This window comes from Novosphingobium beihaiense (assembly GCF_022832375.1).
Classification (GTDB): domain Bacteria; phylum Pseudomonadota; class Alphaproteobacteria; order Sphingomonadales; family Sphingomonadaceae; genus Novosphingobium; species Novosphingobium beihaiensis.
Window position 1 is genome coordinate 1 of record NZ_JALHLG010000009.1, and the last position, 55,681, is coordinate 55,681.

Annotated in this window: 59 protein-coding genes (1 of these 59 cut by a window edge); 40 read left to right on the plus strand and 19 right to left on the minus strand. The window is 65.9% G+C overall.

Going from position 1 to position 55,681, the window contains the following annotated elements; genetic code table 11:
- From MTR66_RS08370 to MTR66_RS08400, 7 genes are all read right to left on the minus strand, one after another.
- Positions 1-1,955: flagellar biosynthesis protein FlhA (locus tag MTR66_RS08370; RefSeq protein ID WP_243919691.1), on the minus strand; the 1,955-nt coding region annotated here is incomplete at its 3' end.
- Entirely contained in the window at positions 1,952-2,872 is a 921-nt protein-coding gene (locus MTR66_RS08375; RefSeq protein ID WP_243919696.1) for a transglycosylase SLT domain-containing protein, read from the minus strand. The genes MTR66_RS08375 and MTR66_RS08370, both read right to left, overlap by 4 nt.
- Positions 2,873-2,938: 66 nt before the next feature.
- The gene (locus MTR66_RS08380) at positions 2,939-3,271 is read right to left on the minus strand and encodes a flagellar protein FlgN (RefSeq protein WP_243919697.1); all 333 of its coding nucleotides are present in this window, start codon (positions 3,269-3,271) and stop codon (positions 2,939-2,941) included.
- Positions 3,268-3,585, minus strand: coding sequence for a flagellar biosynthesis anti-sigma factor FlgM (flgM, locus tag MTR66_RS08385; RefSeq protein WP_243919703.1), 318 nt, complete (start codon positions 3,583-3,585; stop codon positions 3,268-3,270). The genes MTR66_RS08380 and flgM overlap by 4 nt, the downstream gene beginning before the upstream one ends.
- Positions 3,586-3,728: 143 nt before the next feature.
- Entirely contained in the window at positions 3,729-4,232 is a 504-nt protein-coding gene (locus MTR66_RS08390; RefSeq protein WP_243919705.1) for a flagella basal body P-ring formation protein FlgA, read from the minus strand.
- A 64-nt stretch (positions 4,233-4,296) separates the two neighbouring features.
- A complete protein-coding gene (locus MTR66_RS08395) occupies positions 4,297-4,665 on the minus strand; it encodes a hypothetical protein (RefSeq protein ID WP_243919707.1) in 369 nt (122 codons plus the stop codon).
- A gap of 134 nt (positions 4,666-4,799) precedes the next feature.
- Entirely contained in the window at positions 4,800-5,477 is a 678-nt protein-coding gene (locus MTR66_RS08400) for a MotA/TolQ/ExbB proton channel family protein (protein ID WP_243919708.1), read from the minus strand.
- A 209-nt stretch (positions 5,478-5,686) separates the two neighbouring features.
- On the opposite strand from MTR66_RS08400, the gene flgB reads away from it, so the two are divergent.
- From flgB to MTR66_RS08470, 14 genes are all read left to right on the plus strand, one after another.
- Entirely contained in the window at positions 5,687-6,031 is a 345-nt protein-coding gene (gene flgB, locus MTR66_RS08405) for a flagellar basal body rod protein FlgB (RefSeq protein WP_243919710.1), read from the plus strand.
- A gap of 2 nt (positions 6,032-6,033) precedes the next feature.
- Positions 6,034-6,441 (plus strand): flagellar basal body rod protein FlgC, encoded by a 408-nt coding sequence (flgC, locus tag MTR66_RS08410; RefSeq protein WP_243919712.1) that lies wholly within the window; start codon positions 6,034-6,036, stop codon positions 6,439-6,441.
- Positions 6,438-6,773, plus strand: a complete 336-nt coding sequence (locus MTR66_RS08415) for a flagellar hook assembly protein FlgD (RefSeq protein ID WP_243919714.1) — start codon at positions 6,438-6,440, stop codon at positions 6,771-6,773. Before flgC ends, MTR66_RS08415 begins: the two co-directional genes overlap by 4 nt.
- Before the next feature lie 24 nt (positions 6,774-6,797).
- Entirely contained in the window at positions 6,798-7,610 is an 813-nt protein-coding gene (locus MTR66_RS08420) for a flagellar hook-basal body complex protein (protein ID WP_243919716.1), read from the plus strand.
- Positions 7,611-7,634: 24 nt separating this feature from the next.
- Entirely contained in the window at positions 7,635-8,378 is a 744-nt protein-coding gene (locus MTR66_RS08425; RefSeq protein ID WP_243919720.1) for a flagellar basal body rod protein FlgF, read from the plus strand.
- Positions 8,379-8,391: 13 nt separating this feature from the next.
- Positions 8,392-9,180 (plus strand): flagellar basal-body rod protein FlgG, encoded by a 789-nt coding sequence (gene flgG, locus MTR66_RS08430; RefSeq protein WP_243919722.1) that lies wholly within the window; start codon positions 8,392-8,394, stop codon positions 9,178-9,180.
- Positions 9,181-9,185: 5 nt separating this feature from the next.
- Positions 9,186-9,869, plus strand: a complete 684-nt coding sequence (locus MTR66_RS08435) for a flagellar basal body L-ring protein FlgH (protein WP_243919723.1) — start codon at positions 9,186-9,188, stop codon at positions 9,867-9,869.
- 11 nt (positions 9,870-9,880) lie between these two features.
- Positions 9,881-10,990: a flagellar basal body P-ring protein FlgI gene (locus tag MTR66_RS08440; RefSeq protein WP_243919724.1), complete on the plus strand. Its 1,110-nt coding sequence runs from the start codon at positions 9,881-9,883 to the stop codon at positions 10,988-10,990.
- Positions 10,987-11,337: a rod-binding protein gene (locus MTR66_RS08445; RefSeq protein WP_243919725.1), complete on the plus strand. Its 351-nt coding sequence runs from the start codon at positions 10,987-10,989 to the stop codon at positions 11,335-11,337. The genes MTR66_RS08440 and MTR66_RS08445 overlap by 4 nt, the downstream gene beginning before the upstream one ends.
- Positions 11,338-11,340: 3 nt before the next feature.
- Complete coding sequence (flgK, locus tag MTR66_RS08450) at positions 11,341-12,678, plus strand: flagellar hook-associated protein FlgK (RefSeq protein ID WP_243919728.1); 1,338 nt, start codon at positions 11,341-11,343, stop codon at positions 12,676-12,678.
- Positions 12,679-12,685: 7 nt separating this feature from the next.
- Positions 12,686-13,609: a flagellin N-terminal helical domain-containing protein gene (locus tag MTR66_RS08455; RefSeq protein ID WP_243919730.1), complete on the plus strand. Its 924-nt coding sequence runs from the start codon at positions 12,686-12,688 to the stop codon at positions 13,607-13,609.
- Between the two features lie 58 nt (positions 13,610-13,667).
- Entirely contained in the window at positions 13,668-14,531 is an 864-nt protein-coding gene (gene motA, locus MTR66_RS08460) for a flagellar motor stator protein MotA (protein WP_243919732.1), read from the plus strand.
- 1 nt (position 14,532) lies between these two features.
- The gene (locus MTR66_RS08465; protein WP_243919734.1) at positions 14,533-15,372 is read left to right on the plus strand and encodes a flagellar motor protein MotB; all 840 of its coding nucleotides are present in this window, start codon (positions 14,533-14,535) and stop codon (positions 15,370-15,372) included.
- A 255-nt stretch (positions 15,373-15,627) separates the two neighbouring features.
- Complete coding sequence (locus tag MTR66_RS08470; protein WP_243919736.1) at positions 15,628-16,050, plus strand: nuclear transport factor 2 family protein; 423 nt, start codon at positions 15,628-15,630, stop codon at positions 16,048-16,050.
- A 287-nt stretch (positions 16,051-16,337) separates the two neighbouring features.
- Here the strand turns inward: MTR66_RS08470 and MTR66_RS08475 are convergent, their stop codons facing one another.
- Positions 16,338-17,162, minus strand: a complete 825-nt coding sequence (locus MTR66_RS08475; protein ID WP_243919738.1) for a flagellin N-terminal helical domain-containing protein — start codon at positions 17,160-17,162, stop codon at positions 16,338-16,340.
- A 269-nt stretch (positions 17,163-17,431) separates the two neighbouring features.
- Here MTR66_RS08475 and MTR66_RS08480 point away from each other — a divergent pair, with 269 nt between their 5' ends.
- From MTR66_RS08480 to MTR66_RS08570, 19 genes are all read left to right on the plus strand, one after another.
- Positions 17,432-18,721: a sigma-54 interaction domain-containing protein gene (locus MTR66_RS08480; RefSeq protein WP_243919746.1), complete on the plus strand. Its 1,290-nt coding sequence runs from the start codon at positions 17,432-17,434 to the stop codon at positions 18,719-18,721.
- A complete protein-coding gene (gene fliE, locus MTR66_RS08485) occupies positions 18,718-19,104 on the plus strand; it encodes a flagellar hook-basal body complex protein FliE (RefSeq protein ID WP_243919748.1) in 387 nt (128 codons plus the stop codon). Before MTR66_RS08480 ends, fliE begins: the two co-directional genes overlap by 4 nt.
- Before the next feature lie 6 nt (positions 19,105-19,110).
- On the plus strand, positions 19,111-20,910 hold the full coding sequence (fliF, locus tag MTR66_RS08490; RefSeq protein WP_243919750.1) for a flagellar basal-body MS-ring/collar protein FliF: 1,800 nt from the start codon (positions 19,111-19,113) through the stop codon (positions 20,908-20,910).
- Positions 20,910-21,917 (plus strand): flagellar motor switch protein FliG, encoded by a 1,008-nt coding sequence (gene fliG, locus MTR66_RS08495; RefSeq protein WP_243919751.1) that lies wholly within the window; start codon positions 20,910-20,912, stop codon positions 21,915-21,917. Before fliF ends, fliG begins: the two co-directional genes overlap by 1 nt.
- Positions 21,910-22,569: a FliH/SctL family protein gene (locus MTR66_RS08500; protein ID WP_243919752.1), complete on the plus strand. Its 660-nt coding sequence runs from the start codon at positions 21,910-21,912 to the stop codon at positions 22,567-22,569. Before fliG ends, MTR66_RS08500 begins: the two co-directional genes overlap by 8 nt.
- Positions 22,563-23,885: a FliI/YscN family ATPase gene (locus MTR66_RS08505; protein ID WP_243919753.1), complete on the plus strand. Its 1,323-nt coding sequence runs from the start codon at positions 22,563-22,565 to the stop codon at positions 23,883-23,885. The genes MTR66_RS08500 and MTR66_RS08505 overlap by 7 nt, the downstream gene beginning before the upstream one ends.
- Before the next feature lie 40 nt (positions 23,886-23,925).
- Positions 23,926-24,351, plus strand: coding sequence for a hypothetical protein (locus MTR66_RS08510; protein ID WP_243919754.1), 426 nt, complete (start codon positions 23,926-23,928; stop codon positions 24,349-24,351).
- A 35-nt stretch (positions 24,352-24,386) separates the two neighbouring features.
- A complete protein-coding gene (locus MTR66_RS08515) occupies positions 24,387-26,051 on the plus strand; it encodes a hypothetical protein (protein WP_243919756.1) in 1,665 nt (554 codons plus the stop codon).
- A 30-nt stretch (positions 26,052-26,081) separates the two neighbouring features.
- The gene (locus MTR66_RS08520) at positions 26,082-26,672 is read left to right on the plus strand and encodes a flagellar basal body-associated FliL family protein (protein ID WP_243919758.1); all 591 of its coding nucleotides are present in this window, start codon (positions 26,082-26,084) and stop codon (positions 26,670-26,672) included.
- Between the two features lie 20 nt (positions 26,673-26,692).
- Positions 26,693-27,589 carry a FliM/FliN family flagellar motor switch protein gene (locus MTR66_RS08525; protein WP_243919762.1) on the plus strand — a complete coding sequence of 299 codons (897 nt, stop codon included), beginning with the start codon at positions 26,693-26,695 and terminating at the stop codon, positions 27,587-27,589.
- A gap of 20 nt (positions 27,590-27,609) precedes the next feature.
- A complete protein-coding gene (gene fliN / locus MTR66_RS08530) occupies positions 27,610-27,924 on the plus strand; it encodes a flagellar motor switch protein FliN (RefSeq protein ID WP_243919763.1) in 315 nt (104 codons plus the stop codon).
- Between the two features lie 7 nt (positions 27,925-27,931).
- Positions 27,932-28,219: a flagellar biosynthetic protein FliO gene (locus tag MTR66_RS08535; protein ID WP_243919765.1), complete on the plus strand. Its 288-nt coding sequence runs from the start codon at positions 27,932-27,934 to the stop codon at positions 28,217-28,219.
- Positions 28,216-29,001 carry a flagellar type III secretion system pore protein FliP gene (fliP, locus tag MTR66_RS08540; protein ID WP_327194492.1) on the plus strand — a complete coding sequence of 262 codons (786 nt, stop codon included), beginning with the start codon at positions 28,216-28,218 and terminating at the stop codon, positions 28,999-29,001. Before MTR66_RS08535 ends, fliP begins: the two co-directional genes overlap by 4 nt.
- A 6-nt stretch (positions 29,002-29,007) precedes the next feature.
- On the plus strand, positions 29,008-29,298 hold the full coding sequence (locus MTR66_RS08545) for a flagellar biosynthetic protein FliQ (protein ID WP_243919767.1): 291 nt from the start codon (positions 29,008-29,010) through the stop codon (positions 29,296-29,298).
- Positions 29,295-30,077, plus strand: a complete 783-nt coding sequence (gene fliR, locus MTR66_RS08550; RefSeq protein ID WP_243919769.1) for a flagellar biosynthetic protein FliR — start codon at positions 29,295-29,297, stop codon at positions 30,075-30,077. Before MTR66_RS08545 ends, fliR begins: the two co-directional genes overlap by 4 nt.
- The gene (locus tag MTR66_RS08555; RefSeq protein ID WP_243919771.1) at positions 30,074-31,210 is read left to right on the plus strand and encodes an EscU/YscU/HrcU family type III secretion system export apparatus switch protein; all 1,137 of its coding nucleotides are present in this window, start codon (positions 30,074-30,076) and stop codon (positions 31,208-31,210) included. The genes fliR and MTR66_RS08555 overlap by 4 nt, the downstream gene beginning before the upstream one ends.
- A gap of 76 nt (positions 31,211-31,286) precedes the next feature.
- Positions 31,287-32,732, plus strand: a complete 1,446-nt coding sequence (gene fliD, locus MTR66_RS08560) for a flagellar filament capping protein FliD (RefSeq protein ID WP_243919781.1) — start codon at positions 31,287-31,289, stop codon at positions 32,730-32,732.
- Position 32,733: 1 nt separating this feature from the next.
- On the plus strand, positions 32,734-33,102 hold the full coding sequence (locus MTR66_RS08565; protein WP_243919783.1) for a flagellar export chaperone FliS: 369 nt from the start codon (positions 32,734-32,736) through the stop codon (positions 33,100-33,102).
- Between the two features lie 169 nt (positions 33,103-33,271).
- A complete protein-coding gene (locus MTR66_RS08570; RefSeq protein ID WP_243919785.1) occupies positions 33,272-33,880 on the plus strand; it encodes a response regulator transcription factor in 609 nt (202 codons plus the stop codon).
- A 343-nt stretch (positions 33,881-34,223) separates the two neighbouring features.
- On the opposite strand, the gene MTR66_RS08575 is transcribed toward MTR66_RS08570, so the two are convergent.
- Positions 34,224-35,375 (minus strand): pyridoxal phosphate-dependent aminotransferase, encoded by a 1,152-nt coding sequence (locus tag MTR66_RS08575; protein WP_243919788.1) that lies wholly within the window; start codon positions 35,373-35,375, stop codon positions 34,224-34,226.
- A 151-nt stretch (positions 35,376-35,526) separates the two neighbouring features.
- Between MTR66_RS08575 and MTR66_RS08580 the strand changes: the two genes are divergently transcribed.
- Entirely contained in the window at positions 35,527-36,591 is a 1,065-nt protein-coding gene (locus MTR66_RS08580; protein WP_243919790.1) for an aldo/keto reductase, read from the plus strand.
- 326 nt (positions 36,592-36,917) lie between these two features.
- Entirely contained in the window at positions 36,918-40,412 is a 3,495-nt protein-coding gene (locus tag MTR66_RS08585; RefSeq protein WP_243919792.1) for an autotransporter domain-containing protein, read from the plus strand.
- A gap of 106 nt (positions 40,413-40,518) precedes the next feature.
- On the opposite strand, the gene MTR66_RS08590 is transcribed toward MTR66_RS08585, so the two are convergent.
- Both MTR66_RS08590 and MTR66_RS08595 read right to left on the minus strand, forming a co-directional pair.
- A complete protein-coding gene (locus tag MTR66_RS08590) occupies positions 40,519-41,130 on the minus strand; it encodes a methyltransferase domain-containing protein (RefSeq protein ID WP_243919793.1) in 612 nt (203 codons plus the stop codon).
- Between the two features lie 3 nt (positions 41,131-41,133).
- A complete protein-coding gene (locus tag MTR66_RS08595; RefSeq protein ID WP_243919794.1) occupies positions 41,134-41,568 on the minus strand; it encodes a nuclear transport factor 2 family protein in 435 nt (144 codons plus the stop codon).
- 231 nt (positions 41,569-41,799) lie between these two features.
- Here MTR66_RS08595 and MTR66_RS08600 point away from each other — a divergent pair, with 231 nt between their 5' ends.
- Complete coding sequence (locus tag MTR66_RS08600; protein WP_243919795.1) at positions 41,800-42,945, plus strand: sulfotransferase family protein; 1,146 nt, start codon at positions 41,800-41,802, stop codon at positions 42,943-42,945.
- 30 nt (positions 42,946-42,975) lie between these two features.
- Here MTR66_RS08600 and MTR66_RS08605 read toward each other — a convergent pair whose 3' ends face one another.
- The 8 genes from MTR66_RS08605 to MTR66_RS08640 are packed head-to-tail and all read right to left on the minus strand — an operon-like array spanning position 42,976 to position 51,487.
- The gene (locus MTR66_RS08605) at positions 42,976-45,306 is read right to left on the minus strand and encodes a TonB-dependent receptor (RefSeq protein ID WP_243919796.1); all 2,331 of its coding nucleotides are present in this window, start codon (positions 45,304-45,306) and stop codon (positions 42,976-42,978) included.
- Positions 45,236-46,213 carry a FecR family protein gene (locus tag MTR66_RS08610; RefSeq protein ID WP_243919797.1) on the minus strand — a complete coding sequence of 326 codons (978 nt, stop codon included), beginning with the start codon at positions 46,211-46,213 and terminating at the stop codon, positions 45,236-45,238. Before MTR66_RS08610 ends, MTR66_RS08605 begins: the two co-directional genes overlap by 71 nt.
- Positions 46,210-46,842 carry an RNA polymerase sigma factor gene (locus MTR66_RS08615; RefSeq protein ID WP_243919798.1) on the minus strand — a complete coding sequence of 211 codons (633 nt, stop codon included), beginning with the start codon at positions 46,840-46,842 and terminating at the stop codon, positions 46,210-46,212. Before MTR66_RS08615 ends, MTR66_RS08610 begins: the two co-directional genes overlap by 4 nt.
- 21 nt (positions 46,843-46,863) lie before the next feature.
- Complete coding sequence (locus MTR66_RS08620) at positions 46,864-47,475, minus strand: class I SAM-dependent methyltransferase (RefSeq protein ID WP_243919800.1); 612 nt, start codon at positions 47,473-47,475, stop codon at positions 46,864-46,866.
- Positions 47,476-47,491: 16 nt separating this feature from the next.
- The gene (locus MTR66_RS08625; RefSeq protein WP_243919802.1) at positions 47,492-48,136 is read right to left on the minus strand and encodes a tetratricopeptide repeat protein; all 645 of its coding nucleotides are present in this window, start codon (positions 48,134-48,136) and stop codon (positions 47,492-47,494) included.
- A 30-nt stretch (positions 48,137-48,166) separates the two neighbouring features.
- Complete coding sequence (locus MTR66_RS08630; protein WP_243919804.1) at positions 48,167-48,922, minus strand: SDR family NAD(P)-dependent oxidoreductase; 756 nt, start codon at positions 48,920-48,922, stop codon at positions 48,167-48,169.
- Complete coding sequence (locus MTR66_RS08635) at positions 48,909-50,945, minus strand: AMP-binding protein (protein WP_243919806.1); 2,037 nt, start codon at positions 50,943-50,945, stop codon at positions 48,909-48,911. The genes MTR66_RS08630 and MTR66_RS08635 overlap by 14 nt, the downstream gene beginning before the upstream one ends.
- Positions 50,942-51,487 (minus strand): thermostable hemolysin, encoded by a 546-nt coding sequence (locus MTR66_RS08640; protein WP_243919808.1) that lies wholly within the window; start codon positions 51,485-51,487, stop codon positions 50,942-50,944. Before MTR66_RS08640 ends, MTR66_RS08635 begins: the two co-directional genes overlap by 4 nt.
- 164 nt (positions 51,488-51,651) lie before the next feature.
- Between MTR66_RS08640 and MTR66_RS08645 the strand changes: the two genes are divergently transcribed.
- The 4 genes from MTR66_RS08645 to MTR66_RS08660 form a co-directional block, all read left to right on the plus strand.
- Positions 51,652-51,849 carry a hypothetical protein gene (locus MTR66_RS08645; protein ID WP_243919810.1) on the plus strand — a complete coding sequence of 66 codons (198 nt, stop codon included), beginning with the start codon at positions 51,652-51,654 and terminating at the stop codon, positions 51,847-51,849.
- 133 nt (positions 51,850-51,982) lie between these two features.
- Complete coding sequence (locus MTR66_RS08650) at positions 51,983-53,524, plus strand: pyruvate kinase (protein WP_243919812.1); 1,542 nt, start codon at positions 51,983-51,985, stop codon at positions 53,522-53,524.
- Positions 53,525-53,950: 426 nt separating this feature from the next.
- Positions 53,951-54,325 carry a hypothetical protein gene (locus tag MTR66_RS08655; protein WP_243919814.1) on the plus strand — a complete coding sequence of 125 codons (375 nt, stop codon included), beginning with the start codon at positions 53,951-53,953 and terminating at the stop codon, positions 54,323-54,325.
- A protein-coding gene (locus MTR66_RS08660; protein ID WP_243919816.1) for a sodium:solute symporter family protein crosses the window boundary here: on the plus strand, positions 54,318-55,681 show its 5' portion. 61 nt of this gene lie beyond the right edge of the window; only the first 1,364 of its 1,425 coding nucleotides appear in the window; it begins with the start codon at positions 54,318-54,320; its stop codon lies beyond the right edge, outside the window. Before MTR66_RS08655 ends, MTR66_RS08660 begins: the two co-directional genes overlap by 8 nt.

Genomic DNA, 55,681 nt, shown 5'->3' on the forward strand with positions numbered 1-55,681 from the left:
AGCGCCCGGCGCGCGGCGGGCTGGACGACGAGCGTCAGCGGCACCGCGCCGGGGCCGCGTGCCTCGGACAGTTCGGAAATGCGTTCGCCGATCATGCGGGCAAGGTCGGGCTCGATCACCGGCTGGCCAGTGACCGGATCGCGCATACCCTGCACGATCGCGCCTTCGAGCCCGGCATCGAGCGTGACCACGGCCAGCCGCGCATGCGGCGGGCAGACCTGGCCGACGATAAGGCCGCCCAGATCGGACCGGACCAGTTCGATAAGCCGGTCGTGGTCGGTCGTCTGCTGCACCGCGCGCGACAGGCTGGCGAGGATCGGCAGTGGATGGGTAATCGGAATATGATCCTCCAGCAGCGTGCGCAGCACCCGGGTGAGCGCGGCCAGCGACAGCGGCTGCGGATGGATGGTCTCGACGAGGCCGGACGAATTCTCCTTGAGCGATTCGAGCAGCGCCTTGACCTGATCCGGGCCGAGCAGTTCCTGCGGGCGTTCGGCCAGAAGCTGATTGAGGTGCGTGGCAACAACCGTGCCGGGATCGACAGTGAGGAAACCTTCCGCCGTGGCGTGATCGCGCGCGGCGGTCTCGATCCACAGCGCCGGGCAGCCGAAGCTGGGATCTCGGGCTTCCTCGCCCCGGATGGTGTGGCCCTGGCGCACTTCGCCGGTATCGATCGCCAGCACCTTGTCCGGGCGGATCGTGCTGCCGCCCAGGTTCACGCCGCCCAGCACCACGCGGTATTCGTAGGGCGGCATGTCGAGTGCGTCGCGCACGCGGAACTGCGGAACAATGAAGCCGAAAGCCTGGCTAAGCTGCTTGCGCACACCGGTGATCCGGGTGACCAGCGGCGAACCGCGCCGTGCGTCGACCAGCTGCACAAGGCCATAGCCCAGCTCGATAGTCACGAGCGTGTGATCGGACACTTCCTCCAGATCGATCCGGGCGGGATCGACTTCGGGCTCCGGTTCCTCCACCGGAATGGCGGCTTTCGCGGCGCGCTTGCGCAGGGTATTCCACAGCCAGAAGGCAAGGCCCGAGGCGGGCAGGAACACCGTCTGCGGCATCGCCGGGATCATGCCGATCGCACCGAGCACGACGGCCACCGGCAACCAGGTGCCGGGAGCGGCAAACTGGCCGCCGATCTGACCGGCAAGGTCACGGCTGTCGGAAACGCGGGTGACGATGACGGCAGCCGCGATCGACAGCAGCAGCGAGGGCACCTGGGCCACCAGCGCGTCGCCGATGGCGAGCGTGATGTAGGTCTGCGCGGCATCGCCCGCCGAAAGGCCGTGGCTGATCATGCCGAGGCAGAAGCCCGCGATGATGTTGACGCCCAGGATCAGCAGGGCGGCGATCGCATCGCCCTTCACGAACTTGGACGAACCATCCATCGAGCCGTAGAAATCGGCCTCGGTCGAGACTTCGCGGCGGCGGGCCTTGGCTTCGTCGGCGGTCATCAGGCCGGCGGCGAGATCGGCGTCGATCGCCATCTGCTTGCCCGGCAAGGCATCGAGAGTGAAGCGCGCGGACACTTCCGAAACGCGGCCCGCACCCTTGGTCACGACGACCAGGTTGATGATGACCAGGATCAGGAAGACGAAGATGCCGACGGCAAAATTGCCGCCGATCAGGAATTCACCGAAGGATTCGATGACCTTCCCCGCCGCTTCGCCGCCCTCATGGCCATGGACCAGCACGACACGGGTCGAGGCGACGTTGAGCGCGAGGCGCAGCAGCGTCGCGAACAGCAGGACGGAGGGAAACGCAGAGAAGTCCAGCGGCTTTTCCGCGTTCATCGCCGCCATCAGCACGGCCACTGACAGCGCGATGTTCATGACAAAGGAGACGTCGAGCACGAAAGCGGGCACCGGCACGATCATCAGCACGATGAGGACCAGGATACCTGCCGGCAGCGCTATCGCGCCGGGATCGCTTATACGGTTGAACAGGTTCACAGGTTGAACCTCGCAAGCTTGGCATAGGCATCACGCACTTGCGCGGGAACCGCCCCGGGCGAGTTGCCGAACGCGCCCTGCAGCGTTTCCGCCATCGAGCGGGTGGCGATTTTCGGGGCCTGCGGGGCCGAGCCCAGACCGGCATGGAATTCGCGGGCGATCTGCCCCATCGGCGGCTGCCAGCCGGAGCCGGACTGCGCGGCGGCCCCGTTCGAAGCCGCCTGCACGCCCGGCGTGGCCGGAACGCTCTGCGCGGGGCTGACGCTGGCCCAATAGGAGGCATCGCCGCCTTCCATGGCATTCGCGACCTTGCCGCGCATCAGCTCCATCATGCCGCCGACGCTGCGCGGGCTGCCGCCGGAATAGAAAATGGCGCGATTGGCCGCTGCCGCCTTGGGCAGGATCGCCGCCGCGCTCTGCGACGGGTCCGTCTTCAGCGCGGAGAGAAACTTGCTGGCCCCGTTGATGCCGAGGAAGTGGGCCATGTAGAGTTCGGTGGCGTCGGGCTCGCGGCCCAGCTGGGTGGTGAGTTCGGCCTTGTTGTCGCTGGCCAGTTCGGCGGCCATCATCGACGAAAGACCGGCGTTGTAGCGCAGCCCCATGACTTGCGAGCGTGCCCCCGGATCCGTGATCCGCCCGCCCTGGATCACATCGTTGACCCAGGCCATGCCGTGTTCGGTTCCGTGGCGCCCCAGCGTTTCCAGCCAGGTTCCCTGTGTGAACTGATAGAGTCCGGCCGCGCTCGATGTCGAGGCGCGGGCATCCGGGTTGAGGCTCGATTCCAGTTTGGCCTGCGCCAGAAGGTACTGGAAATCTATCCCGGTCTTTTCGGAGGCACGGGCAATGGCGGCGCGCGTCTGCGCCCCCCCGGCCGCAGCGGCTCCGCCAATTCCGTTAAAGACTTGTCCTTCGCTCAATTACAGCTCCCGGCACAAAAGTTACCGGGGACTGTTTAAGCAAGGGGTGTGCCAAACGGCCTTTTGTCAGGCGCGGGCACCTGCGACGGCATAAGTTGCCCCCGCGCGATAAAGCTGCGGACCGCCCACCAGCGCGTCCAGACGGCGCGAGACATTGGCGGCTACGATATTGCGAACCTGGCGGTTTACCTCGTTCAGGCGCCGCGCAGTGTCGAGCATGCCGCGGCATTCCTCGTCGAGTTCCACCGGCTCCACCTCATCAAGCGTGCCGCACAGGCGGTTCTTATCGTTGGAGGCGCCGACGATCGCATCGAGGTCCAGCCCGGCAAGCGCCTGCCGCTCTTCTTCCAGAACGGCAAGCATCTGCCGCAGGGTTTCGCGAAGATCGGAACTGCTCATTGCTTCGGGCTCCTCAACATGACGCCCGCGGCGATCATGGCATCTGCAATCTTGGCCGGAACCAGCGGATACGATCCGGATTCCACCGCGTCGCGGATAGCTTTGACACGATCGGTATCGACCGGCGCCTCGCCCGGATTGAGCGCGTCGGAGGTCTCAACCGCCGTGCTGGCAGCTGTGCTTGTATTCTTGCTAGTAGCGCGGTTGGCAGCAGCCCCGTTCGCACCGGGCAACGCTTCACCGCCCGCCGCGCGGGCCAACCTTGCATCAATCGCGCTGGCAGCGCGTGCAGGTCCCACTTCGATAGGTGGCATGATGCCGCTCCTTAAAAGTTCCTGACCTAGAGAACGGCACTCTATAGAACTTTTTAATGGGGGCGGCAAAAAACTGCCAATTTGCGGCAGACAATAAAAATCCGCCGCCTTACGGCAGCGGCCGGCAACAAGAAACCGCTGCCTTACGGCAGCGGCAGGGTCACCAGTCCCGGACGCTCGATCCGCGCCCGCATGGGCTCGGCACGGGCCCGGCCCGTGGATGCTGGCCTGACGCGTATCCACGCGCCGACCGGCCCGGATTCCATAGCTTCGCCTGGTTGAGAAACCGTAAACCCATCGCCGGTAATCGCGATCGCCACGGCATCGCCGCGGTTGACCGCATCGGCCACGCGCACCGGGGCGGCAGCGGCAACCGGCGCCGGGCGGCGAACCGGCACAAACAGGCGCCAGCCGTTGATATCGCCGCACTGGACGACAACGCTTTGCTGCGTGGCAGTGCGCCAGGACAGTGCGATGCTGCTGCGGCACGGCTGCAGGCGCAGACGCCTGTCGACGGGAGTCAGCGCACCGCCAACCTGCCCAACCGGCGCGCCTGTGAACGCGGCGACCTGGCGGTCGATCGCATCGAGATCGGCGAAAGCTCCGGATGCCGCTGCGGCGGCAAGGAGAACGAGGCTGGGAGTCATGGCATGGATTTCCCGTTAATTGAACTTGCCGAAAATTAAGCAAGTCTCATGCCATTTCTTATATCTAGCGGCCGTTCTTTCCGCCTGCCTGGCCCTCGTGCGGGGAATCATATGCCAGAACGGCACGGACCGATCCATCGCCCGGCTCCACGACGATACGCGCTGCCTGCCCTTGCGCGCCCGCCTCCGCCAGCAGTTGCCGGGCTTCGGCCAGGGCGCGCGCCTGCGCTTCGCCGCCAGCCCCGTAACGGGCCGTGATCGTCAATTGCTGGCGCGGGTCCGCGGCCTGCTCGTGCAGCCACTGCGCGAGCGGCGGTGCCCCCGGCGCGGCGACATAGACGGAAAGCGGCTCGGTCTGCGGCGAAGGCGCCGCGGAAACATCGCTGGAAGGCAGCTTTGCAGGCTGGTTACTGACCGCAGCCGCCGTCGCCATGAACAGGATAAGGGACAGATCCGCCAGCGATGTCTGCCAGCTCGCTCCCCCACCTGTACTCGTGGCGCCTGTACCCGTGGCGCCTATACTCGTGGCACCTGCACTCACGGCGCCCGCATTCACCACGCCCGCGCTCATCGCCCTTGCCCGGCTGCCGCCTTGTGCTTGATCACAGTGGCTCCGGACGTGACCGGCAAAGCCTCCGCGACCTGCTTTTCAAGCCAGTCGAGCACGTTCTGGCGCGCCCTTTCCTCGTCCGCGGCGCGGCGTGCCACCGCGCGCGCGAGCGGGGCGAAGAAGAGATTGCCCAGCAGGAGCCCGTAAAGCGTCGTGAGCACCGCCATCGAAATCACGGCCGTGAAGTTTCCCGCAGCCCCTTCCCCGCCCGGCAGCTGGCTGAGCGAGATCAGCGTGCCCGCAAGCCCGAACACCGGCGCCAGATCGGCCGCCTGGTTCAGCGTGCTCACGGCTTGCTGCGATGTGCGGCTTCGCTCGCGCTTGTGCGTCAGATGGGTTTGATGCAGGCTCGTGATGGAGCGTGTGCCGATCAGGGCATCGGTTGCCTCGTCGATTTCCGGATCGCCGAAAAAGCGCGGCTCGGTACGGATCACACCATCCCTCTGCATGCCGCGGACATGCACGGCCAGTTCGGACCGCACGCGCGCCGCGTCGAAGTTGCTGCGGCCCAGCCCCGCCAGCGCGCCAAGCGCTGCACGCGTATCGGCCAGCCCGCAGCGCAGGACCGTGGCCAGGCACGTTCCTCCCACCACGATCAGGGCACTGCCCGCGTCGAACAGGTTATCCGGCTGCATCGGTGCAGATCTCCTTCCTAGTCCAGAACGGCAGGTCTTGCCGGAATTGAAGCGCGCAGGCGCAAATTTGCCGCCGACCGGCAAACTCTTGCCGTTCCGGCTGCCCGGTGTGTGCCGGATCATGCCCCAGCCCGCGAAAATGGCCCAAATCCGCAGTTTGGCACGCCCCTTGCTTTTTTGTTGGCTGGTAAACGTAGGACACGAGAGAAATGCCCGATCTTTTCGGAATCAATGGCACGGCTCTGGAATTGCGCTCGCAGCGCATGGGCCTGCTTGCCTCCAATATCGCCAACGCCGGCACCCCCGGCTACAAGGCGAAGGACATCGACTTCAATGCGGCGCTCAAGGCAGCCGAAGGCGGGACCGACGTTTCCGCCGCGGCCGACCGTGCGACGCTCTACCGCACGCCGGTGATGCCTTCGCTGGATGGCAACACGGTCGAGCTGCAGAACGAGCAGCTCGCCTTCTCCGAGAACGCCGTGGGCTATGCCGCGACGCTCCAGTTCATTCGCGGCCGCGTGGACACCATTACCCGCGCCCTGAAGGGAGACTGACGATGTCCAGCCAGCCCATGACCCTGTTCAGCCTTGCCCAGCGCGGCATGTCGGCACAGCTCGTGCGCATGAACGCCGCCGCCTCGAACCTGGCCAACGCCGGGACCGTCTCGGGCAGCGAGGAAGCGGCCTACAAGCCGATCCGCGCCGTCTTCGCCGAAGACCTCGACCGCGCCAGCGGCCTGGCCTCGGTCAATGTGCAGGGCGTGGTGCGCGAAGACGCCGCCGCCGTGCGCCAGCACAATCCCGACCACCCGCTCGCCGACAGCAATGGCGATGTCTGGGTCGCTCCCGTCGATGAGAACGCGGAGATGGTCGAGATGCTCGAAGCCTCGCGCCAGTACCAGAACCTGGTCGAGGCCATGTCCACCGCCAAGCAGCTTATGCTCGATACGATGAGGATGAAATGACCGTCACTGCAACAACCGCCGCAAGCTCGGCCGCGAACGCCTCGTCCTCGGCAAAATCGGGGCTCTCCGGGCTCAATTCGGGCGACTTCCTCAAGCTCATGCTCGCGCAGATGCAGCAGCAGGACCCGACCAATCCGCTCGATCAGAAAGACATGCTCGCGCAGATGGCCCAGTTCTCGCAGCTCTCCAGCTCGACCGAGATGGCCGACACGCTCAAGACGATTTCCGGGCAGCTCGACAGCGTCGTCTCGGCCCAGAACGCAACCCAGGACGCGGTTGCCGCACTCAGCGACAAGATTTCCGCCTCCACCGGCACCCAGGCAGAGGCCTGATCCCTTTCCAGGAGTATAGACCAGATGTCATTCTACACCTCACTCAGCGGCCTGAAGAGCGCCCAGACCGACCTCAGCGTCATTTCGAACAACATCGCCAACTCGGAAACAAACGGCTTCAAGAAGAGCAACTCGGCCTTTTCCGACATCATCGCGGCATCGGCCAGTTCGAACCCCTCCACGACCACCGGCGTGGGTTCGAGCGTCGCCAACATCACGCAGGACTTCTCGCTGGGCCCGGTCGAGCAGACCGGCAACGCGCTGGACGCGCTGGTGAACGGCGAAGGCTTCTTCACCGTCGTCTCCCCGCTTTCGGGCGAAACGCAGTACACCCGCAACGGCCACTTCCATCCGGATGCCGACCGCTTCCTCGTCAATGACCAGGGCGCGCAGGTGCAGGTCTATCCGGTCGATGCCACCGGCGCCGTTTCCAGCACGACCCTGCAGTCCATTCAGCTCCCGACGAGCAACGCCGCGGGCGCCGACTATTCCGGCGTGTCGATCGGCCAGCGCGGCGAAATCGTCGCCACCTTCACCGACGGCACCAGCGAAACCCTGGGCGTGATCGGCCTGGCCAACTTCGTGGCCCCCACCGGCCTCAAGCAGCTTGGCAATGCCACCTGGTCCGCAACCGGCAACTCCGGCACGGCGACCTATGGCCAGCCCGGTTCGAACGGCTACGGCAACCTGCTGCCGGGCGCTCTGGAACGCTCGAACGTCGATATCGCCGAGGAACTGGTCTCGCTGATCACCGCGCAGCGCAACTACCAGGCCAATGCCAAGGCGATCGACACCGCGACGCAGGTTTCCCAGGCCATCATGAACCTGCGGACCTGACGGATAACGCTGGGGGGCTAACCGATGGACCGTCTGATCTACACCGCCGTTTCGGGCATGAACGCCTCGCTGAACCAGCAGCGCGTGATTGCCAGCAACATGGCCAATGCCCAGACCATCGGCTTCAAGGCCGAGATTCTGCAGGCTACGCCGATGACGCTGGAAGGCCCGCAACTGGAAGTGCGCTCCATGTCCAGCACCGAGGTGAAGAGCGCCTCGATGAAGGACGGCGAGATCAACCAAACCGGTTACGCCCTCGACATCGCCATGCAGGGCGATGCGATGATGGCCGTGCAGGCCCCCGACGGCACCGAAAGCTACACCCGGCGCGGCGATCTCTCGATCACCGTGACCGGCGTGCTCCAGAACGGCGAGGGCCTGCCGGTGATCGGCAATGCCGGTCCGATCACCATCCCGCCCGGCACGAACGCGACGATCGCGCCCGACGGCAACGTAATGGTCACTGACCCGGCCAATCCGGACCAGCCGGCGCAGACCCTGGACCGGATCAAGCTGGTCAGCACCACCGGCACCCAGATCGCCAAGGACATCGACGGCCAGTTCCGCGTGAAAGGCGGCGGCGTTCTTCCCGTCAACGAGAACGCCCGGGTCATTCCCGAAGCCCTCGAAGAATCCAACGTCAACGCTTCCGAAGTACTGGTCCAGATGATCTCGGCCCAGCGTCTCTTCGATATGCGGACCAAACTCGTCCAGACCGCCAGCCAGCTCGACGAAGCCGGCGCCCGTCTCATGCGCATCGATAGCTGAGGAATAAAACGATATGCCCAGTTCAGCACTCCAGGTCGCCCGTACCGGTCTCGAAGCCCAGGACACGCGGATGCGCGTGATCGCCAACAACCTGGCGAACGTTTCGACCACCGCTTTCAAGCGCGACCGCGCCAACTTCGCCACGCTCGCCTATCAGGATGCCCGCGTGGCCGGCGCCCAGTCTTCCAACGAGACGACTTATGCCACCGGCCTCAACCTCGGCACCGGCGTCAGCATCCAGTCGACCACGCGCATGGAAACGAACGGCCCGCTCAATTCGACGGGTAACTCGTTCGACCTCGCGCTCGATGGCGACGGCTATTTCCAGGTGCAGATGCCGGGCGGCGAGCTGGCCTATACCCGCGCAGGCAACTTCACCCGCTCGGCCGACGGCCAGCTGGTGACGACGCAGGGCTATCCCGTGCAGCCGCCGATCACCATTCCCGAAGGCATGACCGCGCTCACCATTTCGCAGGACGGCACGGTTTCGGCGCAGATCGCCGGCCAGGCCGATCCCACGCAGCTCGGCCAGATCACGGTCGCCAGCTTCACCAACCCTTCCGCGCTTCAGGCCGCGTCGGACAACTTCATGCTGGAAACCGCGGCCAGCGGCCCGGCCCAGATCGGCGTCGCCGGCCAGCAGGGGCGCGGCAACATCAAGCAGGGCATGCTCGAAGGTTCCAACGTCAACATCGTCGAGGAGCTGGTCGACATGATCGAGACCCAGCGCGCCTACGAGATCAATTCCAAGATGATCTCCGCCGTCGATGAAATGCTGCAGAACGCGAACCAGACGCTGTAATGATCATGAGCAGAACCACCACCCGCCTTGCCGCGGCCTTTCTGGCGATGACGATGCTGGCAACGGCGCCGTCTCCCGCCGCCGCGCGCAAGAAGCACAAGCCGTCCGGCTACGAGCCCACGCTGCCCATCGCCCAGCCCGCGCAGGCGCAGCCCGCGACGGGCGGAATCTTCAACGTTTCGGCTGGTTACGCACCGCTCTACACCGGCACCCGCGCCGCCCGGGTCGGCGATCCGGTGACGATCCTGCTCATCGAAAGCACCACGGCGTCCAAGGCCGTGAACTCCCGGAACTCGAAAGGCGGCGGTCTTTCGATCACTCCGCCGACGGCCGGACCGCTCGCGATCAACCCCGACGCGCTTAATTTAAGCTCTTCCTCGTCGTTCAATGGTGGGGGAAATGCGGCCCAGACGAGCACGCTCGCTTCGACGCTTTCCGTCACCATCGCGGAAGTCCGTCCCAACGGTACCGCGCTCGTCAGAGGGGAAAAGAAGATGCTGCTCAGCCAGGGAGATGAATGGGTCCGGTTTTCCGGCATCATTCGCCTGGCCGACATCGACCAGGAGAACTCCATCCCTTCCAGCCGCGTGGCCGATGCCCACATCGAATACAGCGGCAAGGGCGCTCTCCAGCAATCGAGCAAGCAGGGCTGGCTTGGCCGGTTCTTCAACATGATCTCGCCTTTCTGATGGTGCCCCATATGATCCGCCGCATTCTTCTTTCGCTCGCCGCCTTCAGCGCCGCTTTCGCCGCCGTCCTGCCGGGCGCGGCCATGGCCGAGCGCGTGCGCGATCTCGGCCAGTTCCAGGGCGTGCGCTCCAACCAGCTCACGGGCTACGGCATCGTCGTCGGCCTGCCGGGCACGGGCGACGACAACCTCGAATACCTGACGCAAGCGATGAAGGGCGTCTCGGGCCGCATGGGCCTGACCCTGCCCGCAGGCGTGGCGCCGGGCCTGAAGAACGCCGCGGCCGTCATGGTCACGGCGGACCTGCCCGCTTTCGCCAAGCCGGGCCAGCGCATCGACGTGACCGTCTCCACCATCGGCAAGGCCAAGTCGCTGCGCGGCGGCGCGCTGATCATGACCCCGCTCTACGGCGCGGACGGCCAGATCTATGCCATGGCCCAGGGCAACCTCGCCGTGGGCGGCCTCGGCATTTCCGGCAAGGACGGTTCGAACCTCACGGTCAACATTCCGACCGTCGGCCGCATTGCCGACGGCGCCAGCGTCGAACGCGCGGTCGCCACCGGTTACGACAATTCGCCGGTGCTGCGCTGGAACCTGTTCGACGCCGACTTCCTGACCGCCGCGCGTGTGCGCGATGCCATCAATACCCGGATTCCGGGCACGGCCTCGGTCGAAGACGGCGTTACGCTCGCGCTGCACCTGCCGCTCGATCCCAATACCCGCGCCAGCGTGATGGCGGCGATCGAGATGATCAACGTCGATCCGGCCGAAACCGCCGCACGCGTCATCGTCAACAGCCGCACCGGCACTGTCGTCATCAACTCGGCCGTGCGTCTCTCCTCCGCCGCGATCAGCCACGGCAAGCTGACCGTGCGCGTCGATGAGAACCCGGCCGTGGTCCAGCCCGCGCCGTTCAGCCGCGGCCAGACCGCTGTCGAGCAGAACTCGACGCTGTCCGCGGACGAGGAAAAGCGCTCGGTGGCTCTGTTCCAGCCTGGAGCGTCGCTGTCCAAGGTGGTCGATGCCCTCAACATGCTGGGCGTCACCCCGTCGGACCTTGTCGCAATCCTCGAAGCGCTCAAGCAGGCCGGGGCCCTCAAGGCGGAAATGGTGGTGATATGAGCACGATCCAGTCCCCTCTTGCGGGCATGACCGCTGCCGCAACGGCGACCGACCGCGAAAAGCTCAAGTCTGTCGCCAAGCAGTTCGAATCGCTGTTCATGCGCCAGATGCTGTCAGCGGCGCGCAAGGCCGATTTCGGCGGCGACAAGCTGTTCAGCAGCCAGGCGCTCGACACGTTCAACCAGATGCAGGACGAGCACTTCGCCGACGTGACCGCGCAGAGCGGCACGCTCGGCTTTGCCACGATCATCGAGGCGCAGATGGCGCGGTTCCTGCCCGAACAGCAGCAGCCCGCACAGACGGGCGATGCCGCTGCGGCGCCCTCCTCCGGAACGGGAAGCACCTAAGCCATGGCTTCGGACCTTCTCTCGATCGCCAGTTCGGGCGCACGCGCTGCCAAGGCCGCGCTTGACGTAACGGCGAACAACATCGCCAATGCATCGTCGGAAGGCTATGTCCGCCGCAGCGTCACGATCACGGAACTGGGCGTCAATTCGCTCGCCGCGACGCCGACTGAAATCAACGTGGCCGGTGTGCGTGTTGCCAGCGTGGTCCGCAATGCCGACAGCTTCCGCCAGTCGGAAGTGCGCCGCACCGGCTCGGACGCCGCACGCGCCAATGCCGAAGTGCAAGGTCTCGAAAACGTCCAGTCCGCCGCCGAGCAGACCGGCCTTTACGATTCGATCGTCAATTTCGAAGCCTCCCTGCAGCAGCTGGTCTCCGACCCGACCGACGGCGCCTTGCGCGCCGCCGTGGTCGAGCAGGGCCGCAGCATGGCCGAGACTTTCAACGTGACGGCCTCCAGCCTCGCTGCCGTCGGCGACGGGCTTCGCTTCGAATCGCAGAGCGGGACCGATACCGTCAACAACATCACGTCCGAACTCGCGCGCGTGAACTTGCGCCTTTCACGCTCCTCAGACGCCTCCAGCGACCAGACCGCCCTGCTCGACCAGCGCGATCTGCTGCTGGAAAAGCTGAGCGATCAAGTCGGCATCTCGACCAGCTTCGGCAAGAGCGGCGTGGTCACCGTGAAGCTGGGCAATTCCTCCGGCCCCACCATGGTTGCAGGCGGCACCGGCTCCACGTTCGCCATGAACACAGCGAGCGACGGCACCGTCTCCTTCACGCTGGACGGCACTGCGGCAACGCTCGATTCCGGCGCCCTGGCCGGCAAGAGCCAGGCCCTGACCGAACTTGCGAAGACCAACAGCCAGCTCGATGCGCTCGCCTCCAAAGTGATCGGCGTCGTCAACAGCGCGCAGGCAAGCGGCACCGACCTTGCCGGCAACACCGGCACGGACATGTTCAGCGGCACCGGCGCCGCCGACATGGCCATGATCGCAACGGGCGGCAGTGCCGTCGCCACCGCCACGGCAGGAAGCCCCGCGGGCAGCCGCGACGGAACCAACCTGGCCGCAATGCGCACGGCTTTGAACTCCGCTGATCCGGCCGGCGACATGAACACGCTGCTGTTCGGAATTTCCAGCGCGGTTGCCGGGCGCACCGTCACGCGCGACGCTCTTGAATCGATCGCCAGTTCCGCGAAGATCGCTCTCCAGTCGCAGGCTGGTGTCGATCTCGATCAGGAAGCGGTCCATCTTCTGCGCTACCAGCAGGCATTCCAGGCTTCGGGCCGGGTGATGCAGGTGGCTTCCGACATCTTCGACTCCATCCTAGGCATCAGGTAGACACGCCATGACGATCGTCTCCACCAGCACCAGCGCTTTCTACGAGCGGGCCCGCACCAACATGAAGGACCTGCGCCTGAAAGCCGAATCGCTGCAGGCGCAAGTCGGCAGCGGCGAAAAGCTGTCGCGCTCTTCGGACGATCCGGTCGCCGCCGCGCGGCTGCGCTCGCTCGCACGGATCGAGAAGCTGTCGGGGATCGACAAGGCCAATACCGACCGCGCCAATGCCGACTTGTCGCTGGCCGACGAAGCCATGACGAACATGTCAACGGCGATCATCCGCGCGCAGGAACTGGCGACCAAGGCTGCCAGCGACACGCTCACCAGCGATCAGCGTGCCAGCATCGCGACCGAACTGGACCAGATCCAGCAGGATCTGATGACTCTCGCCAATTCGCGCGATTCGAACGGCCATGCGCTGTTCGGCGGTGAAAGCGTGGGCAATGCCTACGAACTCGATGCCAGCGGCAATGCGGTTTACATCGGCACCAACAGTTCCGACAGCCTGCCGATCGGCGAGGGGCAAAGTGTGCCGCGCTCGGTCACCGGCAAGCAGATTTTCGAATTCACCGATGGCAGCGGCAGCACCACTGACGTGATGGCAACGATCAAGTCCTTGTCAGAGGCGCTGAAAGGCGGGGTTGCCGATCCGGCAGGTGCCGCGAGCGATGCCCTGACGTCACTCAGGTCAGGCCTCGACACGTTGTCCACCACCCAGACCGTGGTCGGCACCCGGCTCGCCTGGCTCGACACCGTGGCCGACCGGCGCATCAACTTGTCCGAGCTGCGCGCCAGCGAGAAATCCGATCTCGGCGGCGTCGATCCTGCCGCCACTCTTGCAAGCCTGCAGGAAGCGCTGACCGTTCTCGAAGCCAGCCAGGCCAGCTTCACCAAGCTGGCCGGCCTGAGCCTCTTCGACAAGCTGCGCTGACAATTTCGCCCCGGCCCCTGGGAAGGGCCGGGTTATTTTTCGACGGGGGAAGTTAACCATGTTTGCAATTGTCGGCGTCATTATCCTGCTGGTGATGGTGTTCGGCGGCTTCGCACTTACCGGCGGCGCCCTAGGCCCCGTCATGCACGCGATTCCGCACGAAATGCTGATCATCGGCGGCGCCGCGGTCGGGGCGATCGTCACCGGCAACTCGATGCACGAGCTCAAGGCGCTGGGCAGCGGGGTGTCCCGCGTGTTCAAGGGGCCCAAGCACAACAAGCAGGATCACATCGACGCGATCATCCTGACCACCCGCCTGATGCGCATCCTGCGCTCGGAAGGCCCGGTCGCGCTGGAAAGCCACGTCAACGATCCCAAGACCTCGTCGCTCTTCGCAGAATTCCCCCGCGTTCTGGGCAACGAGGCGCTTGTCCATCTGATCTGCGACACGCTCACGCTGATCGTCGTCTCCTCCGGCACGCTGGAAGTCCACGCCGTTGAGGATGTCATGGACAATGCGATGAAGACGCATTTCCACGAACTGCACGAACCCCAGCACGCCTTGCAGAACCTGGCCGACTCGCTGCCCGCGCTGGGCATCGTCGCCGCCGTTCTGGGCGTGGTGAAGACCATGGGCTCGATCGACGAGCCGCCTTCGGTGCTGGGCGGCATGATCGGTTCGGCGCTGGTCGGCACGTTCATGGGCGTATTGCTCGCTTACGGCATCGTTGCGCCGATGGCCGGGCGCCTCAAGCAGGTAAACGAGCAGGACGAACAGATCTTCCATGCCGTCAAGCAGGTGATCATCGCCTCGCTGCACGGCTGGCCGCAGCCGCTGGTCGTCGAATCGGCACGCTCGGGCCTGGGCCATGCCTTCCGCCCCGGCCTGTCCGAACTGCTCGATGCGATGAGGGGCCGCTGACATGGCCGCCAAGCGGGGCAAGAACGAACCGCCCAAACCGATCATCGTCAAGAAGATCACGGTTGTCGCGGCCGGCCATCACGGCGGCGCATGGAAAGTCGCCTATGCCGACTTCGTGACCGCCATGATGGCGTTCTTCCTCCTGTTGTGGATTCTCGGTGCGACCACCGAAAAGCAGCGCAAGGGCATTGCCGACTACTTCACACCGACGCTGGTGAAGAACAAGGAGGCTTCAGCCGGGTCCGCAGCGGGCCTGCTCGGCGGCTCCTCGCTGACCGACGTCGACGATTATCCGCACCGCGCCGGGCAGACGGGCACCAAGACACTCACCATCCCGCGCGATGCCACGGGCGGCCCGAAGGAAGGCGGCACCAAGGTCAAGCGCACGATGCGCGCCAAACAGGCCGTCATGCGCAAGCTCCAGTCGACAGCACGGCTTCGCATGCTGGCCAAGCAGGTCCGGCTCGTCGACACCCGGCAGGGCGTGCGAATCGATCTGGTGGACGATGCCGACTTCTCCATGTTCCGCATGAGCACCACGGTCCTCACCCCCGAGGCGTCCGAACTGATCGCGGTGATTGCCGAAGCCGTTGGTCCCGACGCAGGACAGCTTACTATCCGTGGCCACACCGATGCCCTGCCTTACAAGGCCGATGCCCGCGGCAACAACTGGTCGCTTTCGGCCGGCCGTGCCGAAGCCACGCGCCAGGCCCTGATGCGCGACGGCATTCCCGAGGACCGGTTCAACCGGATCGAAGGCGTGGCGGACCGGGAACTGCTGATCCCCAGCAACCCGCAGGATCCGCGCAACCGCCGCATTTCGATCACGCTGCTCGACTAACGTCCGCACCTGTTCAGCACACAAACAGCCGCCCGAAGTGATTCGGGCGGCTGTTTTGCTGTTGTCGGGAGCTTCCGGACGTTAACCTTGGCTATTCCGTCCTCCCCGTCCTGAAACGAATGGCGGCTGGCCGCCATCCTTCTCCTGCCATCGCGGCCACGATCCGCAGCGCGCTTGCCTGCGGCTCCGCACCATCGCACCATCGCTTGCAAACAAATGGCCGGACGCGCGGGCATTACCCACGGGAGGACACACATGGCATTTACCGGACCGGCCGAGGATCGCCTCGCCATCCGCGAGCTTTACGGCACCTATGCCGATTCGAGCTGGCGCGGCGACCAGGCGCAATGGCTTTCCTGCTTCACCCCGGACGGGCGCTGGACCAGTCACTTGTTCGACGCCGCCGGGCACGAGGCCTTGCGCGAGACCTGGGACAATCTGTGGAAGGACTGGGAAACCGTCGCCTTCCTCGGCGAGATCGGGGCGATGGAGATCGAGGGCGAGAGCGCCCGCGTGCGCGCCTATGCCCGCGAAGTCGTGCTGATGAAGAACGGCGGGCACTTCAAGCTGTGCGGCCACTATGCCGACACCCTTCGCAAGGTTGACGGCGAATGGAAATTCGCGCGGCGCGACTACACCCAGACCATCGGCGAATTCGATCAGCTGATCATGGACTGACCCCGGCCTCGCGCGCGCAATCCCGCATCCCGGAGACGGCGGCGAAGGCCGCTTCGCGGCCACAGACAAGCAGTGAATCCTAGAACCGGGGCGAAACTCGCAGGCCAGAGTCGTCCCCATTCGTGCCGGGCGAAGCCGGAACAGGTAATCTGCGGCGGCGCTTGGGGTATCGCCGCTGCGCACAGGTGTGCGGATTGCGGACAGCCAAAAGGGCCCGGCGGTCTGGGGAAACCCGCCGGGCCCGAAAACCTGCTTGGTTAAGGCAGGCTGGTTAACGCGTCTTCAGATTAACGCAGCAGGCTCAGCACGTTCTGCTGGCTCTGGTTGGCCTGCGAGAGCATCGCCGTCGAAGCCTGCGAGAGAATCTGCGCCTTCGCCATGGCCGTCGTTTCCGAAGAATAGTCGGCGTCCTCGATCCGCGAACGTGCGTCCGAGAGGTTCGTCACGTTGTTGGTCAGCGTGTTGATCGCCGATTCGAGACGGTTCTGGCCGGCACCCAGCGAAGCGCGGGTGGAGTTAACGTCCGCCAGAGCAAGGTCGACGTTGTCGATCGTGGTCGCCGCGGCGGTGTTCGTCGAAACGTCCAGAGCCGTGGTGGTGATGTTGGCTCCGTTGATCGCGGTCGAGGTCAGCGTGATCTGCTCACCCGAGTTCGCACCGGTCTGGATGTTGAAGGTGACGTCCGTGCCCGACGTGGTCGAGAACAGCGCGTTGCCGTTGAACTTGGTCTGCGACAGCACGTCGCTGATCTGGCTGGTAAGCGCCGAGACTTCCGACTGCATCGCGTCACGGTCGGTGTTCTGATACGTGCCCGAGGACGACTGGACGGCCAGTTCGCGCACGCGCTGCATCATGTTGGTAACTTCCGACAGAGCGCCATCGGCGGTCTGAGCCAGCGAGATACCGTCGTTGGCGTTACGGATGCCCTGGCTCATGCCCTTGATCGACGAAGTCATCGAGGTTGCAATGGCGAGGCCTGCGGCGTCGTCCTTCGAACCGTTGATGCGCTTGCCGGTCGACAGGCGTTCCATGACCGTGCTCTGCATCTTGCTGGCAGAGTTCGAGGCGTTCATCGCCTTAATGGCGGAGATATTGGTATTGATAACTGACATTTCAAAGCTCCCGTTAGGTGTCCCGAAGTCCGGGCAACCCGACCGGCCCATCCGGCACGGCTGCCAGAGCTAAGACCGGCAACGGACCGGCAAAATTAAGCCGCTTCGTTGCCGGTTTCTTGCCGGAGGCTTGCCGGATGGCCTGCAGAGGCTTGCCGCGTAACGGCAAAATTAGGGATTAATACGAGGCCTTAAATTTCCGATCTCTTGGACGTTAGGCGCGCATAAGCACCCTCGGAACTGGTTAATTCCACGGGGGAAATCGAGACATGGCCGCTCTGGCTCTTAACGATGATTTTGCGCGCCGGCATGGTCCGCTGGCCAACCGCGCAGCCGCAATCGCGACGTCGCTGCTCGACTGCGCGGCCATCGATCTGCGTGATGTGAACGACACTTCGCCGCTGCCTCGGGGCGCGCGCACCATCCGCCTGGCGAAGTCCGCCATACCCACGATGGGCCGCAGCGAGTCCGGCGAAATCAGCCTGGCCTATCACGACGGCGCCAGCGAAGCCTCGCTCGCCATGCTGCTGGCCGCCATGGCTGCACCGTCCGAGCCGATCGCCGCAGACCCCGAAAGTCTCTCGATTTTCGCGCTCGCGGACCGCCTCGCCACCAGCGATATTCCCGTTCTTATCAATGGCCCGACCGGCACCGGCAAGGAAGTGCTCAGCCGCTTCATCCATGCCCGCAGCGACCGCCGCGATGGCCCGTTCATCGCCGTCAACTGCGCGGCCATGCCGGAAACCATGCTCGAAGCCATGCTGTTCGGTCACCAGAAGGGCGCCTTCACCGGCGCGACTCAGGCGAGCGAAGGTTTCATACGCGCGGCCGACGGCGGCACCCTGCTGCTCGACGAAATCGCCGAAATGCCGCTCCAGCTTCAGGCCAAGCTGCTGCGCGCGCTGCAGGAACAGGAAGTGGTTCCGATCGGTGCGACTCAGGCGATTAAGGTTAACATCCGGGTAATCGCATGCGCTAACCGTGACCTTCCGGCCGAAGTGGCCGAAGGCCGTTTCCGCGCCGACCTTTACTATCGCCTCAATGTCTTCCCGCTGACGCTGCGCCCGCTGCGCGAGCGCCCGGACGACATCGCCCCGCTCGCCTTCGCCATGGCGCTTCGCCACGCGCCCGATCCGGCCCGCGTTCCGGTGCTCTCCGAAGGTGCGCTGGCCATGCTCAAGCTGCACCAGTGGCCGGGCAATGTCCGCGAGCTGGAAAACGTCATGCGCCGCGCGCTGCTGCTGGCCCACGGCAAGGACATGATCTCGCCCGAGGAAATCGTGTTCGACAGCCCGGCCCGTCTCGTTGCTGCTCCGGCCCCCGCCTCGATGGAAGCGCTCGCCGCCGCCTCGGCCGCCGAAGCGCCGCGCCGCCTGTCGAGCGTCGTCCAGATTTCCGAAGCCCGTGCAATCATGGAAACGCTCGAAGCCTGCGGCGGCAACCGCGGCCGGGCGGCCCGCGAGCTGGGCATTTCGGAACGCACCCTTCGCTACCGCCTCGCCTCGCTGCGCGAGGCCGGCATTGAGATCGGCCGCACTGCGGCCGGCGGCCGGCGATGAGCGGGGTCTCGGGCATCGGCGGTGGCGCCGGCGGTGTCCATCAGATCATGCAGATGCGCCAGCAGATCATTCAGCGTAATGATCTGCTCCAGCAGCTGCATTCCACGCAGGGCACCGACGCCAGCACGGCTGCGGCTCCGGCCCAGCCGCAGGAGCCCGCCAATGGCGGCTTTGCCGATACGCTGAAGAACGCGCTCGACGGGGTGAGTGCCGTGCAGTCGAAAGCCGAAGGGCTGACCGAAGCCTATCAGAAGGGCGAAGTGACCGACGTCGCCAAGGTCATGCTTGCCCGCCAGGAAGCCGGCGTTGCTTTCGAAGCAACCCTGCAGGTTCGTAACAAACTGCTGTCCGCCTATCAGGACATCATGCGCATGGGGGTCTGATAAGACATGTCCGATCTCGTTCCCGCAACTCCCGATGGTGCGTCAGGCGCCGGTATTCCGGCGCCTGCCTCCATGTTCGCACCGCTCATGGACCCGGCGGGCGGCAGCGTTCTGACGCGCCTGTCCGCGTTCACCGCGCAACCGTCCATCAAGAAGATTCTGCCCGCGTTCGTGGGCCTTTCGGCCATTGGCGGCGCTCTGCTGGCATGGAGCGCGCTGTCGCCCGATCCGCAGCGCACGCTCTATTCGCAGCTTGATGACAGCGACCGCGCGGGCGTTGCCGCCGCGCTGGATCAGGCCTCGATCAATTACCACATCGACAATTCCACCGGCGCCATCACCGTCGCGGACAGCGACTATTACAAGGCGCGAATGCTGGTGGCCTCCAACGGCGCCCTGGCCACGCCCGCAAGCGGCGACGAAATGCTCGACAAGATGCCGATGGGCGCCAGCCGCACGCTGGAAGGCGAGCGCATGCGTTCTGCCCGCGAGCACGACCTGCAGCTGACGATCGGTGAGATCGACGGCGTCGGATCGGTCCGCGTTCACCTGGCGGAGGGCGAAAAGTCCGTCTTCGTGCGCGACAACGTGGCGCCTACGGCATCGGTCATGGTGCGCATGAAGTCCGGCCGCCAGCTCAGTTCCAGCCAGGTTTCCGCGATCGTCAATCTGGTCGCCGGATCGGTGCCCGGCCTCTCGCCGGACGCGGTCCGCGTGGTGGATCAGCACGGCCGTCTGCTGTCCGACAGCAGCAGCGGGGTCGATTCCGACCGGCTCGACCTGCAGGCCCGCATGGAAAGCAAGCTGCGCGAACAGGTCTCGCAGCTCCTGCGCCCGGTGCTCGGCGAAGGCAACTTCACTTCCGAGATTCAGGTCGATCTCGACATGAGCGAAGTCACCGCCGCGCGCGAAAGCTACGACAAGGATGGCGTGGTTCGCAGCGAATCCGAACAGCAGTCCAAAACCACCGGCGCGTCCCAGGCGCCTGTCGGTGTGCCCGGCGTGCTCTCCAACACGCCGCCCGCCGCCACGCAGGCCGCGCCTGCGGCCCCGCAGGGCACGCAGCCGCAGCCCGCAGCCACGCCGCCAACCAGCGGCGAATCCTCCTCCACCCGCACGTATGAACTGGGCCGCGAAGTTTCGGTGTCCAGCAACGGCCCGGGTTCGATCAAGCGCCTCTCGGTCGCAGTGGCCATCAGTGCCGATGCCATGAAGGGCTCCAAGCCCCAGGATATCAAGGACCTGGAAGCGCTGGTCAGCGCCGCCGTCGGTGCCGATCCCCGCCGCGGCGATCAGGTCAAGATCATGACCCGCAGCTTCGAGCCGGTGTCTGAAGAAACCCTGCCCTTTTACGAGACCAGCTGGTTCGCGATGCTCGTGCGCAACGGCGCGGCGGTTCTGGCGGTTCTGCTGGTCCTGCTGCTGGGCGTGCGCCCCGTCATCAAGGCGCTTCGCGGCGACAAGCCCGCGAAGGACAAGAAGGCGAAGAAAAGCAAGAAGGGCGCCTCGGACGAGGACGATGACGAAGACGGGGAAAACGCGGAGTCCGAAGGCCAGCAGCCCGGCGGCGCCGAAGGCCTCGGCCCGGACGGCCAGCCTGCAACGGCATCGCTGATTCACCCGAACAGCCTGCTGGGCGCGGAAGGCGTGGAAATCGAGATGCACCGGTCGGACCTGCTGACCCGCCAGCTCGATCTCGCCCAGCGCCTCGTTTCCGAACAGCCCGCCAGCGCGGTCGCCGCGCTGCGCCAGATGCTCCATGAACCGCCCGCCGATGAGGACGAGGCCAAGCAGGAAGCCGCGTGATGAGTGAAGTCGTTCCCCTGCGCGCGTCCGACAGCGCCGCGGTCATGATGATGCTTCTGGCCGAAGACCAGACCGCGCGCATCCTGTCCGAACTGGAACCCGAAGAGCTGCGCATGCTCGGCGAGAAAATGTGCGCGCTGGGCGAAATCAGCCCGGAAATCATCGCTCAGGCCATCACCGGCTTCGTCGACAAGACCGAGACGCTCGGCCTTGTCGCGCATAACCGCGTGAACCAGGTCCGCTCGATGATGAACAACGCCCTGGGCGATGTGAAGACCGAAAACCTGATGCGCCGCATCGTTCCCGAGGCTCCGCAGACCTCGACGCTGGAACTGGCGCGCTGGCTCAATCCAGAAGCGCTGGTGCCGCTGGTCAAGGACGAACACCCGCAGACGATCGCGGTGCTGCTGATCCAGCTCGATCCCGAAGTGGCGGCCGAAGTGCTGCATTCGCTTCCGGGCGAAATTCAGCCGCAGATCATCCACCGCATCGCCACGCTGGGTCCGGTCGCCCCGCCCGCGCTGGAAATGCTGGAAGAACTGCTGAACCAGCGCATCACCGAATGCCACGGCCAGCGCCCGCTGCAGATGGGCGGTGCGCGCGAGGCGGCGGAGATCATCAACGGCACCGGCAAGGTCACCGAAAAGCGGATCATGAGCGAGCTCAACAAGCTCGACAAGCCGATGGCCAAGAAGATCGAGGAAGAGATGTTCAAGTTCGAGCACCTCTTCGTGCTCGAACCCATGGCCATGGGCGCGCTGCTGCGCGATGTCCCCAGCGACACCCTGATCGACGCCCTGAAGGGCATTGGCGAGGAAGAACGCGACTTCTTCTTCCGCGCGATGTCGAGCCGTGCGGCCGATGGCGTGAAGGACGAAATCGCCGCCCGCGGCCGGACCAAGCTGGCCGACGTGGTCGCCGCGCAGAAGGAGATCGTGACGATCGCCCGCAAGCTGGCGGCCGACGGCACCATCGTGTTCGGTTCGAGCGACGACGACTATGTCTGACCTCGGCTTTCCTTTGCCGAAGGCGGAATTCAGCCTGCTCGAAGCCTTCGCGAAGCCGCGCGGGTTCACACCGGACAAGCGCTTCGGCGCGCTGGCCGGTGCCGGGCCCGAGCCGGAACCGGCGCCTGCCCCCGAACCCGAGCCTGAGCCCGAAACCCCGCCGCCCGCCGAGGACGAAGCGCCCGACCCGGTCGCGGAAGCCTTTGCCCAGGGCTTTGCCGCCGGGCACGAGCAGGCCCAGACCGAAGCCCAGGCCCGCGCCGCCGAAGACGCTGCCGCGTTCGAAGGGCTCAAACTTTCCTTCGCCCGGCTCGATGCCGCGCTGGAAGAAGAACTGCGTCTGCGCCTGCGGGACACTGTCACCGCGCTGTGCGAAGCCGCGCTGGCGCCGCTGGCCATCGACGAGGACGCGCTGATGCGCCGCATCACCCGCGCCGCCTCGATGCTGGCCCGCGCCGACGACGAACGCGTGATCCGCCTTCACCCGGACGATATCAAACTGATCGAACCGCGCCTCGCCGAAGACTGGCAAGTGCAGCCCGATCCCAAGCTCGAACGCGGCACCGTGCGCATCGAAAGCCAGAATGGCGGCGTGGAGGACGGCCCGGCCACCTGGCGCCTCGCCATTGCCGAGGCCATGCACCAGTGCTGAAGCTCTGGGATTCGGTACTGACGGACCTTGGCGGCGAAGCGGTCGATCTTGCCCCGCGCCGCTTTGGCCGCGTCGTCGCCTGCGATGGCGGTCTGCTGGAAGTGAGCGGCCTGTCCGTGCCGGTGGGCGCGATGTGCCGCATCGCCCATCGCGGCGACCTTTCGATTTCCGCCGAAGTCATCGGCTTTCGCAACGGCCGCACGATGATGATGCTGCTGGGCGACACGATCATGCTGCGCCCCGGCGCGCGCGTCTGCCCGGAAGGGCGCCCCGGCATGCTGCCGGTGGGCGACGGTTTCCTCGGCCGCGCGGTCGATGGCGAAGGGCTGCCCATCGACGGCGGCCCGGCCATCCACTCGCGCATGGAATGGCCCGCGGGCGGCGTGCGCACCTCCGCGCTCGACCGCAGCCCGGTGCGCGAGACGTTCGATACCGGCGTGCGCGCGCTCAATGCCCTCACTACGTTCGGCATTGGCCAGCGCATCGGCGTGATGGCCGGGTCCGGCGTCGGCAAGTCGGTGCTGATCGACATGATCGCGCGCGGCTCCAGCGCCGATGTCGTGATCGTCGGCCTGATCGGCGAGCGCGCGCGCGAAGTTTCCGACTTCGTCGAACGGCACATGAACGCCGACAAGAAGGACAAGACGGTGGTCGTGGCGGTTCCGGCCGACCATGCGCCCAACTTGCGCCTGCGCGGCGCGATGCTCGCCACCTCGATGGCCGAGCACTTCCGCGCGCAGGGCAAGAAAGTCCTGCTGATCATGGACAGCCTGACCCGCGTGGCCCACGCCGCGCGCGAGATCGGCCTGCTGCTGGGCGAGCCCGGCGCGGCGCGCGGCTATCCGCCTTCCGCCCTCGCCACGATAACAAAACTGGTCGAGCGTGCTGGCAATTCGGCCGCTACCGGAGGCTCGGTGACGGGCCTCTACACCGTGCTGGCCGATGGCGACAACCAGGACGATCCGGTGGTCGATACCGCGCGTTCGATCCTCGACGGCCATATCGTGCTCTCGCGCGATCTTGCGCAGCGCGGGCAATATCCGGCAGTGGACATCGCCGCTTCGCTCAGCCGCGTGATGAACGATATCGTGCCCCAGCAGCATCAGGATCTCGCCCGCGAATTCCGCGCGCTGACAGCCAGTTACGAGGCCAACCGCGATCTCGTTCTGATGGGCGCCTATCGCGCCGGGGCCGATCATCAACTGGACCGCGCCATTGCCATGCACGATCTGCTGACCGCCTTCCTGTGCCAGTCCGCGCGCGAGACGATCAATCTGGAAGACAGCGCCGCGCAACTGGTGGCGCTGCTGGGATGACCGCGGTGCCGCCCGTCCGGCCCAGCCCTGAGGCGATGCTGTGAAGGAAGAAAAACAGCGCCTCGCCCGGCTGAAGCGGCTTGAGAAGATCCGCGCCATCGCCAAGCAGACGGCCGCCGTGGAAGCGGCGCAGGCCGAAAGCACCCTTACCCAGCTGCGCACGCTATCCGAACGCACGCGGCGCATGGCCTCCGACTATGCCAGCCGCCGCGAGGCTGCCGACGGTGCCGCGCTGCACCAGCTCGGGCGCTTCGTCTCCGGCTTGCAGGCACTCAGCCGCACCACCGATGGCGATGCCCTGCGCGCGCAATCGATCGCTGATGCCAAGCAGCGCGAGCTCGCCGAAGCCGAGCGCCGCCGTGCCGCCATCGAAGAGCGCGCCGAGCTGCAGGCACGCCTGATCGCGAAAGCTTCCGAACAGCCTGTTCTTACTAGCAGAAAGGGATCTGGCACGGATCTTGATTAATGTTCTGCGAAGACAGGACAGAGGACCCGTTGCACATGATCCAGAACGCTGCCACCGCACTCTCCGCCGGCCACTCTCAGGCCGCGGGCAAAGGGCACGGCGCGCCTGCGAACTCCGCAGGAACCGGCAGCTTTTCTGCGCTTCTCGACCTTTCCGGTGCACTTGAAGCGGCCGATCCCGGCACCGCGCCTGCGGCCGGAGACGATGCCGCCGCTGCCCTTGTCGCGCTTCTTGGACCGGTTGCAGGCGGCAATACCGGCAAGGCAAGCGGCAAGATTTTGCCGGATGCAGCCGAAGACCTTTCGCCGGAAAGCGAGGGCAAGAGCGAGAGCGGCGGCGAAGCCGGGACCGGCACCGATACGCTGTCTCTGGATAGCGCGCCCGTCACGGACGGCACGCCTCTGACCCTCGCAGGCATTCTGCCCGCGTCCCTCGTCCCGCAGACGGCAACCGTTGCCGCTCCGCCCGCTGGCAACGGTACGGGCACGGGAACTGCAGCCAAGGCTCCGATTCAGACGGCTGCGCAAGCGACGGCCAAGGCAGCAGTGCAGGCAACGGCACAAGCCGCCGCCGCACTGACCGTGAAGCCGCAAGGACAGGCCCAGGGGCAAGTCCAGAACCAGATCAAAATCAGCGGGCTGCCTCAGGCACAGACCGCCGCTGCCCCCGCTGGCATCAGCCCCGCCGTGGCCAATGTCACGCTGGGCCCGGTCACGATCACTGCCGAGCAGCCTGCCGCCGCTGCGGCAGACAATGCCGCGCCCGCTACCGCCGCGCAGCTCGCAACCCGCCCGCAGACTGCCGCCGCCGCTCAGCCCGCCCAGGCCAGTGTGTCTGCGCAGATCTCTCAGCCCCAATCTGCTCAGTCCCAGGCCGCTCAGCCCCAGCCTGCTCAGTCCCAGCCTGCGCAGCCGGTACAGGCGGCCCAGCCTGTGCAAGCCGCACAGGTGGCTCAGGCCACGCAGGCGCAGTCCGGCGATACCGCACCTCAGGCCGACACCTTCAAGCCGCACGCCGCGCGTGCCGAAAAGGCCCGGATCGAGACCGGCCGGGGCGAAACCGCCGCCAAGCCGCAGAACCTGGCCGCTTCGGCAGACCCTGCGCCGCTGGCCCGCGTGATCGATCCGGCACAAGCCACCGCAGCCGCTCCCGCCGCGCAGACGGCCGCGCCTGCCCCTGCCTCCGCAAGCGCTCCGGCACCGGCGGCACCGGCAGAAGGGCCGCAGGACTTCTCCACGCTGGTCTCGCGGCTGGCCGAGGCGCGCGAGGCCGCAAGCCCGCACCTCGTCAAGACCGCGATCCGGCACGCCGAATTCGGCCAGATCTCGCTGCAGTTCCGCCACGAGGACAATGCCATGTCCGTCACCATGGCGAATGCCGATCCGGGCTTCACCAGCGCGGTGCACGCCGCCGCGAACGCTTCGCTCGCAGGCGGATCGAACGGGAACGGCAACAGCAGCGATTCTTCGCAGCAACAGCAGCAGAACGCCCCGGCGTCCTCCCAGAACCAGGCCGCCGCCAACGGCGCCGGCGCGGGAACGGGCAATGGCGCCGGCCAGAATTCACAGGCCCGCGCCGATCAGGCCGGGCAGCACACGAACCGCGGACAGGGAACGGCATCCCTTCCGCACGATCAGGAGGCGTCCACGCCCCGCCAGTCCCGGGACGGCACCCGGCAGGCTGGCGGCATTTACGCCTGATCTTTTGCGAATACCCAGGGGGACTTTTGAATGAGTGACAAGAAGGACAAGGACGCCAAAGCCAAAGGCGGCAAGGGCAAGCTGATGCTGATCCTCGTGGCGGCCGGCATGCTCGTGCTCGGCGGCGGCGGCGTGTTCGCCCTCGTCGCGACCGGGGTGATCGGCGGCGGCCATGCCGAAGAGCACAAGCCGCGCGGCCCGCAGCTCGTCCGCAAGGGCGAGGAAGACCCCTACATGCCCAAGACCAAGGAAGGCGAAGGCGAAGGGGCCGTCATGGACGTGGAAAGCGAAGGCGGCGACGAATACCGCACCGCCTACTACACGTTCTCGGACGAGTTCACCTCGAACCTCAAGGACTCCGACGCGCTGATCCAGATCAGCCTGGCCTGCTCCACCCGCCGCGACGGCCGCGTGCTGATCTGGCTCAAGAAGCACGAACTGGCCATCCGTTCGAAGCTGCTTCAGATCCTGGCGGATACGCCGGAAGAAGACGTCTACACGATCCCGGGCAAGGAAAAGCTCCAGAAGCGCCTGACCGCCGCGATCAACAAGGTCCTCATCGAGAAGGAAGGCTTCGGCGGCGTCGATGCCGTCTACTTCCGCACGTTCATCATCCAGTGATCCGGCAAACCTGACCCGCCATGACCATGTCCACCGCATCATCCAGCCAGAGCCGCAAGGCCAAGCACTGCTCCGAGCTGCTGGGCACCGGCCCGTCGATCGACGAGCTGGTTCCGGCCCTCTCGCTGCTCGGCGAGCGGCTGGCCCGCATTCTGCCTGCTCACCTCTCGCCCTTCGCAGGCGGTGAGCCGCCGCTGGTGCGGATCGGCATGCCGATGGACTGCAACCTCGCCTCGATCAACGCGGATATCGAAACGCTGGCCTCGCACACGCTGATGGCGGTGGGGCCCAAGGGCCTGCCGATGCTGGCCATCTTCGAGGCCCCTTCGGTCCTGCGGCTGATCGACCGGGCTTTCGGCGGGCGCGGCGTGGAGCCCGAGCAGATCCCGGACAGCTTCCCCCTGTCCGCCGAACTGCTGCTGGGCCGTCTGGAACAGGCTCTGGCCGAAGCGCTCACCACGACGTTCGGCGGCAAGGAAGAGCACAAGGTCCGCGCCATGCGCCGCGACACCAGCCTGCGCTACCTCGACCCCTTCGACAAGCGCGAGGACCTGCTGCAGATCTCGCTGGAAGTGGAAGAGCCGGGCGTGGAGCCCTGGTCCTTTTCCATCGCCTTCCCGCAACCGACGCTGGCCGCAGCCACCGCCGTGCCGCGCCACCCGGTCCGCCGCAAGGCCCGCCAGGGCACGCCGGACCCGGCGGCCGAACCCTATGGCTCGATGCCGGTTCCTGTCACGGCCGTCCTGGTCGACATGACGGTCGCCTTCTCGCGCCTTTCGTCCCTCAAGCCCGGCGATGTGCTGCCGGTGGCCATTGCCCGCTCGGTCCCCTTGCAGATCGATGGGCGCACCGTCGCAACCGGCACGATCGGCGAAGTCGAGGACCGCGTCGCGGTCCAGATCCAGCAAGCCTTCTGATTCACGGAAAGATCGATCCCATGACCATGCATTCCCGCGGCCTTGAATTCCTTCGCGATGTCGATGTCCGCCTTTCGGTCGAACTCGGCCGCACCCAGATGAAACTCAAGGAAGTCCTCGCGCTCGGCCCCGAAAGCCTTGTCGTGCTGGACCGCCTGACCGACGAACTGCTCGACGTGCTTGTGAACGGCAAGCCGATCGCCAAGGGCGAAGTCGTCTCCCACAATGGCCGTTTCGGCCTGCGCATCGTCGAGATGGTCGGCGTCGAGGAAAACGCGGCGGATGACGCCTCGGTCTCCCTGCCCGATTCCGACGCCGGTATCACGGGGGCCTGATCCTTCCATGCTCTGGTACATCCTCAAGCTTGTCATCATGCTGCCGATGATCGCGCTCCTGGCATGGGGTGCGCTCAAGCTGGCGAAGAAGATGCAGGACAAGGCGGGCATCGGGGCCGGCTCCAAGTCGGTCCGCATTATCGAGACGACCATGCTCTCGCCCACCCAGAAGCTCGCGGTAATCGAATTCCACGGCCGCGAGATCCTCGTTTCGGTTTCGCGCCAGGGCCTCAGCCGCCTCGCCGAAGCTCCGGCGCGCGCGCGCTCCGAAACCACCGAAAGCCTGCCCCGGTGAAGCGCATCCTTTCCCTGATCGCAGCCATTCCCGCGCTGCTGCTTCCGGCCGTGGCCTTCGCGCAGGCTCAGGCCCCGGCCGCCGCGTCCGAAGCCACCGCGATCCCCGGCGCGCTCGACCGCGCCTTCGGTTCGCTCGGCGGCACCGAAGGGCCGGGCATGGGCCTGTCGCTGCAGCTCCTGCTCATCATGGGCCTGCTGACGATCCTGCCCAGCCTGATCCTGATGATGACCAGCTTCACCCGCATCCTGGTGGTGCTGTCGATCCTGCGCCAGGCCATCGGCCTGCAGCAATCGCCGCCCAACCAGGTGCTGATCGGCCTGTCGCTGTTCCTCTCGCTGTTCGTGATGTCACCCACGCTCGACCGGGTGAACGAAGTCGCCATCGCGCCTTATGCCGCTGACCAGATCAATGCCGAGCAGGCGATCAAGAACGCGGGCGGCGAATTCCACGCCTTCATGATCCGTCAGACCCGCGAACGCGACCTCATGATGTTCGCCAACATGGCCAAGGCGCCCAAGTTCCAGAGCAGCGCCGATGTGCCGTTCTCGATCCTGCTGCCCGCATTCGTCACCAGCGAACTGAAGACCGCGTTCCAGATCGGCTTCATGCTGTTCCTGCCCTTCCTTGTGATCGATATCGTCGTCTCCTCGGTCCTCATGTCGCTGGGCATGATGATGATGAGCCCGATGATCGTCTCGCTGCCTTTCAAGCTGCTGCTGTTCATCATGGTCGATGGCTGGGCGCTGCTGATGGGCTCGCTCGCATCGAGCTTCGGGTAAGCCCGCGTGGAAGATATCTCCGGCCTTCTCGCCCTTGCGGACAAGATGCTGTGGGTGGCCGCGCTGGTCGCGGCCCCGGTGCTGCTGGCCGCGCTGGCCATCGGCCTCGTCGTCGGCATTATCCAGGCCGCGACGTCGGTGAACGAACAGACGCTGACATTCGTGCCCAAGCTGGCGGTCGTCGCGCTGGTCCTGGTGCTTTTCGGCAGCTCGATGATGACGCTGATCGGCGATTTCACCCAGGAAGTCTTCACCCAGATCGCCATGATCGGCCAGGCCGAGCAGGTGGTGCCGTGATCAATATGGACTTCGGCTTCGGCTCGCTTGAGGCCGAGTTCTGGCGCTTGCTGTTCGTCATGACGCGGATCGGCGCTGCGCTTGTCGCCGCCCCGCTGTTCGGCGCCGCTTCGGTTCCGGCACAAGTGCGGGTAATCGGCGCGGGCGCCATCGCCGTCATGGTCTGCGCGTGGACCGGCGTTCAGGCCCCGCCCGCCCTGTTCTCGCTGGCCGGGTTGCTCAGCGTCGCGGGCGAAGTGCTCGTCGGCCTTTCGCTCGGCTTCGTACTGCAGCTTTCCTTCGCCGCCCCGGTCATGGCCGCCGAAGTCATCGGCGGCGGCATGGGCATGAACATGGCCGTGGCGGTCGATCCCAGTTCAGGCACGCAATCACCCGCGCTGGGCCAGTACTTCATGGTGGTGCTGACGCTGATCTTTCTCGCGCTGGGCGCGCACCTGCAGTGGTTTTCCCTGCTGATCGAAAGCTACCGCGTGTTTCCGCCGGGCCACACCTGGCTCGGCCCCGAACGCTTCGCGTTGATCGCCAGCTTCGCATCGCAGATGTTCGTGACCGCGGCCACGATCGCGCTGCCGGTCACGCTGGTCCTGTTCACCGTCCAGATGATCACCGGCGTGCTCAGCCGCTCGGCGCCTTCGCTCAACCTGTTCTCGCTGGGCCTGCCCGCAGGCCTGCTTGCCGGGATCGCGGCGCTGATGCTGTCCACCCCGGTCCTCACCGATCTCGTCATGCGCCTGTCCGCTGACGCCATTTCCGCTTCCGCAGAGGTCATGAAGAAATGAGCGAGTCGAGTGGCGAAAAGAGTTTTGCGCCAACAGAAAAGCGCAAACGCGACGCCGCCAAAAAAGGCGACGTCATCCGGTCACGCGAGCTGGCCACGGCGGCGGCTGTCGGTATCGGCGCGGTCTGGCTGCTGATCGCCGGTCCCTGGCTGCTCGATCTGCTGCTGGGCAACCTTCGGGCCGCCTTCGTCTGGGACCGCGCCTCGATCGTCGATTTCACGCCCGGCCGGATGCTGATGTCCGCCATGCTCGCGGTTCTGCCGCCTGTGGCCATTCTCGGCCTTTCCGTCATCGGCGTCTCGATCCTGTCCCAGCTCGGCTTCGGCGAGGGGCGCTGGAACGCGGGCAATCTTGCCCCCAAGGGATCCCGCATCAACCCGGCCTCGGGCCTCAAGCGTATGTTCGGGCCGACCGGCCTGATCGAAATCGGCAAGGGACTGCTCAAGATCGGCTTGCTCGGCACCATCGCCTGGGTCTGGGCCAGCGGCCGCATTTCCACATTCGCCCGGCTCGGCCGCGGCGACCTGTTCGAGCAGCTCTCGTGGGCCTGGCACGGAATCATCATTCTGCTGTTCTGGCTGGCGGCCGGGCTTTTCCTGATCGCGGTCATCGATCTGCCGGTGCAGCTGTTCCGCCGCATGTCGCGCCTCAAGATGACGATGCAGGAAATGCGCGACGAGCATAAGGAGCAGGAAGGCGCCCCCGAAAAGAAGGCCGCGATCAAGGAGCGCCAGCGCCAGATCGCCATGGGCGGCCTGGTCCCGGCGATGAAGGACGCCCAGTTCGTCATCACCAACCCGACGCACTTCTCGGTCGCCTTCGCCTACGATCCGGAAAAGAACCACGCACCGGTCGTCATTGCCAAGGGCCGCGGCGACAAGGCGCTGGCGATGCGCGAACTGGCCGCCGAATATGCCGTGCCCACGCTCGAATATCCGGCTCTGGCCCGTTCGGTCTTCTACACCACCCGCGAACGCGAGGCGATCCGCGAGGAGCACTACGTTTCGGTCGCCGCGATCCTGGCCTTCGTCTTCGCTATCAAGCGCGGCGAGAAGCGGGCCGCGCCGCAAGTCACCGTGCCGGTCACCCTGCGTTTCGACGCGAACGGCAAGCTCGACCCGGCCAGCGTATGAGGATGACCATGCGAAGAGATCGCCAAACCCGCCCTGGCCCCCTTAACGTTTCCATCCAGAATCCGTCCTAAAAGCCATGGTTGATGCCACTTCCTCCACCTCCGCCTCTTCCTCGCTGAAGACGACGTCCATCGCCACGATGCTCGGTGCGGGCAGCGGCATCGACATGGCCGCGCTGGCCAACAACCTGGCGACCGCCCAGTTCGAGTACCGCAACCAGGTGCTCCACGACCGGCAGGACACGCTCAACACCAAGATTTCCACGGCATCGGACATCAAGTCGATGCTGCTCGGCCTCGATACGTCGCTGGGCACGCTGGTCCGCTCGGGCAGTCTTGCCCCCACGCCCAGCATCGCCAACAGCGCGGTGGCGGAGGCCTCGCTCTCGGGCACCAGCCAGCCCAAGGGCACGTTCTCGCTGGAAGTGACGAGCCTCGCCAAGGGCCAGCAGATCGCCAGCACCGCCTACAGCGCTTCCTCCGACCTCGTCGGTTCCGGTTCGCTGACCCTGCGCTTCGGCACGGTCTCTGGCAGCACATTCATTCCCGACGGCACTCAGGCCGCAGTCGATGTCACGATCGATGCCGGCGCAACGCTGGCCGATGTCGCCAGTGCCATCAACGCCTCGGGTTCCGGCGTCACTGCCTATATCGCCAATACCGCGAGCGGCGCCCAACTCGTCATGAGAGGCCCGGAAGGCGCGCAGAGCGGTTTCGTTGTCGAGACGACCGAAGATCCGGCCGATCCCGGCCTGTCCGCACTCGCCTGGTCGCCCGGCGGCGGCACGGGCACGCTGCTCACCTCGGCGCAGGATGCGGCCTACAGCATCGACGGGCTGAACTATACCTCCTCCTCGAACACGATCACCGATCCGGTTCCCGGCCTGAAGCTCAAGCTGACCGAGACCAATGCCGGCGCGCCGACCACGATCAGCTTCAGCGATCCGTCGGACAGCATCACCAGCTCAATGCGCGATCTCACGGACGCGCTGAACGAGCTGATGTCGTCGCTGAACAAGGCCACCGCGCGCGGCGGCGATCTCGTCACCGATCCCGGTGCCCGCTCGCTCAAGACGTCGATGATGAAGCTGGCCGGCGAAGTCATCATGCCCAACGCCACCGGCGCGGCAAGAACTCTGGCCGACCTTGGCCTTTCGACTCAGCGCAACGGCACCTTCGATCTCGATACCGACCGCCTGAAAGCCACGCTGGAAGCCGATCCGGAAGGCGTGGCGGCGATGTTCACCAACGGCCTCTATGGCGTGTACGCGACGATCGACAAGATCTACCGCAACGCGACGTCCAGTTCCAACACGGGCTCGCTCGCTGGCTCGATCACCAAGTACACCGAGAAGGCCGCCAAGATCGACGAGGATCTCACGAAGGTCGCCGACCAGCAGGAAACCCTGCGGGCCCGCCTGGCCTCGCAGTTCACGGCTTCCGAAGTAAGGATTTCCGGGTTCAACGCGACGAAGTCCATGCTCGAAAACCAGATCGCCGCTTGGAACAAATCGGGCAACTAAGATGCTTCTGCAACAATCCCCTCACGAAGCCTACCGCCGCGTCGATTTCGACGCCCGTGTCACTGGCGCCAACCCGGCCGAACTCGTCCATGTGTGCTACGAGCACCTCATCGGCGCGCTGGGAACCGCGATCCACGCGCACCAGAACGGCGATAACGGCCTCAAGAGCCGGTCTATGACCCGCGCGCTGACCGCGATCACCGCGCTGCAGATGGGCGTTTCGCAGGATGGCGGCATGGGCGATGCGCTCAACCAGTTCTACGCCGCCGCACGCCGCACCATTCTGGACTGCGCGGTTGCGTTCGATGTCCAGCAGCTCGCCACGATGCGCACGGACTTCACCGAAATCAGCCAGGCCATGAAGTCCTGACAGATCCTCCGCCGAAAGCGGATGTGAACCCGTTTCGGCAGGATCTTTGACAGCGTTGCCGCCGCATTTCGCGGCCAGCAGCCACCAGCCGTTCGATTCCGGAGCAGGTCTGCCGGGCAGTTGCCCCGCCCTGCGCGTATTTCCCTAGGCACAAGCCACGAGGAGGGAAATGCCGGTGGAGCGGATTGCGACTCTTATCCTTATCGACGACGACACACGGCGGCGGGCCACGATCAGTCATGCTCTGGCCTCGCACGCACTGCACGTCGAACCGTTCGAGAACGTCTTCGAACTGGGCGCCACCTGGCCGCGCGCCGGGGCCGTGCTCCTTCATGAAAGGCCCGGGGCCGTCCCCGCCCTGATCGAGGCCATGGCCTGCCAGAACCAGTGGTTTCCCGTCGTCGCCTTCAGCGAGGAGCCGGGCGTGCAGCGCATCGTGCGGGCCATACTCGACGGCGCGATCGACTATCTCGCCTGGCCCGCCCTTGCGGCAGACCTTGCCCTTGCCGTCAACACCGCGATCGAACACGCCGCCAGCACGGGCAGCGCCAAATTGCGCGAGGTGATGGCCCGGACCCGCGTCAGCAAGCTGACCCGCCGCGAGCGCGAAGTGCTGGGCGGCGTTGCCAGCGGCCTGTCCAACCGCCGGATCGGCGAGAAACTGGAAATCAGCCCCCGCACCGTCGAGATCCACCGAGCCAACATGCTGCACAAGCTGGGAGCCAGCCATACTTCCGATGCGATCCGGATCGCGATCGAGGCCGCGCTCGTGCAGTAGCCGCCCTGTCTGCCTTTATTCCGGACCGCTTTGGCAACGGTGTTTTCCGGATCGCATATGAACGTATGCCGCATGGCACGAAAGCTTAGCAGCCACCCTGCTATCAGGACATGGCCGGGGAGCCATCCGAGCACCTTTCCGGCAAGTGCCCCGCAAGGTTCGTCCAGACGGGCCCGGCCGATCTCCCTTACGGCCGGGTCCGCCGCGGGGCTCATGACCCCTACTGGCGGCGTATCCGGCCCGTACATCCACCGGATACGCCGCTTTCGTTTTCCCGGAACCGGCGGAATGCGGCCTCGACCCCAGCAGGCACTCAAGCCAAAGCGCTGGCCGTGAAGCGCGGCTATCCCGCCCGCCGCGCGGCGAACCAGGGGACCATGCGCGCGATCGCGGTTTCGATCTCCGCCGGGGACACGGCAAAGCTGAACCGGATGTAGCGTCCGCCGTCCACCGGATCGAAATCAACGCCGGGCGCCGTGGCAACGCCGGTGTCCTGCAGCAACTGCCTGCAGAAAGACAGGCTGTCGCTGGTCATGTGGCCGATCTCTGCCCAGATGTAGAAAGCACCGTCCGGCGGCGCGATCTGCTCGAGGCCAAGGCGCGGCAAGGCCGCCAGCAACATCTCCCGGTTGCGCGCATAGTTGGCCAGATGGCCTTCCAGTTCCTCGCGGCAGTCGAACGTGATCAGCCCGGCATGCTGCGCCAGCACCGGCGGCGTCAGGAACAGGTTGCTCATCCGCGCCCGCGCCGCCCCGATCAGCTCTGGCGGAACCGCCAGCCAGCCCAGCCGCCAGCCCGTCATCGAATAGTATTTGGAAAAGCTGTTCACCACCAGCGCTTCGGGCAAGTGCTGCAGCATGGACTGCGCCGCCATGCCGTAAGTGAGGCCGTGATAGATCTCGTCGGAGACGACCCGTATGCCCTTGCGGCGGCACACTTCGGCAATCGCGGCCAGTTCCTCAGGCGCGATCACGGTGCCGGTGGGATTGGCAGGGCTCGCCAGAATCAGCCCGTCCGGCGCGGGATCGATCGCATCGAGCGCGGCGGCGGTCATCTGATAGCGCTCGGCGGGGCCGCAGGCGACCTCCACCGGCTCCATATACATGGCCTTCAATGTATTGCGGTAGGCCACATAGCCCGGCCGGGCCACCGCCACCCGCGCGCCGGGCGCGAACAGGCACGAGAGCGCCAGCACGAAAGCGGGCGAAGCACCGCAGGTCAGGATCACCTGCTCCTCGCCCATCGCCACGCCATAGGCCTCTTGATAGTGCCGGGCGATGCGCTGCTTGAGCGCCGTGCTTTCCCAGTAGCCGCCGGGATCGCTGTCCAGCACTTTATGCGCCGCCGCGATCGCCTCGGCCGGAGCGCCGGTGGAGGGCTGGCCGTACTCCATATGAATGACATCGCGGCCCTGCTCTGCCAGCTCGTAGGCGAGCCGTCCGATCGAGATGGCATGAAAGAGTTCGACTTCGGCGATGGATGCGGCAGTGTTCATGACCGCTTGCTACGGGCTGGCGAGGCGCCGGGCAAGCGAACGGAACGGGGAATTGACCGGAGTGGCACTTTGCCCATCCTCCGCATGGCAACGGGGAACCGGAGCCGCCACAAGACGCGTGAAGCACGGAACCGCAGGGAGAGGCAAAGGAATGGCCATGCAACTCGATCACTACCGCCTGCTTGGCCGCTCAGGCCTGCGCGTCTCGCCGCTGTGCCTGGGCACGATGACGTTCGGCGCGGGGCCGGACGGCTGGGGATCGGCCGATGCCGAAGCCGCGGCAATGGTCGACACTTACCTCGACCGGGGCGGCAATTTCTTCGACACCGCCGATTTCTACGGCGGTATGGGCGGTTCGGAAAAACTGCTGGGCCGCCTGCTCGGCCACCGGCGCGAGCGGGTGGTGATCTCCACCAAGTATTCGCTGACCACCCGCCCCGGCGATCCCAACGCGGCGGGCAACAGCCGCCGCAACATGGTCCGCTCGGTCGAGGATTCGCTGCACCGCCTGGGCACGGACTGGATCGACGTGCTCTATCTGCACATGTGGGATTTCCGCACGCCGGTGGACGAGATCCTGCGCGCCTTCGACGATCTCGTGCGCAGCGGCAAAGTGCTCTACATCGGCCTGTCCGACACACCCGCCTGGCAAGCAAGCCGGATGCAGGCCATCGCCGAGCTGCGCGGCTGGAGCCAGTTCTGCGCGCTGCAGATTTCCTATTCGCTGATCGAACGCACGGTGGAGCGCGAGATGATCCCGATGGCGGCCGAAATGGGCATGGGCGTGTGCCCGTGGTCGCCGCTCGGCGGCGGCGTGCTCACCGGCAAGTATACCCGCGCCGATCTCGACCCACAGGAACCGGGCGGCTCCAGCGGCCGCAAAGCGATGAACGCCGCGACCGGCCGCCTCAGCGAACGCAACCTGACGATCGCCGAAGAAGTGGCAGCAGTTGCGCAGGACATCGGCTGCAGCCCGGCACAGGCCGCTCTGGCCTGGACCCTGACGAACCCGGCGGTGGCCTCACCCGTCCTCGGCGCCCGCACCCCGGCGCAACTCGAAGACAACCTCGGCGCGCTCGGCGTAACTCTCGATGCCGGGCACCTCGCCCGTCTGGACGCTGTGAGCAGAGTGCCCAAGGTCTTCCCTATGGACGTGCTGACCGGCCCGGCCGAAAGCATGATGTCGGGCGGCGTGACCGTGGACAGGCGCCGCTGAAACCCGGCCAATGAACAGCATAGAACGCCCGGGAAATGGGCGCAAACAAGTGAAGGCGCCACACAAGCTCCAAGCGTATTAATATACAAACACTGTTAACCCTCATCCGGATTGACACATAAAAGTAACACCCATCAATATTTCACAATGTAGCAAGAATCTTAACTTGCCCATCGCCAAACGGGCGGCAAACATCCCCCTGCGCGCTCCGGCATCCGCTTTATGCCGCCGCGCTCAAGGCAGTGGATTTCGCGGAATCCAGCATTTGCAGAGGCCGAGCGGTTCCGGGCCGCTCCTTCGCTGCTTTCATAGTCCTAGGGGGACACATGAAGAACGCACGTCAACGCAAGCTCCCGTCGCGCCAGCGCATTGCGCTCCTTGGCTCGGCAGCTACACTTTCGCTTCTTTCCGTCCAGGCCCATGCGCAAAGCTATGGCCCGGAGTATCCGAGCAACGCCTATCTGGAAGCCCAGAGCGGCGGTGCCAGCGGCGGCGCGGTATCGGTTACACAGCCATCGCCGCAGCGCGTCAGCATCGCCCCGGCCGCCCCCGTCCCGCAGATCGTGATCGCCGATCCCGGCACCAGCGGCAGCAGCGTCGATCCCACCGACATCAACGGCGTCGGCCAGATGATCATCGACCAGCAGAACGGTTTCGTCGGCATCTGCACGGCCACGCTGATCAATCCACGCACGGTCGTCTTCGCTGCCCACTGCGTGAACGAAGAGGCTCCGGGCGATTATGGCGCGGCCACCGGCGGCACCCCCATCGGCTTCGGATTCTCCAACGACAACCTGGCGGGTTTGCGGAGCTGGTTTGCCAGCGGCTACGGCTCGGATGCTGCCAATGCGTTCTACAACGCCGACTATGTGAACTATCACCCCGGCTCGCTGGAACCCGATGCCGTCAGCTTTCTTTACAGCGACGTCGCCGTCGCTTCGCTGGACACGCCCGCTGAAGGCATCCCGACCTGGGCCCTGCTGTTCTCCCAGCTTCCCGCACCGGACGCGATCGATGACGTGACCGGCACGGGCTATCACGTCACGCTCACCGGCTATGGCCGCAACGGCGAAGGGACTGACGGCTCGGTCAACGGCATCGATTTCCGCCGCCGCGTCGCCGAAAACATGCTGGGCGGCCTCGCCAGCCTCGACCAGTTCGAGAATTTCCAGTTCGGCGGCGACAGCACGACCTACCCGCAGAACCTCTACTGGATCGACTTCGACGATCCGGCGCGCGAGAACATCTTCGATTTCAACGCCTGGAAGGACGAAGGCCTGCCCAACGAGGGCAACACGGCAGGCGGCGATTCCGGCGGTCCGCTGATTCTGGACGATACGTTCGATACGCCGGTGGTGATCGGCACGCTGTCGGGCGGCTACACCACGTTCTTTGGGAACCCGCCGCAGGGGCCGAACAGCTATGGCACGGCCTCGTTCTATCAACCGCTCTATCTCTACTGGGACTGGATCGTTGCCAACAATCCCTACCGCTACGTCGCGGCGAAGGAAGGGGACGGCGCCTGGGAAGATCCCGAGCACTGGGTCACTACGCTCGATCCGGCCTACAAGGTCATCGACGAGAACGGCAATCTGGTGAACGGCCTGCCCTCCACGCCCGGCCAGGGTGTGAACGGCAACGACGGCACGTTCGGCCAGGCCTGTTTCCAGTGGGAACTCAGCGGCGACGACATCTGCCAGGATATGGGCAACGGCGATGTGATCGTTGACGGAACGGTGGTGTCAGGAAGCGGCAATGCCTCCAACAACAAGGGCGTAACCTCGCTGGCGGGCCTTAGTCCCGAACTCGCGGCACAGGACGGCGAAGCCGTGGCGCAGGCCCTGCCCGCGCCCAGCATAGACAATGGCCTGCCCGGCGCCACCGGCTTCACGCCCGGCAACACCGCAGGCGACCGCACGGCGGGCACTGCGCCGCGCTATTACGATGTCACGCTATCGGCCGCTGGCACCACCACGCTTTCAAGCGAAGTCACGATCGACCGCTTCACGCTGGGAGGCCCCGCTGCCGCGCTCGACATCAAGGCGGGCGGCTCGCTGACCAGCCTGATGGCCGTCAACCAGCTTGCCGGCATGATGCGCGTTGATGGCACGCTCACTACCCTGGGCGACTACTTCCTGATGACCGGCGGCCTGCAGGGCAGCGGCACGATCAACACGCCCTTCTTCACCAACCTGGAAGGCGTGATCGCACCGGGCGGGACGGACGCGGCAGGAACGCTGACCTTCAACGGCAACCTCATCCTGACGTCGGGCAGCACGTATCTCGTCAATATCGGCGCGGGCGGCGTGTCCGACCTCATCCGGGTCAACGCCACACGCTATGCCGGCGATGGCGCGGGAACCGGCGAAGCCGGGCAAGCCGCCGTGGTTCCGGAAGACGGCATCGCCAGCCTTGGCGGCGCGATCGTGTTTACCCCGATCGCCGGAGAAACCGTCCGCGAAGGCGATACCTATACGTTCCTCAACGCCGAGGGCGGCATTCAGGGCACATTCGATACGGCGAGCGCCATCAGCGCGGTCCTCTCGCCCGCCTTCACTTATACCGGCTCGGGCGTGACCGTTACTGTCCAGGCCGGACTCTACTCAAACGCGGTGGACAGCAATTCGCAGATCCAGGCCGCCTTTGCCGGGCTGCTGGACCGGAACCGCACGCAGTATGACCAATACGCGGACCTCTACGGCCCCACCGACATGCTGCTGACGGCGGAGCTTCAGCCGACGCTCGAAAGCTGGGCGCCGCGCGTGCAGCCGCTGATGCAGGCGATGGGCACGGCGGCCATGGAAACCAGCAACCGCTTCATCCGCGACCGTCTTGCAAAGGTTTCGGAAGGAACCGAAGGCGGCAGCATCGCCTACTACGGGGCGCCGGGCGGCGTTCTGGCGACCATGGGCATGAGCAGCGTATCCTCGCTGGGCACGATGGCCGCCGCCGCGGCCGGTGCTCCGGACCGTTCGGTCGAAGGGGCCCTTCCCGACGACATGAGCGCCTTCTTCGCCGGTGGCTACATCAACGGCGACAGCGACGGTGCCCCTTCAGCCTCGCCCTATGCCAAGGATGACTTCGACGGCTATTACCTGTCCGCCGGTTTCGAGAAGGCGATCGGTGACGATGGCTTCTTCGGCGTGGCAGCCTCGTGGACCAGGATGAAGGGCGATCCGGGCTACCCGGGGCGTTCGGCGAAGGGCAATCTGTTCCAGCTCAGCTTTTACGGCGCGCAGCGCTGGTCCAGCGGCATCGGCATCGACGCGCAGATCAATGCAGGCACGTTCGATCTCAAGACGGCGCGCTCGGTGGCGTCCGGATCATCGACCTGGGATCTTTCGGCCAAGGAGCAGCCCTTCACGTATTCGAGCGAAGTCGGCGTAAGCGATGCGCTGGCCCTCAGCCCGGCCGTGATGGTCACGCCGCGTGTGGCCTTGAACTACGCCAGGATCGAATTCGACCGTTACGCCGAATCCGGTTCCGGCCCGGCGCTGCGCTACAACATGGACGCCTACGAAAGCCTGCAGGCGCGCGCGAGCCTGCGGATCGAAGGCAAGGGCAAGATCAAGCCGCACGTGATCGGCACCTTCGTCCACGACTTCAAGGACAAGCCCGCGCTCTTCGGCGCGAACTTCGTTGGCGGCGTGGGCCGCGATGCCTACTTCGCCTTGCCTTCGGACGATCAGACCTGGGGCGAAGTCGGCGCCGGGATCAGCACCACCGGCAAGGTTTCGATCGGCATCGTCGCCGAAACCACGGTGGGCCGCTCGGACATCAACTACCAGTCCTACCGCGGCTCGGTATCGATCCAGTTCTAAGGCCGGTTAAAGGCCAGCCGCGCTGCGGCTGGCCCCGGCACGGGCATTGAAAGGGCGCGGGGGACATCTTCTCCGCGCCCTTTTTCTGTCCTGGCGCTGCCCCGGATCACCCGGTCTGGCGCGCGAGCCAGACGGTTCGCTTCCCCGCTTCCGGATCCTCCGCGGCATGGCCTGCGACCTCGAAGCCGCATGCCTGCAACAAGCTGCGGTATTCTTCCGGGCCAAGACTGCCGTGGTAAAGGGGTTCGCCCTCCATATCGCCGATGGCGCAGCCTTCGGAGGGACCACTGGTAAACATCAAGGCCGCGCCCGGCGCCGCATGATCCTGAAACCGCCTGAACATCTTGCGCTGATCGTCCGGGCGCAAGTGAAAGAAACTGTCCCAGGCCAGCAATCCCGCGAACCTTTGCCCGAGAGCCAGTTCGCGCATATCGGCCAGGCACGCCGGCGTGTCCGGCAGGTTGCGGCGGAACAAGGCGAGCATCTCCGGCGCCGCATCCACGCCGGTCACGGCAAACCCGCGCCGGACCAGTTCCCGCGCCAGAGGCTTGCCCGAACCGCAACCGATGTCGAGCACGCTCGCACCCTCAGGCAGAAGATCGCAGAACCGGCCAAACCATCGCTGTTCAGTGCACCGGTCTCCGCGAAGCCGCGCCCAGGCCGGACCATGGCGCCGGTAGACATCGATCACCGTGTCCGCGACGCGGTCCTCCGTCACGGCTCACCCCGCGTAGACGGTGTAGATGCGCGCGCTGAACAGCCATTGACCGCCGCGGCGCTCGAAACTGTCGTGGTATTCGCCCAGCACTTCCTTGTCCGTGCCATAGACCGGCGCGGCCATCATCGCATTGGCCGTGGCCCGGTCGCCTTCCACCGCGATCATCAGGTTGTGGATCAGCGGAACCGGATGCGGGCCGCCCTTCTGGCTGACGAGAAAGGTTACCAGCGCCCCGGGGCTTTCGAACCGGGTGCGCACAGTAAATTCAGCCTTGTCCGGATGGCCGGAGCGCACTTCGAACGTCCCTTCGGGCACGAACAGCGCGGCCACTTTCTCCGGCTCGTCCCGGCGCACGGCCTGTGCGTAGACATGGATGAGGCCCGCAATCGCGGCCTGTGCCTCCAGCCGGTCCAGACGGGTTTCCAGCGCCTCGCTCATGCCCGGCCGCCCCGCCGGACCATCGCATCTACGATACCTCGGCCCGGACGGCTGGCGCTGCCGGTCGCAAAAGCATCCCAAAATTCACTCAACTGCATGATTTCACGCCTTTTCCACCCCACTCGCCGCGGCAGCTCCGGTCCAGTTTGAACAAGCAGGCGCCATCTTGCAATCGCCCGGGAGCGCTTTCATGAGCAGCAGCGACAAGACAGCGGATGAGGATGCCAGAGCATGACCGTAGACGACGTGATCAAGGCCGCGCAGGCCCAGACCGGGCTGACCGGTTTCGGCGATCCGGCCATCCTCGAAGGTCTGGAAGTCCTGCTGAAGTCCTATGCTTCCGAAGCGCATTTCAGCGAACGCGGCGCGCAGATGGCCCATGGCGATCTGGTCAAGTGGATGGCGATCCGCATGCAGATCGAGGATTGGCTGGCCCGGCACCCGGACTTGCTCGACGCGCCGGTCGAAAAGCCGATGTTCGTCTTCGGCCTGCCGCGCACCGGCACCACGCTGGTGATCAACCTGCTGGCCTCCGATCCGGCGCGCCGTTCCTTTCTGCGCTGGGAATCGCAGGAACCGGTGCCGCCCGCGCGCCCGGACGAGCTGCATGCAGGCCCGCGCTGGGAAAAGATGGACGCGCAGACCAAGATGGCGCTGCAATACATGCCCCAGATCGCCGCAATCCACTTCGAGGAGGCGGACAGCCCGACCGAGTGCCAGTTCCTGATGACGCCTTCGTTCTGCTCGCAGGTCTATGAATCGCAGGCAGATGTCCCGGGCTACCGCGAATGGTTCCTGCACAAGGCGGACTATCTGCCCGCCTTCCGCTTTCACAAGCGCTACCTGCAGATGCTGCAGGCAAACACCGGCGGGCGCTGGACGCTGAAGAACCCGTGGCACCCGCTCTACCTGCCCGCGCTGAAAGAGGTCTATCCCGATGCGCAGCTGGTGATGACCCACCGCGATCCCGCCGACGTGCTGGGATCGATCGGCAGCCTGATCGAGAATGTGCGCAAGATCTATTCGGACGATGTTGATCTGCAGCGCATCGGCGAACAGTTCATCGAGACGTTCCAGATCATGATCGAACGGCAGGATGCCTTCCGCGCGCAGCACGGGCCGGATTCGATCCTCGATATCCAGTATGCCGATGTGGTGAAGGACCCGATCGGCCAGGTCCGCGCGATCTACGAACACTTCGGCGAACCCTTCACGGCCGAGGCCGAAGCCGCCATGCACGCCTATATGGACGCCAATCCCAAGGGCAAACACGGCAAGCACGAATATTCGCTGGAACGCTACGGCCTCTCGCGCGAGGGCGTGCACAAGACGTTCGCCGAGTACATCGAGCGCTATCAAATTCCCGTGAAGCGCTGACGCAGGCCCGGCGCGCCGGGCCTTTCGCGGTCAGAACGCGCGGGACACCATCAAGCTGACCGTCAGCGGCCGCTGCGGCGTGTATTGCCGCTCCGTGCGGTAACGGAAGGGATTGCCGAACGCGAAAGTGTTGCCCTTGTTCGCAAAGAGGTTCTGCGCCTGCAAACCAAGGTTCCAGGAACCGAGCGCGGCGTGAACCTCTACCGTGCTTTCCAGCAGATTGCCCATCCTGCGGTCGAGATCGGGATCGAAGCTCATCCGCGAAGGGCCGATATACCGCAGGCTCACCCGGGCCCAGGCATCGGCAGGGCCAAGCGCGAAATCGTGCCGCAACGCCCCGCGCACCGTATATTCGGGCACCACGGGCAAGTGCCGGTCATGCAGTTCGAATCCCAATGCACTGCGCGTCAGCAGCGCGCTGGTATAATTGGCGCCAGCATCAAGACGCCACCGGGGCGCCAGCACCAGCCCCAACGATCCCTCTATCCCGATGATCCGCGCATTCCCGGCATTCGCCGTTTCGATAAGGCCGGAGTCATCGAGCACGTCGGACTGGACATCCTCCCAGCGGGTATACCACGCGCTCAGTTCGAAATGCCCCCCGCCCGGCAGCCGCTCCCGCCAGCCTGCCTCGATGGAGGCCAGTTCATCGCCTTTCAGCGACTCTATGCTGCCGCCGCCGTTGATATCCGACCCGCCCTGCCGGAATGCGGAGCCATAGCGCAGATAGATCAGCCGGTCCGCATTGGGCTGCCAGGCCACAGCCAGGCTGGGCGTCATGCCCGCCTTGTGCTGCGAGCGGGAAACCGGGCCGGACAGCACCTGCCGCGTTTCGCGCACCGACGAAGCGAACAGCCGCGCCCCGCCATCGAGCGACAGCGTTGCCGTCACCGGCAGCGTGAGATCGAAATAGGCGGCGGTATCGTGGCTGACGCGCCGGTCGTCATCGGCGATCAGTTGCTCGCCCTGCGTTCCTTCAAGCGTGTCCACGAACACCTGACGCGCTTCGAGATGCGACAGCCCGGCCAGCCAGCCCAGCGCCCCCAGATCCCCGCGCAGCCGCAGGTCGTTATCCCAGACGCGGAAGCGGCGCTTTTTGAACAGCGTTTGCGGGTTGTCGAGCCCAAGGCTTTCCGCGCCGATGGTGGCATCGAGGCGGTCATCCACATTGTGCCATGTCATCGCGCTGGCCAGCAGCAGGTCGATGGCGCCGATCCCGCCGGTCAGCCGCCCGGCGAGGTGGCGCAAGTCATTGTCATGCGGCTCCGCGTTCTGGGCCGGGCGCGAATAGGAGCCGGGCGCATAGACGTAGCTGCTGTCCCGTGCTTCCAGCCACTGGCCGAAACCGGTCAGGTCCAGCCGCCAGCCCGCCGCCGGAACCAGCCCGGCCGTGGCCCGCAAGCCGCTGACGCTGGTGGAATTGCTGTCATGCCGGGGCCCGGTATCGATCCAGCCCGGCTCCTTTGATCGATACCCGACAAGCCGCACCCCGGCAGTGCCCCGGACCACCGGCAGATTGGCGACCACCGATCCCGAATAGCCCGCATCGCCATGGATCGCGGTGCTGCTTCCGCCGGACAGGGTCAGGCTGGCCGCATCAAGGTCCGCCGGATGCGAAACGAGCCGGTAGATCCCGCCCAACGCGCCGGTGCCGTAGAGCGATCCCTGCGGGCCTTTCAGCACCTCTACGCGCTCGATATCGACAAGGCGGATATCGGGATCGGGCGCGGAATAGGTGAGGCGCGCCTCATCGAGCACGACCGCCACGGTCGACTGGCTTTCCCCGCTGAACGCGCTGTCGGCAATGCCGCGCAGGAACATGCGGTTGCGGCCCGGCCCCAGCGAGGTGAGCGCCAGCCCTTCGAGCTGGGAGGATACCGTCGTGCTGTCGCTGCCGGGATCCTGCCGCTCGGCCTCGTCCAGTTGGGCCACCGACACGGCGGCGGGCAGCGACAGCAGATCGAGCGGCTGCTTGGTGGCCGTCACCAGAATCGGAACCGGCGGAGGCTCGGGCGGCGGTGCGGCAGGCACGGGCGGCGGGGCCGCCGCCGGCGCGGGTTCAATCCGCCATGCCGTGCCGCCCACCCGGCGCGCCACATAGCCCGTTCCGGCCAGCAGCCGCTGCAAGGCTTCGCCGATGGTCATGGTGCCGTGGACGCGCGGCGTGCGGACTTGCGGAAGCGCACCTTCCGCGCCGATCGAGACCCGTTCCTCGCGCGACAGTTCGGCAATCGCGCCGCTCAGCGTTCCTGCACGGATATCGATCGAATGGCGGGCGCCGTCACGCGCCTCAGCGGGCGGGCTGCTCCAGACGCCAAGCGCCAGCGCTGCCGCTGAGACGCAGACCCATGACCTGCGCAAGATCGCGGAGTGCCGCATCGCCATCGCTAATTACCAGGGTCCCCGAAAACCGCCGGCCGCGCAACGCGTCCGGCACCGCCACTTCCACCCCCGCATAGCGGCGCAGGTCGGCCGCGACCAGTGCCAAAGGCGCATCATCATAAGACAAACGGCCACTGCGCCAGGCTCCGACATCTTCCGCCCGCACCGGAGCGACAGCCGCCGTGCCAGCCGCGGCGTCATAAGACAGGCCCTTGCCCGCCGCCAGCCGCACAGGCGCGGCCAGGCTATCGGAACGGACTTCCACTTTGCCTTCCACGACGGAAACCCGCACGCGCTTGTCCTGCGCCTGCACATCGAAGCGCGTGCCGATATCGCTGATCTGCAGCCCGCCAGCGCTAATCGTAAGCTGCCGGTCCGGATCGTGCCGGATATCGAACAGCGCGCCGCCGGAAAGCGCCATCTGGTCCTGATGGCGGCCTTCCACCGTCAGACTGCTGCGCGGTGCGAGCATGATGGTAGAGCCATCCTCCAGCGCGATCTCGCGCGCGGCGCCTGTGGTTTCGTAGACTTGCGCGGCAGGCACCATGAACTGCGGAATGGCCAGCACCGCCGCCAGCGTGGCGGCAATCGCGAACCCGGCCCAGCGCAGGCGCTTGCCGAAAGCCGGACGGATGATGTCCGCCCCTTCGCCAGAGCTATCCTCAGCCCCGGCGGGCAGCTCAGCGGAACTTTCCGCCACAGCGTCCAGATCGGCGCGGTGTTCCTGCAACAGACCGTCGGTCAGCGCGACTTCGTCATAGGCGGCGGCATGACGGGGATCAGCCTCCAGCCATTGCGTGAAGGCGTCCCAGTCCATGGCGTCGTCCCCGCTGGCGATGTGCCAGCGGGCCGCTTCGTCCAGGATCTGATCGTCTGCGCTCTTCATTGTCCCTGTTCCATGCGCGGTTTCCCTCCGCTTCTTTCCCCGTACCCCATAGACGCCGCCGCGTCGAAGGCTCCGCAGCCGACAAGCGCCTCGCGCAGCCGTTTCATGGCCAATGCGAGGTGTTTTTCCACGCCACTGCGGCTTATCCCCATAACTTCAGCGATTTCCTTCTGCCCCATCTCTTCGAAGCGATAGAGCCGCAAGGCACGCTGCGCGCCCTCGGGCAAGGCCGCGATGGCATCGCGCAGCACTTGCGCTTCCTGTTCGCGGGAAATGATCTCGTCCGCCGGTTCGCCAGGGTCGGTGCGGTCCTCGGGCATGTGGGCAACGCCGCCGCCTTCGGCTTCGAGCCAATTGCGCTCGCGCTGCATGGACCGGCGGCGGCCTCGTGCCCGGTCGAGCACGAGGTTGTTCGCCATGCGGAACAGGTAGGCCCGCCCGTTGGCGATCGGCCCGTTGGTAATAGGTCCGCCGGCCTGCCCGGATACTTTGATCCACATTTCCTGCACGATGTCTTCTGCCTCATCGGGCGAACCGCATCGTGCCGTCAGGAACCGCAACAGGTCCGCGCGGTGCATATCGAGCAGCCCCGCCAGCCCATTGGCATCCCCGTACTCTTCAGACTCCATCCTCCAGCCTGCTCCCGGCATTTAACGCTGGGCGCAGGCAAACAGACCCCTGACCGAGCGCGTGATCGGCACCTCATGCACCTTGCCGCCCTCGCAGGCAAACCCTGACGCCGCAAGCGCCTCTTGCAAGGCACCCGCATCGTAAAGGCGGTGCAGGCCTTCGCGCGTGAAGGACCAGCCCGCCATGCTGCCACGATCGGTCACATAAGCGACAAGACGCCCGCCCGGGCGCAGCACGCGGCGCAGGGAACGCAGCATCCGGTTTTCCGCATCGTTGAAGTAAAGCACATTGAGCGCCAGCACCGCATCGAAGCTGGCATCGGCGAACGGCAGGTCTTCCAGCGGCACATTCATGCAGACCGCCTGCGCCCCCAGCTTGCGCCGGGCCGCGGCCAGCATCGTTTCCGAAGCGTCCACGCCGGTGACATGGCACCGCGCACGGGCGAGCATTGCCGCCATGGCCGCGCCCGTGCCGCAGCCCGCGTCGAGGATCGTCTCCCCCGGCGCGGGTGCCAGCATGTCCACGGCAAGGGCGAGCGGCTTGCGGTTGACCACATCCATGGCATTGCCGAGCAACCGCCCGGCCATGCCGCTGGGGCGCGCAAGCTGCTGCGCCAGTTTCCGGGCAAACATGAGCCGCGTCAGGCGATCAGCCCGCCTTGGCGAGCAGGGCCCTGACCTCACGGCGGCGCCCCGCATCCCACACCGGGCGGCCGGGATCGTGCGGCGCGCGCAGGGCCTTTTGCAGATGGGCCTTCGCCCCGGCCTTGTCGCCCTGTTCAAGCAGGTAATCGCCGTAGAAGTAATTGGCATCGAGCCCGTTGGGATCTTCCGCCAGCGCCTGCTTGAGCAGCTTGCCCGCCTTGTCGTCATCCCCCCAGGCCAGCGGCGATCCTGGCACCTTGAAGTAGAGCACGCCCAGGCTCATCGCCCCGCCGCCATCGGCCGCCTTGGGATCGATGGCATAGGCTTTTTCCAGAATCTTGCGCGCTTTCGTCGCCAGCCCCAGCTTGTGGAAGAAGTTGGCGCGGTTCGCCTGTTCGCTGACGATGATCCCCTGCCACACCAGCGGCTCGGCCTTGCCGGGATAGCGCGCGACAACCGCCGCCGCCTGCTTCGCCAGCTTGTCGAGCGCCTTGGTCTGGGTGCTGGAGCCCTTCACTTCGTAGGAAATATGCGCCCAGCCGTCATTCACGGCCTTCACGTCGCTGGCCATGTCGGCCAGGGCCATGGCGGGCATGGCGGCAACCAGAACCGGGGCCAGGACGCTGCCCAGCAGAACACGCTTGATCATGGGAATGGTCTCCTCTCGGGGTTGGCCGGTTCAGCAGAACTCGGCGCGCGCCTTGCGGATCTGTCCGGCAAGGCCATTGTCGATCAGTTTCGGCGAGATCGCGTTGAGCGCGGCATAGATGCGCTCCATCGCGCCGATGCTTACGGTTTCGCGGCGCGCCGCGACGGCGGCGACGATGCGGGCGGCGACCCATTCGGGGGCATCCGCCTTCATCCCGGTCACTTCCAGGAAACGGTTCACTTCGCTGTTGTTGAACGCGGTGCGCGCCGCGCGCGGATTGATGTGGGTGACGGCAACGCCCGTGCCCATCAGCTCGCGCCGCAGGCTCTGGCTCAGCGCGGCAAGGCCCGCCTTGCTGCTCGAATAGGCAGCGAACCAGGGGTAGGGGATGGAGCCCAGCACCGAGCCGATATTGACGATCTGCCCGCTGCCCCGCACCCGCATCGGCGCTGCCACGGCACGCGCCAGCACCGCAGGCACCAGCAGGTTCACGCGGTAGCACAGCGCCAGCGCCTCGATCGGCTGATCCTCGTGCAGGCCGAAGCGCATGACCCCGGCGATGTTCACCAGCACGTCCGGGCATTCGCCCGAGAGCCGCTCCGCCAGCGCGGCAAGCTGCGTATCGTCGGACAAGTCGGTGACGATGCTGCTGTCGCAGGCATTGCATTCCGTCCGGTCTATTCCGATGACATAGGCCCCGGCCTCGCGCAGCATCCGCGCCACCGGCGTGCCGATGCCGCCTGCCGCGCCGGTGATGGCAACGCGCTTTCCTTCAAGCGGGGACATGCTGGTCCTCCATGGCGATGGAGGCGAAGACGCCGCCGAACAGGCCGAACATCTCGCGCGCCATGGTAAGGATCGCGGCGCGGTCTTCCTCGCGCGCCAGCCCGTTCACCAGATCGGCGTAGAAGGCCATGTGATCCTGATCGAGCGCGCCGTGCGAGGTCAGATAGGTAAACGCCTCGGGCGGCAGGCCGAGATTTTCCGCCACCGCGCTTGCCCCGCGCTGGGCAATGGCGACGCTGACGCTTTCGAGCACATAGACCATGCCGAAGAACGAGGCCGGATTGCCCTCTTCGATGCAGCGGTAGGCGTGATCCACCATCGCCTTCGTCGCAGGCGCCGGATCGCTGACGCGCGCCGCATCGGCATCGCCGCCCGCCGCCGCGATGTCGGCGAGAATCCACTCCTCGTGGCCGGTCTCTTCCTCGATATATTCATCGAGCGCGGCCAGCAGGTCCGGCCGGTCGAGCAGGCGCGCGCGCGCCGCCTGCATCAGCGGCACGGTGTGGCGCACATGGTGCCAGGCCTGCCGCAGATAATCGATATACATCCGGCGCGAGATCGTGCCCGCCAGCCCGGCGCGCACTTGCGGGATCGCGAGGAAGCCCAGCCGTTCGCGGACGGTGGCCGCTTCCAGTTCGTCGAAAAAACGAGGCGCCCCCTCCAGCCACATCGCCGCGATGGCCTTGCGGCGCAGACGGCCATTGCCGGTCAGTTGCCCGTTCATCGGCGTGAACGGCGCCACTTCGCGCCACTTGGCGATGCGGGCATAGGCGGGCAGCCCTTCGTTGGCCGCCGCCACCGCCGCGGCGAGATCGGCACCGGGCCGCGCGGGCACCAGCAGCGCTTCGGGCGCGGGCAACCCGTCGCCATGGACCATGGCCTGCAGGATATCTCTCTGCGCGGTCAATTCCGCCTCCACCCATTCGGGCGAGATATTGCGGCCAAAGGAAGTGACGATCAGGGCCGACTTGCGACCCTCTACCCAGAGGCGGCCCTGATCGTCGACCCGGCCGATATCGCCGGTAAAAAGCGGCCCCGCATCGCGCGGCTCGCCGATGGTGCCGAGAAACATCTCGCCTTCCAGCACGATCTCGCCATCGGGCGCGATCCGGGCCTTCATGTGTGCGAGCGGCCGCCCGGCGGAACCCGGCGCATCCTCATCCGCGCTTTCCAGAGAGACCACGGAGGCGCACTCGGTCAGGCCATAGCCCTGCCGCACCGGCAGCCCCAATGCGCGAGCGCGGGCGAGCAGTTCGGCAGGCACCCGCGCGCCGCCTACGGCAACCAGCGTGAGGCACGGCAGGGTGATCCCGGTCTTCTCCATCACTGTGACCAGCCCGGCCAGATATTCGGGCACCAGGATCAGCGAAGTGATCTCCCACGCCGCCAGTTTCTGAACCATCGCCACGAAGTCCGGACGGAAGGGATCGGCGAGGCCCACTTCGGCCTGCGGCGGGCAAACATACGTCCCGCCCGCCAGCACCGTGGCGAAGAACCCGGCGACGGTTTCGAGCAGAATACCCGGCGGCAGCAGCGCGCAGTGGCGCCCGGCATGCTCGGCGCCCACGGCTTCCACCACCGAGGCCGCCACGGCCAGCATCTGCGGGGCAGAGAGGCACACGCCCTTGGGCGTGCCGGTCGAACCCGAGGTAAAAGTGACCCGCGCCGTCCCACGGGGAAGTGGGGACGGCGCGGGCTGTGCCGCCGAAGGCCTTGCGGCCCCGGCGCCACTGGCGGCAACGGCATGCTGCACCTGCTCCGGCGTGAAGAACGCAGGCAGAGAGAGCACGGGAATGCGGGCTTCGAGCAAGGCCAGCTCGGCAATGGCGGCGTCCACGCCGTGATCGAGGCTCAGCACATGCGGTTTTGCGGCGCTTACGGACAGCCGCAGGCCGTAAGCCTTGTCCGCGACCCTGTCGGCCAGTTCCTCCCATGTAACGGGCGGAGCCGTCACCGGATCGAGCGCGATGGCGCGCGGGTGCGTCAGGGCATGGTCCTGAATGACGGCAAGCAGACCGTTCATGCCGCGGCCCTCCGGCGGCGGGCGAGGAACCGGGCAATCGCCGCCTGACCCTGCGCGATGACACCGGCGCAGACTTGCGGATCGCTGGCGTAATAGCGGCCCCATTCGTCCGGCTCGTCCGCCCGTTCGGCCACAGCCGGAGCCAGCACGGCCAGCGGCACGCCGATCCGCGCGAACATCGCGCGCAGCGGCGCCGTCAGGGTCGCAACCGCGACTTCGCAGTCCGCCCCCAGATCGTTGGCGGCGCTGCCCCACAGCTCGATCATGGAAAAGGCATCGTCCGCGGCCAGATTGCCGATCTCGATAATGCTGCCGCGCGCCACCGGCCTGCCGAGGGCGGCGGAGACAGCCTGCTCCACCGGTGCATCGAGATAGCGCTCCAGAAACAACGGTTCGCTGTCCGCCCGCCGGAAGCCCATCGCGGCGCGGGGCAGATCGGCGCGTTCGATCTGGCTGTAGCTTCCGAAAGCCGGCCGCACGCATGCGCCATGCACCTCCATGAAGCGCCTGCGCACCAGTTGGAATTCGGGACTGTCAGACATGCACGTCTCCTGCGGTTTCAAGCAGACGACGGCACAGGCGCCCGGGCTCCGCAGTTGCGAACGCGAAGATTTTTTCGCAACACGCACCGGGTCCGGCCCGCGATAAAGCGAAATTAACCCTTCGCTGCGATCATCCCCGCAGCATCAACAACCAGATAGTCGCCATGATTTTCATCAAAGGCCTGATCCCGGGCGTTCTGCTGACCTGGATCGTTTCCGGCATCATCGGATCGAACGGATCGAAAGGCGGTATGCTCGCCATCGAGCACATGTTCATCCAGGGGCACGGCTTCTACTGGTCCTGGCCCCTGTTTCTGGCGGCGACCGGGCTTGCCTGCGCGCTGCTCTGGATGATGGACTGACGGGCACCGGCACCCGCGCCACAATGCGTCTCAAAACTGTAGAAAGCCGGTGGTAAAGTTCTAGGCTGCTTCCTTCCGGCGCCTCCCAGATTCGGGAGGCTGTCCGCGCGAAGGCACCATGCGGGCTTCGGGAATGACGGTTACGCACAGCACGCCTTGCCAGGACTCGCCCGCACCCCTTGCCGGGGCGGAAAGCGCGGACTTGTCCGCCATCGCGGACCTGAAAGAGCGGATCGAAACCCTCACCGCCGCGATCACTGCCGAGGCGGAACAGCGGCTGGAGCGCTGGGCGGCCTGGGACATCCGCGGGGACTTCCAGCCCAGCGCGGAAAACCTCGCCGCCTATCTCGCCTTCCGCCATCACGATCTGCGCGATCTGCAGCGCAGGCTCATGGCGCTGGGGCTATCCTCGCTCGGGCGGCTCGAAAGCCGGGTGCTGCCGACACTGCACGCGGTGCAGGCCGCGCTGGCGGCCATGCTGGGGACGCCTCCGCCATCCGGGGCCGCCGCCGGGGCCTTCTTCGCGGGAGAGGAACGCCTGCGCAGCCGCGCCCTTGCCCTGCTGGGGCTGGCAGCGGAAGAACGGCAGGCCGCGCTTCTGGTGACGTGCCCGAGCGAAGCCGCGGACGATCCCGCCTTCATGGACAGCCTCGCCCAGCGCGGCGTGGAAGCGCTGCGTATCAACTGCGCGCATGACGGGGCGGACCAGTGGCTGCGGATGATCGCCCATGCCCGCACGGCGCAGCAGCACAGCGGCCACCGCTTCCGCATCTTCATGGATCTGGCCGGGCCGAAGAACCGCACCGGCACCGTGCGCGCCACACACGACACCCGGCGCGTCTTCGCCGGAGACCGCATCGCGATGACCGCGCCCGGCCAGCTCCAGCGGGCCGTCCCGCCCGAAACCGCCTTCGTCTTCGAATGCCTGCTGCCCGAAGTCATCGATCAGGCCCGCCCCGGCCAGCGGCTGCTGATCGACGATGGCAAGATCGAGGCCCGCATCGATTCCGCCGGCCACGGGCTGCTCGTGGCCACGGTCTCACGCACCAAGGAAAAGGGCGGGAAGCTAAAGCCCGAAAAGGGCATCAATCTTCCCGACACCGAACTCCACCTGCCCGCGCTGACCGCCAAGGACCGGGAAGACATCGCCTTCATTGCCGAACATGCCGATGGCCTGTCCTTCTCCTTCGTCCAGACGCCGGATGATGTGGTGATGCTGCAGGACGCGCTGGCCGCGCTGCCCTTGCGCCGGGAAACCCCGCTGGCGCTTGTCCTCAAGATCGAAACCGCGCTCGCCGTGCAGAACCTGCCGGACATCATCATGCGCGCCGGGGCCCGCAATCCGGTGGCGATCATGATCGCCCGCGGAGACCTGGCCATAGAGATCGGCTTTGCCCGCCTGGCCGAAATGCAGGAGGAGATCCTGTGGATTGCCGAAGCGGCGCAAGTGCCGGTAATCTGGGCGACGCAAGTGCTCGAACAGCTCGTCAAGGAAGGCCTGCCCCATCGCGGCGAGCTGACCGATGCGGCCATGGCGGCCCGCGCGGAATGCGTGATGCTCAACAAGGGACCGCATCTGCTCGAAGCGATCGACGCGCTCGATCCGCTGCTCGAACGCATGGAAGGCCACATCCACAAGAAGACGCCGCAGTTGCGCCGCCTTGCCAGCTGGTAACACCGGGGCGCTGCATTCGGCAGGCCGGACAATTCAATCATCGCCGTGTTGATGGCAGCTTGCGAATAGTACCTGCTCCCGTGCATGTGTTGTGCAATCTATATTTCAGCCGCGTTTTGAATATCTTCGATCAACAACCGGCCCAGCTGCGATCAAACGGCAATCATAGCCCCGCCGTGGAACACGGCGCAGCCGCCGGTTTGCTTTTCGAACCGGGTTTGCTAGCACCTGCATGCTGAAACACACGCGCAGGAGCACCGGCATTTCGGCCGGCAGGACGGACACGGAACAATCTTTTTTTCCTTTGAGAATATCACCGCGAGGCGGCGCTGCACCTCGCCGTATTCCGTCCTTTCCCGGTTCCTGAGGCGGCACGGCCGGTCCAGAGGTTGGCTCCCGGCAATTCCGGCCTCGCTTGCCGCCCTGTTGCTGCTGGCCCCTGTACCGGCAACGGCCGCCGCTCCGCCCCGTTTCACCAGTCCGGATGCGCTGTCCAGCGACAGCGGCCATGCCGCCGTCGAATGGCAGGCGGACGGGCCCGTGACGCTGGAAATGACACAGGATGGCAACGCGGCACCGCGCGTGCTCTACAGCGGGCACAACCATTCGCTGTTCATTTCCGGGCTGGCCAACGGCACGTACCGCCTGCGCCTCACCGATGCCGCCGGGCAGTCGTCCCCGCCGCTGCTGCTGACAGTCGCGCACCAGTCGCTATCGCGCGCGCTCATGCTCGTGGCGCTGGGGGCCGTGATCTTCCTGTCGATTGTTGCCGTCATCTTCCGGGGAGCGCGCGATGAGTGAGAATGCAGCCATGCTGCCGCCGCTCGTCGGCTGGATCCTGCTGGCCGCGTTCAGCGCGCTGTGGATCGGGCTCGGCATCTACTGGGGGCGCCGCAACAAGAATTTCGAGGATCACGCACTCGCGGGCCGCAACATCGGGCTGGCGCTCGGTTCGGCCACGGCAGCGGCCACCTGGATCACCTCCAACACCACGATGCTGGCCCCGCAGTTCGCGCTGCAGCTCGGCGTCTGGGGCATGCTGGCCTATTGCACCGCCAGCTTCGGCCTGTTCCTCTTCGCCCGCATGGCAGGCCGCATCCGCGCGCTGATGCCTTACGGCTATACCAGCGGCGATTTCTTCCGCCTGCGTTACGGGCGGGTGGCCTGGAGCATCTTCCTGGTCTTCACCCTGTTCTATTCGCTGACCTGGCTGGTCAGCATGGCCATGGCGGGCGGCATCCTGCTCAATGCGCTTTCGGGCATTCCCTATGTCTGGGGCATGAGTGTGATCCTGGGCGTCTGCGTGCTCTACACCATGCGCGGCGGGCTCGCGGCCGTTATCGGCACCGACTTCATCCAGAGCCTGATCATCATCGTCGGCATCGTCATCGTCGGCATTGCCGTGCTCTCGCACGTCTCGGTGGACGAGATCCACGCCAACCTGACGGCCGAACATCCCGCCCTGCTCGACGTGCTGTTTCCGGCCGCGATCATGGCGATCTTCAACAACCTGCTGTTCGGCCTCGGCGAAGTGTTTCACAACAACGTGTGGTGGAGCCGCGCCTTCGCCTTCCGCGAGGGCGTGGCGGGCAAGGCCTTTGCACTGGGCGGGCTGATCTGGTTCCCGATCCCCATCGCCGCGGGCTTCATCGCGCTCGCGTCGGGCGCGCTCAACGTGCCGGTGCCGTCCGCCGACATGGTGGGGCCGCTGGTCGTTTCGCAAGTACTGGGCGAAGCAGGCGCGATCGCGATCTTCATCATCGTGTTCTGCTCGCTGGCATCGAGCATCGACAGCCTGCTGGCGGCAACCTCCGACCTTCTGACCGAGGACGTCTACCGCCGCCTGCTGCGCCCCGGCGCCACCCCCGCCACGCTCAAGACAGTGGCGCAATACGTCACGCTTGCGCTCGGGCTGTTCACCTGGGCAATATGCGTCCCGCGCATCGGCACGCTGGCTTCGGTGCTGTTCTTCGCCGGGCCGCTGGTCGGTTCGATGATCTGGCCGATCGTGACCGGCCTCTACTGGCGCCGCGCCAACAAGGCAGGCGCGATCGGCGGTATGCTGCTGGGCGCTGGCGTGGGCCTTGTCAGCTATTTCGCAATCGGATGGTACGTGGCCTCGCTGATTGCCACGGCCGTCTCGATGGTCTGGGTGCT

Bases quoted from the DNA above. Each gene is read 5' to 3' on its own strand.
- fliN (WP_243919763.1), top strand. From the start codon at position 27,610: ATGACCATGCATTCCCGCGGCCTTGAATTCCTTCGCGATGTCGATGTC.
- MTR66_RS08420 (WP_243919716.1), top strand. From the start codon at position 6,798: ATGTCATTCTACACCTCACTCAGCGGCCTGAAGAGCGCCCAGACCGAC.
- flgC (WP_243919712.1), top strand. From the start codon at position 6,034: ATGTCCAGCCAGCCCATGACCCTGTTCAGCCTTGCCCAGCGCGGCATG.
- MTR66_RS08475 (WP_243919738.1), bottom strand. From the start codon at position 17,162: ATGTCAGTTATCAATACCAATATCTCCGCCATTAAGGCGATGAACGCC.
- MTR66_RS08500 (WP_243919752.1), top strand. From the start codon at position 21,910: ATGTCTGACCTCGGCTTTCCTTTGCCGAAGGCGGAATTCAGCCTGCTC.
- MTR66_RS08620 (WP_243919800.1), bottom strand. From the start codon at position 47,475: ATGTTTGCCCGGAAACTGGCGCAGCAGCTTGCGCGCCCCAGCGGCATG.
- MTR66_RS08635 (WP_243919806.1), bottom strand. From the start codon at position 50,945: ATGAACGGTCTGCTTGCCGTCATTCAGGACCATGCCCTGACGCACCCG.
- MTR66_RS08515 (WP_243919756.1), top strand. From the start codon at position 24,387: ATGATCCAGAACGCTGCCACCGCACTCTCCGCCGGCCACTCTCAGGCC.
- MTR66_RS08395 (WP_243919707.1), bottom strand. From the start codon at position 4,665: ATGGCGACGGCGGCTGCGGTCAGTAACCAGCCTGCAAAGCTGCCTTCC.
- MTR66_RS08400 (WP_243919708.1), bottom strand. From the start codon at position 5,477: ATGCAGCCGGATAACCTGTTCGACGCGGGCAGTGCCCTGATCGTGGTG.
- fliG (WP_243919751.1), top strand. From the start codon at position 20,910: ATGAGTGAAGTCGTTCCCCTGCGCGCGTCCGACAGCGCCGCGGTCATG.
- flgM (WP_243919703.1), bottom strand. From the start codon at position 3,585: ATGCCACCTATCGAAGTGGGACCTGCACGCGCTGCCAGCGCGATTGAT.
- MTR66_RS08480 (WP_243919746.1), top strand. From the start codon at position 17,432: ATGGCCGCTCTGGCTCTTAACGATGATTTTGCGCGCCGGCATGGTCCG.
- motA (WP_243919732.1), top strand. From the start codon at position 13,668: ATGTTTGCAATTGTCGGCGTCATTATCCTGCTGGTGATGGTGTTCGGC.
- fliE (WP_243919748.1), top strand. From the start codon at position 18,718: ATGAGCGGGGTCTCGGGCATCGGCGGTGGCGCCGGCGGTGTCCATCAG.
- MTR66_RS08645 (WP_243919810.1), top strand. From the start codon at position 51,652: ATGATTTTCATCAAAGGCCTGATCCCGGGCGTTCTGCTGACCTGGATC.
- flgG (WP_243919722.1), top strand. From the start codon at position 8,392: ATGCCCAGTTCAGCACTCCAGGTCGCCCGTACCGGTCTCGAAGCCCAG.
- MTR66_RS08625 (WP_243919802.1), bottom strand. From the start codon at position 48,136: ATGATCAAGCGTGTTCTGCTGGGCAGCGTCCTGGCCCCGGTTCTGGTT.
- MTR66_RS08565 (WP_243919783.1), top strand. From the start codon at position 32,734: ATGCTTCTGCAACAATCCCCTCACGAAGCCTACCGCCGCGTCGATTTC.
- flgK (WP_243919728.1), top strand. From the start codon at position 11,341: ATGGCTTCGGACCTTCTCTCGATCGCCAGTTCGGGCGCACGCGCTGCC.
- MTR66_RS08465 (WP_243919734.1), top strand. From the start codon at position 14,533: ATGGCCGCCAAGCGGGGCAAGAACGAACCGCCCAAACCGATCATCGTC.
- flgB (WP_243919710.1), top strand. From the start codon at position 5,687: ATGCCCGATCTTTTCGGAATCAATGGCACGGCTCTGGAATTGCGCTCG.
- MTR66_RS08585 (WP_243919792.1), top strand. From the start codon at position 36,918: ATGAAGAACGCACGTCAACGCAAGCTCCCGTCGCGCCAGCGCATTGCG.
- MTR66_RS08580 (WP_243919790.1), top strand. From the start codon at position 35,527: ATGGCCATGCAACTCGATCACTACCGCCTGCTTGGCCGCTCAGGCCTG.
- MTR66_RS08615 (WP_243919798.1), bottom strand. From the start codon at position 46,842: ATGGAGTCTGAAGAGTACGGGGATGCCAATGGGCTGGCGGGGCTGCTC.
- MTR66_RS08610 (WP_243919797.1), bottom strand. From the start codon at position 46,213: ATGAAGAGCGCAGACGATCAGATCCTGGACGAAGCGGCCCGCTGGCAC.
- MTR66_RS08555 (WP_243919771.1), top strand. From the start codon at position 30,074: ATGAGCGAGTCGAGTGGCGAAAAGAGTTTTGCGCCAACAGAAAAGCGC.
- MTR66_RS08440 (WP_243919724.1), top strand. From the start codon at position 9,881: ATGATCCGCCGCATTCTTCTTTCGCTCGCCGCCTTCAGCGCCGCTTTC.
- MTR66_RS08445 (WP_243919725.1), top strand. From the start codon at position 10,987: ATGAGCACGATCCAGTCCCCTCTTGCGGGCATGACCGCTGCCGCAACG.
- MTR66_RS08535 (WP_243919765.1), top strand. From the start codon at position 27,932: ATGCTCTGGTACATCCTCAAGCTTGTCATCATGCTGCCGATGATCGCG.
- MTR66_RS08425 (WP_243919720.1), top strand. From the start codon at position 7,635: ATGGACCGTCTGATCTACACCGCCGTTTCGGGCATGAACGCCTCGCTG.
- MTR66_RS08630 (WP_243919804.1), bottom strand. From the start codon at position 48,922: ATGTCCCCGCTTGAAGGAAAGCGCGTTGCCATCACCGGCGCGGCAGGC.
- fliF (WP_243919750.1), top strand. From the start codon at position 19,111: ATGTCCGATCTCGTTCCCGCAACTCCCGATGGTGCGTCAGGCGCCGGT.
- MTR66_RS08520 (WP_243919758.1), top strand. From the start codon at position 26,082: ATGAGTGACAAGAAGGACAAGGACGCCAAAGCCAAAGGCGGCAAGGGC.
- MTR66_RS08650 (WP_243919812.1), top strand. From the start codon at position 51,983: ATGACGGTTACGCACAGCACGCCTTGCCAGGACTCGCCCGCACCCCTT.
- MTR66_RS08570 (WP_243919785.1), top strand. From the start codon at position 33,272: ATGCCGGTGGAGCGGATTGCGACTCTTATCCTTATCGACGACGACACA.
- MTR66_RS08525 (WP_243919762.1), top strand. From the start codon at position 26,693: ATGACCATGTCCACCGCATCATCCAGCCAGAGCCGCAAGGCCAAGCAC.
- MTR66_RS08435 (WP_243919723.1), top strand. From the start codon at position 9,186: ATGAGCAGAACCACCACCCGCCTTGCCGCGGCCTTTCTGGCGATGACG.
- MTR66_RS08470 (WP_243919736.1), top strand. From the start codon at position 15,628: ATGGCATTTACCGGACCGGCCGAGGATCGCCTCGCCATCCGCGAGCTT.
- fliD (WP_243919781.1), top strand. From the start codon at position 31,287: ATGGTTGATGCCACTTCCTCCACCTCCGCCTCTTCCTCGCTGAAGACG.
- MTR66_RS08390 (WP_243919705.1), bottom strand. From the start codon at position 4,232: ATGACTCCCAGCCTCGTTCTCCTTGCCGCCGCAGCGGCATCCGGAGCT.
- MTR66_RS08380 (WP_243919697.1), bottom strand. From the start codon at position 3,271: ATGAGCAGTTCCGATCTTCGCGAAACCCTGCGGCAGATGCTTGCCGTT.
- MTR66_RS08455 (WP_243919730.1), top strand. From the start codon at position 12,686: ATGACGATCGTCTCCACCAGCACCAGCGCTTTCTACGAGCGGGCCCGC.
- MTR66_RS08415 (WP_243919714.1), top strand. From the start codon at position 6,438: ATGACCGTCACTGCAACAACCGCCGCAAGCTCGGCCGCGAACGCCTCG.
- MTR66_RS08640 (WP_243919808.1), bottom strand. From the start codon at position 51,487: ATGTCTGACAGTCCCGAATTCCAACTGGTGCGCAGGCGCTTCATGGAG.
- MTR66_RS08575 (WP_243919788.1), bottom strand. From the start codon at position 35,375: ATGAACACTGCCGCATCCATCGCCGAAGTCGAACTCTTTCATGCCATC.
- MTR66_RS08600 (WP_243919795.1), top strand. From the start codon at position 41,800: ATGACCGTAGACGACGTGATCAAGGCCGCGCAGGCCCAGACCGGGCTG.
- MTR66_RS08595 (WP_243919794.1), bottom strand. From the start codon at position 41,568: ATGAGCGAGGCGCTGGAAACCCGTCTGGACCGGCTGGAGGCACAGGCC.